General features: G+C 59.1%; 55 protein-coding genes, 4 tRNA genes and 1 pseudogene (1 of these 60 cut by a window edge). 18 read left to right on the top strand and 42 right to left on the bottom strand.

What is annotated here, in order from left to right; all coding sequences use genetic code 11:
- The 6 genes from kdsB to CKW15_RS22365 form a co-directional block, all read right to left on the bottom strand.
- Positions 1-267, bottom strand: partial view of a 3-deoxy-manno-octulosonate cytidylyltransferase gene (gene kdsB, locus CKW15_RS22390; protein ID WP_095056607.1) — the 5' end (the start) only. The gene continues 498 nt to the left of window position 1, outside the view; 267 of the gene's 765 nt are visible here — the first part of the coding sequence; its start codon is at positions 265-267; its stop codon lies beyond the left edge, outside the window.
- Positions 264-449: a Trm112 family protein gene (locus CKW15_RS22385; protein ID WP_095056606.1), complete on the bottom strand. Its 186-nt coding sequence runs from the start codon at positions 447-449 to the stop codon at positions 264-266. Before CKW15_RS22385 ends, kdsB begins: the two co-directional genes overlap by 4 nt.
- 24 nt (positions 450-473) lie before the next feature.
- A complete protein-coding gene (gene lpxK / locus CKW15_RS22380) occupies positions 474-1,484 on the bottom strand; it encodes a tetraacyldisaccharide 4'-kinase (protein ID WP_095056605.1) in 1,011 nt (336 codons plus the stop codon).
- Entirely contained in the window at positions 1,484-1,912 is a 429-nt protein-coding gene (locus tag CKW15_RS22375; RefSeq protein WP_095056604.1) for a biopolymer transporter ExbD, read from the bottom strand. Before CKW15_RS22375 ends, lpxK begins: the two co-directional genes overlap by 1 nt.
- Positions 1,909-2,544: a MotA/TolQ/ExbB proton channel family protein gene (locus CKW15_RS22370; protein ID WP_177408771.1), complete on the bottom strand. Its 636-nt coding sequence runs from the start codon at positions 2,542-2,544 to the stop codon at positions 1,909-1,911. The genes CKW15_RS22375 and CKW15_RS22370 overlap by 4 nt, the downstream gene beginning before the upstream one ends.
- Positions 2,545-2,651: 107 nt before the next feature.
- Positions 2,652-4,877, bottom strand: coding sequence for a DNA internalization-related competence protein ComEC/Rec2 (locus tag CKW15_RS22365; RefSeq protein WP_095056602.1), 2,226 nt, complete (start codon positions 4,875-4,877; stop codon positions 2,652-2,654).
- Between the two features lie 136 nt (positions 4,878-5,013).
- Between CKW15_RS22365 and CKW15_RS22360 the strand changes: the two genes are divergently transcribed.
- Positions 5,014-5,529, top strand: a complete 516-nt coding sequence (locus CKW15_RS22360; protein ID WP_095056601.1) for a DUF2062 domain-containing protein — start codon at positions 5,014-5,016, stop codon at positions 5,527-5,529.
- 189 nt (positions 5,530-5,718) lie between these two features.
- Here the strand turns inward: CKW15_RS22360 and CKW15_RS22355 are convergent, their stop codons facing one another.
- The 4 genes from CKW15_RS22355 to CKW15_RS22340 all read right to left on the bottom strand — a co-directional run bounded on the left by CKW15_RS22355 (position 5,719) and on the right by CKW15_RS22340 (position 8,887).
- Positions 5,719-6,498, bottom strand: coding sequence for an ABC transporter permease (locus CKW15_RS22355; RefSeq protein ID WP_095056600.1), 780 nt, complete (start codon positions 6,496-6,498; stop codon positions 5,719-5,721).
- Complete coding sequence (locus tag CKW15_RS22350; RefSeq protein WP_095056599.1) at positions 6,495-7,427, bottom strand: ABC transporter ATP-binding protein; 933 nt, start codon at positions 7,425-7,427, stop codon at positions 6,495-6,497. The genes CKW15_RS22355 and CKW15_RS22350 overlap by 4 nt, the downstream gene beginning before the upstream one ends.
- Before the next feature lie 133 nt (positions 7,428-7,560).
- Positions 7,561-8,184, bottom strand: a complete 624-nt coding sequence (locus CKW15_RS22345; protein WP_095056598.1) for a glutathione S-transferase family protein — start codon at positions 8,182-8,184, stop codon at positions 7,561-7,563.
- Positions 8,185-8,227: 43 nt separating this feature from the next.
- Positions 8,228-8,887: a transglutaminase family protein gene (locus CKW15_RS22340; RefSeq protein ID WP_095056597.1), complete on the bottom strand. Its 660-nt coding sequence runs from the start codon at positions 8,885-8,887 to the stop codon at positions 8,228-8,230.
- A gap of 241 nt (positions 8,888-9,128) precedes the next feature.
- Here CKW15_RS22340 and CKW15_RS22335 point away from each other — a divergent pair, with 241 nt between their 5' ends.
- Complete coding sequence (locus CKW15_RS22335) at positions 9,129-11,576, top strand: acyl-CoA dehydrogenase (protein ID WP_095056596.1); 2,448 nt, start codon at positions 9,129-9,131, stop codon at positions 11,574-11,576.
- A 74-nt stretch (positions 11,577-11,650) separates the two neighbouring features.
- Positions 11,651-12,058 (top strand): PA2817 family protein, encoded by a 408-nt coding sequence (locus CKW15_RS22330; RefSeq protein ID WP_053161955.1) that lies wholly within the window; start codon positions 11,651-11,653, stop codon positions 12,056-12,058.
- A 104-nt stretch (positions 12,059-12,162) separates the two neighbouring features.
- Here the strand turns inward: CKW15_RS22330 and CKW15_RS22325 are convergent, their stop codons facing one another.
- Positions 12,163-13,269, bottom strand: a complete 1,107-nt coding sequence (locus CKW15_RS22325) for an MFS transporter (RefSeq protein ID WP_256583269.1) — start codon at positions 13,267-13,269, stop codon at positions 12,163-12,165.
- On the opposite strand from CKW15_RS22325, the gene CKW15_RS28535 reads away from it, so the two are divergent.
- Both CKW15_RS28535 and CKW15_RS22320 read left to right on the top strand, forming a co-directional pair.
- A complete protein-coding gene (locus CKW15_RS28535) occupies positions 13,268-13,555 on the top strand; it encodes a hypothetical protein (RefSeq protein WP_177408768.1) in 288 nt (95 codons plus the stop codon). The genes CKW15_RS22325 and CKW15_RS28535 overlap by 2 nt on opposite strands.
- Positions 13,462-15,585 carry a TonB-dependent siderophore receptor gene (locus CKW15_RS22320; protein ID WP_095152715.1) on the top strand — a complete coding sequence of 708 codons (2,124 nt, stop codon included), beginning with the start codon at positions 13,462-13,464 and terminating at the stop codon, positions 15,583-15,585. Before CKW15_RS28535 ends, CKW15_RS22320 begins: the two co-directional genes overlap by 94 nt.
- Before the next feature lie 55 nt (positions 15,586-15,640).
- Here CKW15_RS22320 and CKW15_RS22315 read toward each other — a convergent pair whose 3' ends face one another.
- Complete coding sequence (locus CKW15_RS22315) at positions 15,641-16,639, bottom strand: LysR family transcriptional regulator (protein WP_095056593.1); 999 nt, start codon at positions 16,637-16,639, stop codon at positions 15,641-15,643.
- Between the two features lie 89 nt (positions 16,640-16,728).
- Between CKW15_RS22315 and CKW15_RS22310 the strand changes: the two genes are divergently transcribed.
- The 4 genes from CKW15_RS22310 (at position 16,729) to CKW15_RS22290 (ending at position 20,324) form a co-directional block, all read left to right on the top strand.
- On the top strand, positions 16,729-17,355 hold the full coding sequence (locus CKW15_RS22310; protein ID WP_095056592.1) for a hypothetical protein: 627 nt from the start codon (positions 16,729-16,731) through the stop codon (positions 17,353-17,355).
- 624 nt (positions 17,356-17,979) lie between these two features.
- Complete coding sequence (locus CKW15_RS22300) at positions 17,980-19,203, top strand: type II and III secretion system protein family protein (RefSeq protein WP_095056590.1); 1,224 nt, start codon at positions 17,980-17,982, stop codon at positions 19,201-19,203.
- 119 nt (positions 19,204-19,322) lie between these two features.
- The gene (locus CKW15_RS22295) at positions 19,323-20,036 is read left to right on the top strand and encodes a tetratricopeptide repeat protein (RefSeq protein ID WP_095056589.1); all 714 of its coding nucleotides are present in this window, start codon (positions 19,323-19,325) and stop codon (positions 20,034-20,036) included.
- Positions 20,037-20,054: 18 nt separating this feature from the next.
- Entirely contained in the window at positions 20,055-20,324 is a 270-nt protein-coding gene (locus tag CKW15_RS22290; protein ID WP_095056588.1) for a DUF3613 domain-containing protein, read from the top strand.
- A gap of 199 nt (positions 20,325-20,523) precedes the next feature.
- Here the strand turns inward: CKW15_RS22290 and CKW15_RS22285 are convergent, their stop codons facing one another.
- From CKW15_RS22285 to CKW15_RS22235, 11 genes are all read right to left on the bottom strand, one after another.
- Positions 20,524-21,486 (bottom strand): type II secretion system F family protein, encoded by a 963-nt coding sequence (locus CKW15_RS22285; RefSeq protein ID WP_095056587.1) that lies wholly within the window; start codon positions 21,484-21,486, stop codon positions 20,524-20,526.
- 29 nt (positions 21,487-21,515) lie between these two features.
- Positions 21,516-22,502, bottom strand: a complete 987-nt coding sequence (locus tag CKW15_RS22280; RefSeq protein WP_095056586.1) for a type II secretion system F family protein — start codon at positions 22,500-22,502, stop codon at positions 21,516-21,518.
- A complete protein-coding gene (locus CKW15_RS22275) occupies positions 22,499-23,941 on the bottom strand; it encodes a CpaF family protein (protein WP_095056585.1) in 1,443 nt (480 codons plus the stop codon). The genes CKW15_RS22280 and CKW15_RS22275 overlap by 4 nt, the downstream gene beginning before the upstream one ends.
- A 3-nt stretch (positions 23,942-23,944) precedes the next feature.
- Complete coding sequence (locus tag CKW15_RS22270; RefSeq protein WP_095056584.1) at positions 23,945-25,165, bottom strand: AAA family ATPase; 1,221 nt, start codon at positions 25,163-25,165, stop codon at positions 23,945-23,947.
- Complete coding sequence (locus tag CKW15_RS22265) at positions 25,159-25,653, bottom strand: TadE/TadG family type IV pilus assembly protein (RefSeq protein ID WP_095056583.1); 495 nt, start codon at positions 25,651-25,653, stop codon at positions 25,159-25,161. The genes CKW15_RS22270 and CKW15_RS22265 overlap by 7 nt, the downstream gene beginning before the upstream one ends.
- The gene (locus tag CKW15_RS22260; protein WP_095056582.1) at positions 25,653-26,132 is read right to left on the bottom strand and encodes a TadE/TadG family type IV pilus assembly protein; all 480 of its coding nucleotides are present in this window, start codon (positions 26,130-26,132) and stop codon (positions 25,653-25,655) included. The genes CKW15_RS22265 and CKW15_RS22260 overlap by 1 nt, the downstream gene beginning before the upstream one ends.
- 8 nt (positions 26,133-26,140) lie before the next feature.
- The gene (locus CKW15_RS22255; RefSeq protein ID WP_095056581.1) at positions 26,141-27,472 is read right to left on the bottom strand and encodes a TadE/TadG family type IV pilus assembly protein; all 1,332 of its coding nucleotides are present in this window, start codon (positions 27,470-27,472) and stop codon (positions 26,141-26,143) included.
- 75 nt (positions 27,473-27,547) lie between these two features.
- Positions 27,548-28,366 (bottom strand): Flp pilus assembly protein CpaB, encoded by an 819-nt coding sequence (cpaB, locus tag CKW15_RS22250; protein WP_095056580.1) that lies wholly within the window; start codon positions 28,364-28,366, stop codon positions 27,548-27,550.
- 15 nt (positions 28,367-28,381) lie between these two features.
- Positions 28,382-29,710: an AAA family ATPase gene (locus CKW15_RS22245; RefSeq protein ID WP_095152714.1), complete on the bottom strand. Its 1,329-nt coding sequence runs from the start codon at positions 29,708-29,710 to the stop codon at positions 28,382-28,384.
- A gap of 2 nt (positions 29,711-29,712) precedes the next feature.
- Positions 29,713-30,240, bottom strand: coding sequence for a prepilin peptidase (locus CKW15_RS22240; RefSeq protein WP_095056578.1), 528 nt, complete (start codon positions 30,238-30,240; stop codon positions 29,713-29,715).
- A 196-nt stretch (positions 30,241-30,436) separates the two neighbouring features.
- A complete protein-coding gene (locus tag CKW15_RS22235) occupies positions 30,437-30,628 on the bottom strand; it encodes a Flp family type IVb pilin (RefSeq protein WP_095056577.1) in 192 nt (63 codons plus the stop codon).
- A 408-nt stretch (positions 30,629-31,036) separates the two neighbouring features.
- On the opposite strand from CKW15_RS22235, the gene CKW15_RS22230 reads away from it, so the two are divergent.
- The gene (locus CKW15_RS22230) at positions 31,037-31,906 is read left to right on the top strand and encodes an AraC family transcriptional regulator (protein WP_095056576.1); all 870 of its coding nucleotides are present in this window, start codon (positions 31,037-31,039) and stop codon (positions 31,904-31,906) included.
- A gap of 57 nt (positions 31,907-31,963) precedes the next feature.
- Here the strand turns inward: CKW15_RS22230 and CKW15_RS22225 are convergent.
- The 4 genes from CKW15_RS22225 to CKW15_RS22210 all read right to left on the bottom strand — a co-directional run bounded on the left by CKW15_RS22225 (position 31,964) and on the right by CKW15_RS22210 (position 32,376).
- Positions 31,964-32,039, bottom strand: a tRNA-Gly gene (locus CKW15_RS22225).
- A gap of 3 nt (positions 32,040-32,042) precedes the next feature.
- Positions 32,043-32,118 (bottom strand) — tRNA-Glu (locus CKW15_RS22220).
- A gap of 104 nt (positions 32,119-32,222) precedes the next feature.
- Positions 32,223-32,298: transfer RNA gene (locus CKW15_RS22215), tRNA-Gly, on the bottom strand.
- Positions 32,299-32,300: 2 nt separating this feature from the next.
- Positions 32,301-32,376, bottom strand: a tRNA-Glu gene (locus CKW15_RS22210).
- Positions 32,377-32,761: 385 nt separating this feature from the next.
- Between CKW15_RS22210 and CKW15_RS22205 the strand changes: the two genes are divergently transcribed.
- Positions 32,762-33,520: a hypothetical protein gene (locus tag CKW15_RS22205; RefSeq protein WP_177408770.1), complete on the top strand. Its 759-nt coding sequence runs from the start codon at positions 32,762-32,764 to the stop codon at positions 33,518-33,520.
- Positions 33,521-33,649: 129 nt separating this feature from the next.
- Here CKW15_RS22205 and CKW15_RS29160 read toward each other — a convergent pair whose 3' ends face one another.
- From CKW15_RS29160 to CKW15_RS22190, 4 genes and pseudogenes are all read right to left on the bottom strand, one after another.
- Complete coding sequence (locus tag CKW15_RS29160; protein WP_371856315.1) at positions 33,650-34,513, bottom strand: methyl-accepting chemotaxis protein; 864 nt, start codon at positions 34,511-34,513, stop codon at positions 33,650-33,652.
- Positions 34,508-34,735: pseudogene (locus CKW15_RS29155) on the bottom strand (HAMP domain-containing protein); the annotation flags it as partial. The pseudogene CKW15_RS29155 and the gene CKW15_RS29160, both read right to left, overlap by 6 nt.
- 987 nt (positions 34,736-35,722) lie before the next feature.
- A complete protein-coding gene (locus tag CKW15_RS22195; protein WP_095152712.1) occupies positions 35,723-37,087 on the bottom strand; it encodes a PLP-dependent aminotransferase family protein in 1,365 nt (454 codons plus the stop codon).
- A gap of 300 nt (positions 37,088-37,387) precedes the next feature.
- Complete coding sequence (locus CKW15_RS22190) at positions 37,388-38,149, bottom strand: SDR family oxidoreductase (protein ID WP_095056572.1); 762 nt, start codon at positions 38,147-38,149, stop codon at positions 37,388-37,390.
- Positions 38,150-38,386: 237 nt separating this feature from the next.
- Here CKW15_RS22190 and CKW15_RS22185 point away from each other — a divergent pair, with 237 nt between their 5' ends.
- A complete protein-coding gene (locus CKW15_RS22185; RefSeq protein ID WP_095056571.1) occupies positions 38,387-39,391 on the top strand; it encodes an NADP-dependent oxidoreductase in 1,005 nt (334 codons plus the stop codon).
- 106 nt (positions 39,392-39,497) lie between these two features.
- On the opposite strand, the gene pyrF is transcribed toward CKW15_RS22185, so the two are convergent.
- The 11 genes from pyrF to CKW15_RS22130 all read right to left on the bottom strand — a co-directional run bounded on the left by pyrF (position 39,498) and on the right by CKW15_RS22130 (position 48,995).
- Positions 39,498-40,196, bottom strand: a complete 699-nt coding sequence (pyrF, locus tag CKW15_RS22180; protein WP_177408769.1) for an orotidine-5'-phosphate decarboxylase — start codon at positions 40,194-40,196, stop codon at positions 39,498-39,500.
- A gap of 124 nt (positions 40,197-40,320) precedes the next feature.
- Positions 40,321-41,376 (bottom strand): AI-2E family transporter, encoded by a 1,056-nt coding sequence (locus CKW15_RS22175; RefSeq protein WP_095056569.1) that lies wholly within the window; start codon positions 41,374-41,376, stop codon positions 40,321-40,323.
- Positions 41,377-41,444: 68 nt separating this feature from the next.
- Entirely contained in the window at positions 41,445-42,251 is an 807-nt protein-coding gene (locus CKW15_RS22170) for a DUF4892 domain-containing protein (RefSeq protein ID WP_095056568.1), read from the bottom strand.
- Positions 42,252-42,259: 8 nt separating this feature from the next.
- The gene (locus CKW15_RS22165; RefSeq protein WP_095056567.1) at positions 42,260-42,919 is read right to left on the bottom strand and encodes a glutathione S-transferase family protein; all 660 of its coding nucleotides are present in this window, start codon (positions 42,917-42,919) and stop codon (positions 42,260-42,262) included.
- 50 nt (positions 42,920-42,969) lie between these two features.
- Positions 42,970-43,824, bottom strand: a complete 855-nt coding sequence (locus CKW15_RS22160) for an alpha/beta hydrolase (protein WP_095056566.1) — start codon at positions 43,822-43,824, stop codon at positions 42,970-42,972.
- The gene (locus CKW15_RS22155) at positions 43,821-44,627 is read right to left on the bottom strand and encodes an alpha/beta fold hydrolase (RefSeq protein ID WP_095056565.1); all 807 of its coding nucleotides are present in this window, start codon (positions 44,625-44,627) and stop codon (positions 43,821-43,823) included. Before CKW15_RS22155 ends, CKW15_RS22160 begins: the two co-directional genes overlap by 4 nt.
- A gap of 226 nt (positions 44,628-44,853) precedes the next feature.
- Entirely contained in the window at positions 44,854-45,297 is a 444-nt protein-coding gene (locus CKW15_RS22150; RefSeq protein ID WP_095056564.1) for a hotdog fold thioesterase, read from the bottom strand.
- A gap of 32 nt (positions 45,298-45,329) precedes the next feature.
- Positions 45,330-46,985 (bottom strand): AMP-binding protein, encoded by a 1,656-nt coding sequence (locus CKW15_RS22145; protein WP_095152711.1) that lies wholly within the window; start codon positions 46,983-46,985, stop codon positions 45,330-45,332.
- Between the two features lie 154 nt (positions 46,986-47,139).
- Positions 47,140-47,595, bottom strand: coding sequence for a phosphohistidine phosphatase SixA (gene sixA / locus CKW15_RS22140; RefSeq protein WP_095056562.1), 456 nt, complete (start codon positions 47,593-47,595; stop codon positions 47,140-47,142).
- Positions 47,592-47,939 carry a DUF4389 domain-containing protein gene (locus CKW15_RS22135; protein ID WP_095056561.1) on the bottom strand — a complete coding sequence of 116 codons (348 nt, stop codon included), beginning with the start codon at positions 47,937-47,939 and terminating at the stop codon, positions 47,592-47,594. Before CKW15_RS22135 ends, sixA begins: the two co-directional genes overlap by 4 nt.
- A gap of 30 nt (positions 47,940-47,969) precedes the next feature.
- Complete coding sequence (locus tag CKW15_RS22130) at positions 47,970-48,995, bottom strand: NAD(P)H-dependent glycerol-3-phosphate dehydrogenase (protein ID WP_095152710.1); 1,026 nt, start codon at positions 48,993-48,995, stop codon at positions 47,970-47,972.
- 195 nt (positions 48,996-49,190) lie between these two features.
- Between CKW15_RS22130 and CKW15_RS22125 the strand changes: the two genes are divergently transcribed.
- The 6 genes from CKW15_RS22125 (at position 49,191) to CKW15_RS22100 (ending at position 56,710) form a co-directional block, all read left to right on the top strand.
- Complete coding sequence (locus tag CKW15_RS22125; protein WP_095152716.1) at positions 49,191-51,314, top strand: TonB-dependent siderophore receptor; 2,124 nt, start codon at positions 49,191-49,193, stop codon at positions 51,312-51,314.
- 1 nt (position 51,315) lies between these two features.
- Positions 51,316-52,248: an ABC transporter substrate-binding protein gene (locus CKW15_RS22120; RefSeq protein ID WP_095152709.1), complete on the top strand. Its 933-nt coding sequence runs from the start codon at positions 51,316-51,318 to the stop codon at positions 52,246-52,248.
- Entirely contained in the window at positions 52,245-54,146 is a 1,902-nt protein-coding gene (locus CKW15_RS22115; protein ID WP_095152708.1) for an ATP-binding protein, read from the top strand. Before CKW15_RS22120 ends, CKW15_RS22115 begins: the two co-directional genes overlap by 4 nt.
- A gap of 247 nt (positions 54,147-54,393) precedes the next feature.
- The gene (fabA, locus tag CKW15_RS22110) at positions 54,394-54,909 is read left to right on the top strand and encodes a 3-hydroxyacyl-[acyl-carrier-protein] dehydratase FabA (RefSeq protein ID WP_003227150.1); all 516 of its coding nucleotides are present in this window, start codon (positions 54,394-54,396) and stop codon (positions 54,907-54,909) included.
- Between the two features lie 11 nt (positions 54,910-54,920).
- On the top strand, positions 54,921-56,141 hold the full coding sequence (gene fabB / locus CKW15_RS22105) for a beta-ketoacyl-ACP synthase I (RefSeq protein WP_095056557.1): 1,221 nt from the start codon (positions 54,921-54,923) through the stop codon (positions 56,139-56,141).
- 380 nt (positions 56,142-56,521) lie between these two features.
- Complete coding sequence (locus CKW15_RS22100; protein WP_095056556.1) at positions 56,522-56,710, top strand: hypothetical protein; 189 nt, start codon at positions 56,522-56,524, stop codon at positions 56,708-56,710.
- Positions 56,711-56,872 lie beyond the last annotated feature (162 nt).

Here is a 56,872-nt window from a genome sequence, read left to right as displayed (position 1 = left end):
CCCCAGTTTCTCGGCCACTTCGGCCAGGCGATCGGTGCCGGAGTTGTGGTCTTCACGGGTCAGCACCACTTCGGCGCCAAAGCTTTTGCAAGCCTCGATAATGCGCGCGTCGTCAGTGGCAACCACCACACGCTCGGCGCTGCTTTTGCATGCCTGCTCCCAGACATGCTGGATCATCGGCTTGCCGGCGATCAGCAGCATCGGTTTGCCCGGCAGACGGGTCGAGGCATAACGCGACGGAATGACGACGGTAAAGGCTGTGGTCATTTATCCAGGCGCTCGTCGTTGGTCAGGGTGCGCGCTTCGGATTCGAGCATCACCGGGATGCCGTCACGAATCGGGTAGGCCAGGCCTGCGCCTTTGCTGATCAGCTCGGTCTTGTCGGCGCTGAGCTTGAGCGGGCCTTTACAGACAGGGCAAGCGAGGATATCGAGCAATTTGGTGTCCATGAACATTCCCTGGATAAAAACGGATTAAGGCAACAAACGAGCCGGCAACAGGCGCATCAACTGCGTATCGAACCAGGCCACGAAGGCCGGCGACGGCGCAGCATCGACCGCCAGGTACCACCAATCGGCAGCGGCGAAGGCACGGCACTTCACCGCGTCCTTTTCCGTCATCACCAACGGCAATGACGGCGTGAAATTCAAGGCCTCGACGCTGTATTCGGCGTGGTCGGCAAATGCATGTGGAACAGGCTGCCAGTGTAGCGTTTCGAGGGTTTTGAAGAAACGCTGCGGGTTGCCGATTCCGGCCACGGCGTGCACGGCCTGGCCTTTGGGGAAGTGATCGAGGGGCCGACGTTCGCCGCTGCGCAGGTTAACCAGTTCGGAGGGTTGCAACTGGAAGGCAAAGCCATCGTCGCGGTCAGCCGGGGCGCCGTTGTAGAGCACAGCGTCAACGCTTTGCAGACGTTCGACCGGTTCACGCAACGGCCCGGCCGGCAAGCAGCGCCGATTGCCCAGTCCGCGGGCGGCGTCGATCAGTACCAACTCCAGATCCCGGGCCAGCCGATAGTGCTGCATACCGTCGTCAGACAGGATCAGGTCCAGCGGTTCACTGGCCAACAGGGCTTTGACGGCGTTGCTGCGGTTGGGGTCGATCATCAGCGGCACACCTGTGCGCTGGACGATCAACAGCGGTTCATCGCCTGCGATGCCTGCGGTTTGATCCGTCTCGACCCGCCATGGCAATTGCGGCGGTTTGGCACCGTAACCACGGCTGACCACACCGACCCGCAGCCCACTGCGCTGACAATGCTCGATCATCCACAAAATCAACGGTGTCTTGCCGGTGCCACCGACCGTGATGTTACCAACGACGATCAGCGGCACGGGCGGCTGATAGATCTCGCCCTCACCCGCCAGAAAGCGTTTGCGCTTGTTCATGACCACGCGCCGGTACAACCATTCCAGTGGCTGTAACAGCTTCAGGGCCGGATGACCGTCATACCACGCGGCGAGCAATCGATCGGACATGGCCATCAGGGCGCGGGAGGCGCCGCCTCGACAGTGGTCATGCGCAAGTGGCTGAAACCGAGTTTGCCGGCGGCGTCCATGGCGATGATGACGGACTGATGTTGAGTCTTGCCATCCGCGCTGATCGACAGCGGTCGGTTGGTGTCGCCATTGGATTCTTTCTGCAGCGCCTCCATCAGCGAGGCCAGGTCGCTTTTCGGCAGGATCTGGTTGTTCACCGAGAACACGCCTTCGGCACTGATGGTGATATCGACCGGCTTGTCCTGATCCTCCGCGGGCGAACCGCTGATCGCTTCCGGCAGATCGACGCGCAACTGGGTTTCACGGGTGAAGGTGGTGGTCACGACGAAAAACAGCAGCAGGATGAACACCACGTCGATCAGCGACGCGAGGTTGATGTCCACCGTTTCCCGTGGTTTGCGGCGGAATTTCACGCTTTGCTCCTGGACAGGTCCACATCACGGTCGCCCTGAACCACCTCGACCAGTTTGATGGCCTCTTGCTCCATGCCGACCACCAGTTCATCGATCCGGCGTTGCAGGAAACGGTGGAAGAACACTGCCGGGATACCGACCATCAAGCCTGCGGCCGTGGTGATCAAGGCTTTGGAGATACCACCGGCCAGTACCGAGGCGTTGGTGGTCATGCCGTTGCCGGTAAACGCGCTGAAAATATCGATCATGCCCAACACCGTACCCAGCAACCCCAGCAACGGGGCCATGGCGGCGATGGTGCCGAGGGCGTTGATGTAGCGCTCCAATTCGTGAATGACCCGCGCGGCGGCCTCTTCGATGCACTCTTTCATGATCTCGCGACCATGTTTTGAGTTGGCCAGGCCTGCCGCCAGGATCTCGCCCAACGGTGAGTTGAGGCGCAGTTCCTTGAGTTTTTCTTTATTGAGTTGTTTGTCCTTGATCCAGACCCAGACCTGCCCGAGCAAATGCTCCGGGGTCACACGGCTGGCTCGCAGCGTCCAGAGGCGTTCGGCGACAATCGCCATGGCGGCGATGGAACTCAAAATGATCGGCAGCATCATCCAGCCGCCGGATTTGACCAATTCCCACACAGTGACAATCCCCTCGAAAAAGTGCGCCACTCTAACATAGGGGGTCGGCGCACCGAAGACCGTGATGTCGCATCCGGTCGGGCTTTAATAACCGGGGGTTATTTATTTCAGGGCGGCGGATCGCGCCAGAAACGCCGTTCCAGACGCATCGACGACGGGGATGCAAACTGTCCCAACTGCAGATGAATGGCACCCTGCTCGGCGCTGTCGTAAATCGCCATCCCGCGTTTTCGGTAGCGCGCCATGACCGTCGGATGCGGGTGACCAAACGAGTTACCATGCCCTCGGGAGATCAGCACCGCCTTGGGTTGCAGCTTGTTGAGCAGTGCCATTGAAGACGAACTGCGACTGCCATGATGCGGTGCCTGCAACCAGTCGGTTGCAATGGCAAAAGGACTGTCGAGCAGCGCCCGCTCGGCAGCGGCGTCGATGTCCCCCGTCAGCAACAGGCGCTCGCCATGGGCTTCGATCTGCAGAACGCAGGATTTCTGATTGCTGTCTGTGGCTGACGGAAATTGCCAGAGCTGGAATTTAACGCCGTCCCAGGTCCATTGCAGGCCCGCCTCACAGGCTGAAGCGTGCAGCTCAGCCGGCAAGCCTGCGGGATCGCCACTGAGCACTTGCTTGACGGTCATGCCGTTGGCTACCGCCCGGGCGCCACCGGCGTGATCGGCATCGGCGTGGCTGATCAACATCAGATCGAGTGTTTCTACGCCCAATTTGCGCAACGACGGCAACACCACCCGCTCGCCCAGATCGAAATCCCCGAAACGCGGCCCCGCGTCATACAACAATGTGTGATGGCGGGTTCGTACCAGAATGGCCAGTCCTTGCCCGACGTCCAGCTGCCAGACATCGGCGATGCCTTCCGGCAGTTCCGCACGGGGTGGAAACACCAGCAGCAACAGCATCGGCCATCCCAACGGGCGTAACGGCACACCTCGCGGCAGCAGCAGTAAAAATGCTCCCAGCGCACCGAGGCCCCAGACCCAAAACGGAATCGCCTTGGGTACCCACGCGGGTATCTCACCGGCCAGCATCGCCAATCCGTTGAACAGCCAGTCGATCAATCCGCCCGCCAGCCACAGCAATCCCTCGCCCACATAAGGCACGGGCAACAACACAGTACCGAGCAAGGCTGGCGGCAACACCACAAGGCTGATCCACGGCACGGCCAACAGATTGGCCGCTGGCCCACTGACGCTGATGGGTAATCCCAGCACCAACAACAACGGGCACAGGCCGATTGCGATCAGCCACTGGGCGCGCGTCCAGGTTTGCCACCAACGCCAGGGTCCCAACCGGCCACCAAAGGTGAAAATCAATATGGCCACTGCCACAAAAGACAGCCAGAACCCCGGTTGCAGGCTCGCCAGCGGGTCCATCAATAAAATCCCATTGAGCGCCAGCAACAGTGGCCACCAGGCACCGAGATGACGGAACCGCAGGCGCCATAACAACACCAGGCCAATCATCAGGCAGGCCCGTCGAACCGGCACTTCAAAACCGGCCAGCAGCCCGTAACCCAGCGCCGCGGCGAATGCGAGTCCGCACGCCCAGGGCAGCCACGGCAGGCGGTCCGGCCACAGCCCATAGCGGGCCAGCCCGGCGATCAACAGGTAGACGACCCCCGCCAGTAACCCGATGTGCTGCCCGGAAATCACCAGCAGATGCACCGTGCCGGTGTCCTGCAACACCTGCCAGTCTTCACGACTGAGCCCGGCGCCGTCGCCCAGCACCAATGCGGTCAGTGCACCGGTTCGACCCTGGGCGTCCACAGACTGTAAGCCTTGGCGAATACCGTCCCGCCAGGCCCAACGGGCGTCGGTGAGTTTCTGGCCATCCTTGACCGTTCCGGTCGCCCCAATGCGTTGCGCGAGCAACCAGGCTTCGTAGTCAAAGGCATGGGGATTGAGCAGCCCGACCGGACGCTTCAATTTGACCGCCAGTCGCCAGCGCTCACCACTGTTCACCGCCGGACCGCCATGCCAGACCAGACGCAAGCGCTGCGGCAGTTGCGCGCGCCGAGACTGACTGTCGCTCAACTCGAAGCGCACCACGCCGTCGGCATTTTGCGGCAACCCCGTCACCCGTCCTTCGACCCAGCGGGTTTCGCCATCCAGCCTCGGTGACAAGCGATCATCCAGTGCCCATTGCGCCTGCACGCAGGCCCAACTGAACCCAAACAGAAAAAACGCCACCGGATACGTCCTGAACGGCAGCAACATCAAACCCGCCACCGGCATCAACCACAACAACCAGACCGGCGGTAGTGCCGGTAAAAAACGCAATGCCAACAAACCCAGCGCCAGCGCCATCATCCCTATGCGCATATGCCCGTCCTTGAGAGTCCTTACCCTAGGCTTAGCCCGTCCGTCGCATCGTCGCCGTTATCAATTGTCACAAAGTCTGAATGGGCAGTTCATGGATTCCAGACATACTTGCCGCCTTAACCGACCGAGAAGCCCTATGCCCCGGCGCTTATTCAAACGTTACATGCCTGACCCGGTCAGCATCAGGGAACACAAATCCTTACGCTTTCTTGGCACGCTGCTGCATGACCCGAACCTCTGGCACCTGAACCGGCACTCGGTCGCCCGCGCCATGGCCGTCGGTCTGTTCGCGGCTTTCCTGCCGATTCCGATGCAGATGCTGCTCGCGGCTTTCCTGGCCATTGTTGTGCGCGGCAACATGCCTATTGCGGTGAGTCTGGTCTGGCTGACCAATCCGATCACCATGCCTGCCGTGTTCTTCTGCACGTACCAGACAGGTGCCTGGCTGATGGATGTTCCCACCCGGAGTCTGCCGGATGAACTGACCTGGGAATGGGTCAGCAGTGAGCTTTCGACGTTGTGGCAGCCGTTTTTGCTGGGCTCGGTGGTGACGGGGCTGGTCCTTGGAGCCGTGGCCTATTTTCTGGTGATGATGTATTGGCGCTGGTGGGTGGCGCGGCAATGGAAGCGGCGCAAGAAAAGCAGGATGTGAGAATGTGGAACGGCCTCTGATTTTGGAGGCCGTTTTTTTTTGCATTTTTAAAGGGGTACATATCCGTTGCTGCGGTAACGGCGGCTATCGGTTCCGCCCTTACGACCCCGCCGGCCTGATTCTAATGCGTGTGCGCTTCCCTGTAGGAGCTGTCGAGTGCAACGAGGCTGCGCCTACGAGGCGGACGACTTACGTCCGCATCCCGCGCCCACTGACCAGTAACCGCGCACACCCGAGGTACAGCACCACGGTGGCCACCAGCATGAACGTGATCGCAATGCTGATCCTGATGTCCGACACCCCGAGGATGCCGTAACGGAACGCGTTGACCATGTGCAGCACCGGGTTCGCCAGCGAGACGGTCTGCCAGAACGGCGGCAGCAACGAGATCGAGTAGAACACCCCGCCCAAATAGGTCAGCGGCGTCAGCACGAAGGTCGGGATGATCGAGATGTCATCGAAGTTGCGCGCAAACACGGCGTTGATGAAGCCCAGCAACGAGAAGATCGTCGCGGTCAGCACCACCACCAGAATGGTCACGCCCAGGTGATGCACCTGCAAGTCGGTGAAGAACAGCGACAGCAGGGTCACGATAACCCCCACCATCAACCCGCGCAGCACGCCGCCCAGGGTGTAGCCGATCAGGATCGTGTGTGGCGACAGCGGCGACACCATCAACTCTTCGATGGAGCGCTGAAACTTGCTGCCAAAGAAACTCGATACCACGTTGCCGTAGGAGTTGGTGATCACCGACATCATGATCAACCCCGGCACGATGTACTCCATGTAGGTGAAACCACCCATGTCGCCAATTTGCCGACCGATGAGGTTACCGAAAATCACGAAGTACAAAACCATGGTGATTGCCGGCGGCAGCAAGGTCTGCGGCCAGATCCGGGTAAAGCGTCGGACTTCACGGTAAACGATGGTGTTGAGGGCAATGAGGTTGGGGCGCAACTCGGAACTCATACCGCCACCTTCGACAGATTTTTCTCCACCAGGGACACGAACAACTCCTCGAGGCGATTGGTTTTGTTACGCAGGCTCAGCACTTCGATGTTCTGCTGCGCGAGTTGGGTGAACAGCGCAGTGATGCCCATGGCCTTGTCCACCTGGACTTCCAGGGTGTGGCTGTCGATCAGCCGGGACGGGTAGCCCATCAACTGAGGCGCCACTTGCAACGTGTTCTTCATGTCCAGCAGGAACGTTTCCACATGCAGCTGGCTGAGCAACTGCTTCATGCTGGTGTTCTCGACGATCGTGCCGTGATCGATGATGCCGATGTTGCGGCACAGCTGTTCAGCCTCTTCCAGGTAGTGGGTGGTGAGAATGATGGTGATGCCTTTCTGATTCAGCTCGGTGAGGAAACTCCACATCGAGCGACGCAGTTCGATGTCCACACCGGCAGTCGGTTCGTCGAGGATCAGCAGGCGCGGCTCGTGAACCAGTGCGCGGGCGATCATCAGTCGACGCTTCATGCCGCCGGACAGCGAACGCGACGGCACGTCCTTCTTGTCCCACAGCCCGAGTTGGGTCAGGTATTGCTCGGCGCGTTCCTTGGCGATTTTCGGCGGGATGCCGTAGTAACCGGCCTGGGTCACGACGATGTCGAAGGTCTTTTCGAACTGATTGAAATTGAATTCCTGCGGCACCACGCCGATGGAGCGCTTGAGTTGCGCAGGATTCTTGTCCAGGTCGTGACCGAAGATATTCACCGTGCCGCTGGTCTTGTTCACCAGGGTCGAGAGAATGCCGATAGTCGTGGATTTGCCGGCGCCGTTAGGGCCGAGCAAAGCGAAAAAGTCACCTTCGGCGACATCCAGATCGATACCACTCAAGGCCTGGAAACCGTTGCCGTAGGTTTTGGTTAGCTGCCGGATGGACAGAGCGGAACTCATATCGGATTTACGCACCAAGAAGGGAGGAAAGGGATAACTATGGGCGGGCGGCGAGCAATGCAACCGCGGCGCATGAACGCAATGGTGCTTGTCGCCGCCACACAAGTACAGTCAAGTGTGTCGATAGTGAGTATTAAGTCAACGCGGTCATAACGGCCTTGCGATACGCCGGACGCTGTTTCAACCGGGCGTACCAGGCCTCCAGATGAGGCTGCGGAGCGCGCTCGATCGGCATCTCGAACCAGGCATAAATAAAACAGCCGAGGGGAATGTCGCCCATGCCGATCTCATCGCCGGACAGGTACGGTTTGGCGGCCAACGCCTGATCGGCCATTGCCAGCAAACCTTCGCACTCCTTGATCGCGGCGTTGATGGCAGACCAGTCCTGCTGCTCGGCGGGGGTGCGCAGCACGCCCCAGAACACCGTGCGAAACGGGCCGGCAAAACTTGAAGTGGTCCAGTCCATCCACTTGTCGGCGGTGGCGCGAGCCTTCAGATCCGCCGGGTACCACGCGGTGTCCTTGGCGTGCAGCGCCATCAGGTAACGAACAATGGCGTTGGACTCCCACAGCACGAACCCGTCATCTTCAATCACCGGGACACGACCATTGGGATTCATGGCGCGGTACTCGGGCGTATCGACCACACCAAAAGCACCGCCCGCATCGATGGCTTCATAGGCCAGCCCCAATTCTTCAGCGGCCCACAGCGGCTTTCTGACATTCGACGAGTTTTTCCGACCCCAGATATTCAGCATGACCGCCTCTTTTTCGATAAGTGGACAGGCAGCATACGCCGGATCAGGCGCGACTCAAATCGCTCTGCATGTCACCCAGCAGCGGCGCCAACTGATCGCCGAACAGGTGCGGATAACACTTTTCCAGGTGCTCGAAAAAGAACTGTTCCGGCACATCGGCAAATTGTCCGTGATCGACCAGATACTCCATCAGCTTCTCGCCATCACGGTTGTAGGGGTGGAAAACGCTGTCGTTGATCCCGTCGAAGTCCAGCGGCGCCACATTGAACAGGTCGCAGAGTCTCTGGTTGAACGCCGGGGTGGCCTTGACCCAGCGATCATTCAAATAGAACTCGGTGTAGCCGTGCATGGCGAACATGTCGCTCTTGAGTAACTCAAGCAGGCGTGGCGTGGACAAATGATTGCGCACGTCGGCCAGTCCGATCCGCGCAGGAATCCCGCAATGTCGCGCGGCACCTGCCAGCAATGTGGCCTTGGGTACGCAATAACTTTCGCCGGTCACCAGCGCATAACTGCCGCGCAGGGTCTGCGGGTCACGACTGAAGGTGTACGGGTTGTAGCGCACCGCCTCGCGCACGGCGTAATAGAGATTGATCGCCTGCTCAAGCGGATCGCGGCTGACGCCACGGTGTTTTTCGGCGAACTCCACCACGGACGGGTGGTCACTATCGATGAAGCGGCCGGGACTCAGATACTCGTGCATGAGAACAATCTCCTGGGGAAGTCCCGAGTCTATCGAGAGGTTCAGCACAGAGATAACGACGTTTCGGCCAAATATGGGCGCATTGTCGCTCGCTCAATTTTCCTACGCCCGCCATTAGATGGGGCTACGAAATTCATCCAGGGTTTCCCACGACTTCAGTCGCATGCCGCGACCAACCGGTTTTTCGGATGCCGTCTAAGCTCTGAGGGTTGGTTCGCCCTGGGTTCACGGAGGATTAAATATGCTGCTGTTGTGGATACTGGTTCTGGTTGTCGGAATTGCTTATTTAGCTCACCGCCGCATTTCGCCGCTGCCTGCCCTGGGCATCGTGGCTGTCTATATCGTGGCCATGGGAGCCTTCAGTCGCGCACCGGGCTGGCTGCTATTGATTTTCTGGGTATTGATTGCGGCAGTCGCTGCGCCGTTGTTGCTGCCTGACCTGCGCCGTAAATTTTTCAGCGCGCCGATGTTCAACTGGTTCCAGAAAACCCTGCCACCGATGTCGCAAACCGAACGCGACGCCATCGATGCCGGTACGGTGTGGTGGGATGGCGAGTTGTTCAGCGGTCGCCCGGACTGGAACACCTTGCTCTCCTATCCCAAGGCGCAATTGAGCGAAGAAGAACAGGCCTTCATCGACGGCCCGACCGAAGAGCTGTGCGCCATGGTCAGTGACTGGGAGCTGGGCCAGACCATGGACCTTCCGGCCGAAGCCTGGGCCTTTATCAAGGACAACGGCTTTTTCGCCCTGATCATTCCCAAGGAATTTGGCGGCAAGGGTTTCTCGGCCTACGCCCACTCGCAAGTCGCAATGAAACTGGCCAGCCACAGCGGCGACCTCGCCTCCACCGTGATGGTCCCCAACTCCCTCGGTCCGGCCGAACTGTTGCTGCATTACGGCACCGACGAACAACGCAACCATTACCTGCCCCGCCTGGCTCGCGGCGACGACATTCCGTGCTTCGCCCTCACCGGCCCATTGGCCGGCTCCGACGCCGGTGGCATGCCCGACACCGGCGTAATCTGCAAAGGTGAGTGGGAAGGCCAGGAAACCCTGGGCCTGCGCCTGAACTGGGAAAAGCGCTACATCACCCTCGGACCGGTGGCCACCCTCCTCGGCCTGGCATTCAAGGCCTACGACCCGGATCATCTGTTGGGCGACAAGGAAGACCTGGGCATCAGCCTGGCGCTGATTCCGACCGATCTTCCCGGCGTCGATATCGGTCGCCGCCACCTGCCTCTGGGCGCAGCCTTCATGAACGGTCCGAATGCGGGCAAGGATGTGTTCGTACCGTTGGAGTTCCTCATCGGTGGCCAGGAAATGCTCGGCAAGGGCTGGATGATGCTGATGAATTGCCTGTCGGTCGGGCGCTCGATTTCCTTGCCGGCGGTGGGTTCCGGCATGGCCAAGTTCACCAGTCTGGTGACGGGCCAGTACGCGCAGATTCGCGAACAGTTCAACGTCCCGATTGCCGCGTTCGAAGGCATTCAGGAAGCCATGGCCCGCATCGGCGGCAACGCCTGGATGATGGACGCCGCCCGCATGCTGACCGCCAACGCGGTGGATCTGGGTGAGAAGCCGTCAGTCCTGTCGGCCATTCTCAAGTACCACCTCACCGAACGCGCCCGTGATTGCATCAGCGATGCCATGGACGTGCACGGCGGCAAGGCGATCATCGAGGGACCTAACAATTACCTCGCGCGCAAATGGAGCGGCGCGCCCATTTTCATCACCGTCGAGGGCGCAAACATTCTTTCGCGCAACCTGATGATCTTCGGGCAAGGCGCGATTCGCTGCCATCCCTTCGTGCTCAAGGAAATGGCCCTCGCCGGCCGTGAAGACAAGGATCAAGCCCTCAAGGAGTTCGACGAACTGCTGCTCCAGCACATCGGGTTTGCCGTGAGTAACGCCGCCAGCACGCTGGTGCTGAACCTCGGTTTTGGACACTTGGAGCACACACCCGGCGACAAGCTCAGCCAGGGTTATTTCCGCGCCCTCAATCGTCAGGCCGCGGCTTTTGCCTTGCTCGCCGACCTCAGCATGATGTTGCTGGGCGGCGCACTGAAACGCCGCGAACGCCTCTCCGCACGGCTCGGTGACATCCTGAGCAATCTTTACCTGGCATCCGCCGCGCTCAAGCGTTATCACGACCTCGATGCACCGGATTACATGACGCCGCTGGTGACCTGGGCCATGGAAGAAAGCCTGGGCCAGGCCGAACGGGCCATGGACGAACTGTTGAGCAACTTCCCGAACAAAGTCGTGGGCGGCCTGTTGCGCGTCATCGTGTTCCCGCTCGGTCGGCGGCACAAAGGACCGTCGGACAAGCTCGGTGCCGAAGTGGCTGCAATCATCGGCCGCGCCAAGGGCGACCCGGCGCTGGAGGAGTTGCTCCTGGGTTGCTATCGCCCACAGTCGAGTGACGATGCGGTCGGTGCCCTGCAACATGCCTGCGACCTGTTGAACGCGGCTCAGCCGTTGCAGAAAAAACTGCATGTCGCGCTCAAAAGCGGTCAGGTCAAACCGGCTGCCGGGGAACATGTCATCGACGCCGCGCTGGAGGCTGGTGTGTTGCAACCGGTGGAAGCACAAACCCTGCGAGAGGCAGAAGCAGCACGGCGCAAAGTGATCGATGTCGACGATTTCGATAAAGAAGAACTGGCGCTGGCCGACGGCAAAGTCCGCTGATCCACCCGGGCATGTAAAAACGGGCGCTGGAGCTTTATACTCCGGCGCCCGTTTTGCTCTTGAGGACTTATCTCGTGTCCAACATCGTTGCCGATCATCTCGTTTTACTCGACCACTTGCGCAGCATTCTGGTCGCCGTAGGTGAGGCCGAGCAGGTTCCCGAAGAAAGCCATGCCTTGTTCCTGGAGCGCTTCGACGAACTGCTGGCGTCACTGCCGATCGATCCGATCGAAAGCCAATACCTGGGCCAGGACATCCTGACTCAAGTCATTTCCCGTTATCCGCAAATCGCCCACCTGATTCCACGGGATCTGCTGTGGTATTTCGCCGGTGACTGCCTGCACTACTTGGCCGATGAAGAAATCGACCTGTATCAAGCACTGGAAGAACGTCGCTTCGAAGCCGAACAGAATGACGAGCCGTTCGACTGGAACCAGGAGAAACAACTGCTGGCATTGTCGAACCAGGACAGCAAACACTGATCCTGGCGTCCGTAACGCAAAAGGCCAACGCAGAAGCGTTGGCCTTTTTTGTGGGTGCCGGCTCCGGATGCAGGATCGGCCATTCATTTTTTGTGTAGCCGGGCTCACCGTCGAATCAGCAGCAGTAACAGCGCCACCGTCGAAAACCCTGCACCGGTATAGAAAGTCATCGCCGCACCATAGGTTTGCCAGAGCCAGCCGGCCACCACGCTGGCTAGCAGCAAGGCAATGCCGCTGACGAGGTTGAACAGGCCAAACGCTGTGCCTTTGAGATCGGCTGGCGTGGTGTCGGCTATCAACGCCGCCAACAGACCTTGGCTGAAGCCCATGTGCAGGCCCCATAGGGCCACGCCCAACAGCACCATGGTCACGGAATCGGCATAAGCCAATACCATGTCTGCCACAATCAATAACAGCAACCCGACACTCAACAACGCTGTGCGACTGATGCGATCGGACAACTTGCCCACAGGATAGGCAGACAGCATGTAGAACCCCGCCATTACCATCATCACCAGAGGTACCCAGGTGTTGGAGAATCCCAATTGCTGCGCACGCAACACCAGAAACGCCTCGCTGAAGCGCGCCAGGGTGAAGACCGCGCCGATCCCGACAACCCACCAGTAGGCCTTCGAAAATTGCTGGAGTGAGTTGAAACGAATGGGTGAGCGAAAGTGATGCGGCCTGCTCTCATGCGTTGGCTCACTCACGCCCGCCATGAGAAAACCTACCGCCAAAAACGCCGGGATCACGGCAAACCACAGCACACGTGAAATATCATTGGCGAACCAAAGCATCAGCAGAATCGCCAGGATGGGACCTAGGAAAGCCCCCACTGTATCCATTGACTGCCGCAGCCCAAAACAGGCACCGCGGATTTCTGGCGGTGCCACATCCGCGACCAGCGCATCGCGCGGCGCCCCTCGAATCCCCTTGCCGATCCGATCCAAAATGCGCGCGGTAAACACCAGTTCTGCCGAGGCTGCCAGGGGAAACAACGGTTTGGTGAGCGCCGCCAATCCGTAGCCGAGCAACAGCAGGCTTTTACGGCGCCCCATGAAGTCGCTGATCGCCCCGGAAAAGACTTTGACGATCAGCGCGGTTGCCTCTGCAACCCCCTCAATCAAGCCAACGGTCAGCATGCTCACGCCCAGCGTTCCCACCAGAAACACCGGCAGCAGACTGTGTACCAGTTCGGACGACAGATCCATGAACAAACTGACGAATCCCAGCACCCAGACCGTGCGCGGGATGGCTGTGCGGCGTGATTTGGCAGCAGGCGCTTCCATCTCTACTTCCTTGCTCGTTTTGATTCGTGTCAAACACACAGACAGGAATGATATGTATTTACTTACAAAAGATAATGCTTATCATCTGCGCGATAATTCATACAAAAGGTGTTCATGGTGGCTCGATCGCGCATTTACCCAGCCTCTCTGTCGTTGCTGGGTGTTCTGGTTGTACCTGATTTACAGGCAGAAACGGAAACTGCTTTAACCCTGCCGACAACCGCTGTGAACAGTGAGTTCAGCGAGCAGAGCTACATGTCGACCGAGAGCAGGAGCGCGCTGAAGATCGATGCCCCTCTGCGTGATATCCCGCAAACCGTCAACGTGGTCCCCCAAAGCGTCATCAAGGATCAGGGGGCGAAATCGATGGAGGACGTCCTGAAGAATGTCCCCGGTATCGGCATGTCCAACGGTGACGGCCAACGTGACCAGGTCACCATCCGTGGTTTCAACGCCATTGGCGACATGTACATCGACGGCATTCGCGACGATGCGTTGTATTTCCGCGATCTATCCAACGTTGAGCGGGTGGAAGTGATCAAGGGGCCGGCGGCGGTGCTCTATGGCCGTGGCTCTTCGGGTGGCCTGATCAACAGCATCAGCAAGAAACCCAACTTCGCACCCAAGCAGGACGTTGGCGTCAGCGTCGACAGCGAGGGCGAAAAACGCACTCAGTTCGATGCCGGTTGGGCCGATCAGCAGCATGGCGATAAAGCCTTTCGTGTCACAGGTGCGCTAGAGAACAGCGACACCTTCCGGGATGACGGCTACATCGACCGCAAGGCCATCGCGCCTTCGGCTTACTTCAAGCTCTCGGATGATCTGGAACTGAACCTGGGCGCCAGCTATCTGTACGACAAGCGCTTGATCGACTTCGGCATCCCGGCGCGAGGCGATCGCCCGGTCGATGTGGATCGTGACAAGCGCTTCGGTGCCGCGGATCCCGATGACGACTACTCACGCAGCGAAGTGTTCTCGTTCACGGCCGGAGTTGATTACCGTATCAACGACGACTTCAGCCTGAGCAATACCAGTCGCTACTACCACTACGACCTGGATCGCAACAACACACTCGCCGACTCCAGCCCGACACGCTTCGTCACCGCTGCCAATGGTGAGCTGCTGGTGAAACTCAACCGCGGCAACGTGCAGCGCAAAGAAGACGGCTGGTTCAACCAGACCGAACTCAAACAGCGCGCCATGCTCGCGGGGATGAACCATAACCTGCTTTATGGCGTCGAGCTGGGGCGCCAGGTGAAGGACCAGAACGTATTCAGCCAATCCGATGTGGCCAGGGTGCCGGTGTACCGCGATGGCCTGGTCGACGTGCCGTTTCAGGCCAACCGGCAAACCGCCAAGGGCACCAATACCCAGGACACCGCCGGATTCTACATACAGGACATGATCGAACTGGCACCACAGTGGAAGGCTCTGCTGGGTGTGCGTTATGACGTGTTCGACCAGGAATACGCCGATGACCTGACGCACAACAAGCTGTCCCGCACCGATACGACCTGGAGCCCGCGGGTCGGCCTGGTCTATCAACCTGATCAAGTGCAGTCCTATTACGTCTCGGTGAGCCGTTCCTACCAACCCTCCGCCGAGATGTTCGCCCTGAGTACGACGAACCAGGATCTTGAGCCCGAGGAAACCACCAACGTCGAGATCGGCGGCAAGTGGGACCTGCTCGACAATCGCCTGGCGTTGACGGCGGCGCTGTTCCGCCTGGAACGCACCAACATGAAAACCAGCGACCCGGCGAACCCGACGAAACTGGTGCTTGCGGGCGAGCAGCGCACCGATGGTCTAGAGCTGACCGCCAGCGGAGAGTTGAGTGACAAATGGCAGGTCTATGCCGGTTACGCCTTTCTGGACGCCGAGATCACCAAATCCAACAGCCGCACCAACGGTGTCCCCAACGAAGGCCAGGTACCTACGTTGACGCCTCGCCACAGCGCGAACCTGTGGCTGGTACGTTCACTGACACAAACCTGGCGTTTGGGCATGGGCGCCAACTATGTCGATGATCGCTACACCGCGCTGGATAACAATGTGGTCATGCCAGCTTATACAACCGTGGACGCCGCGTTGTTGTACAACCAGCCAACATGGGACATGGCCCTGCGTCTGCGCAACGTTTTCGACAAAGACTATTACGCCTCGGCGCATGGTTCGGTGGATCTGATCACGCCGGGTGCACCGCGGACGCTGGAGCTGAGCACCAACTACCGGTTCTGAATACGAGCCTGCGAAGACAGCCCGGCAGTGTGGCACTGCCGGGCTTTTTATGCCTTCAAAACAAGCCATCACTCTCGGGCAACTCATACTCCGATACCGCGATATTCAGACTGCTCGACTTGCCGGGCTTGGCCAGTGTCGGTTCCTGCTCCAGGCACTCCACCAAATAATCAATCAACACCCTAAGCTTCGGCGGCAAATATCGGGTTGGCGAATGCAGCAACCAGGCGCCGCCGTGATAGGACGCCAAAAAGGTCCAGTCCGGCAGCACTTGCACCATCAAGCCTTTCTCCAGGGCACGGCGCGCCGTGAAGTACGGCAGGCTGCCAATACCGATGTGTTGCAGTACCGCGCCAAAGCGTACGCCCGTGTGGTTGGCGGCATATCGGCCGCGCACACCGACGGAGACAGACTTGCTGCCTTTCTTGAATTTCCAGCGCGCATCGCTCGGGGTTTCGCCCAGGTAAATGCAACTGTGATTGAGCAGGTCATGGGGGTGCGTCGGCGTACCGTGCTCGGCCAGATATTGCGGTGTCGCGCAGAGCAGATGGTCGATGGTCAGCAACTGTCGCCCCACCAACCCTACTGGCGGTCGATCAGTGATACGAATCGCCAGATCGACATGATCGTCGATCAGGTCCACCTGGCGATCCTCCAGCAACAGTTCCACATCCACTTTGGGATAACGGCGCAGAAACTCCGGCATATGCGGGTGGATCACGATGCGACCCACCGCTTTTGGCACGCTGAGGCGCACAAGCCCCTCGGGCTCATCGGTGAACTGGCCGCTGATTTCCATCACGGCCCGAGCGGCGCTGACCATCTCCTGGCAGCGCTTGAATACCTCGTCGCCCCCATCGCTCAGACGCAACTTGCGCGTGGTTCGTTGCAGCAGGCGCGTGGCAAGCGCTTTCTCCAGCCGGGAAATACTGCGACTGACCGCCGAGGGTGAAGAGCCCAACTGACGTGCCGCTTCGGAGAAGCTGCCCGTCTCGACAACCTTGACGAAAATCGCCATTTCGCCCAGCAGTGGCAACGGAAGATTTATGCTCACAGCGCAACAGTCCTTTGATGATTGGCCGGATTATCACGCATATGCAGGCTTCCTATAATAAAAAATAGAAATTCAATTGAGCCTGAAATATGACGCTGCGCCTTTTTTTCCATAGTGATGAGCTCAAGGCCAACGTGGAAGTCCTGGAATGCACCCCCTGTGAAAACGAGTTCGCCGTGGTCCTGCGTGCCACCCTGTTCCACCCCCAGGGCGGTGGACAACCTCACGACACGGGCTGGATCGGCGAAAGCCAGGTATTACGAGTCGTTCAGGATCCCGAGCGGATCATTCATTTCGTCGACCTGCCGGTACGACTCGGCATGACCGTCATCCGGGTCGATGAGCCGCGTCGTCGGTTCAACACACGCATGCATTCGGCCGGGCATCTGATCGGCCATTTTGTACAAGCCATGGGCTGGATGCCGGTCAAGGCGCATCACTGGCCAGGTGAAGGCCGCGTTCAGTTCAAGCCCGGTAACTCGGCCCAGGAAGTCGATGCCCAAGCGGTCCAGCAGGGAATCAAGCAATGGATTTCCCACGATTTGCCGCGCCTGACGTCCCTGCGCGATGGTGCCCGGGAAATCGGTTTCGGCGAACTGCCCGCCTACGGTTGCGGCGGCACCCACGTCCGTAGCCTGAAAGACCTGGGCGCGGTCACGATCAACAGCCTTTCGCAAAAGAAAGGCACGTTATCCGTCCACTACCACGTGGACTGAGCGCAGGGCGTTCGGGAGGACGCCTGGTTTTATCGATGCAAGCATTGCCCAGAACGCAAATGGCCCGCTCAGTCAGACTGTCGGGCCATTTTTTTGCGCGCAACCATCGACATCAGACCACCACACAGTGCCCACCCCTCTCACCTGCGTCTCACCCCAGCCTTTGCCCTCACGATTTTTTATTTCAGATCATGGCACTTTGGTTTGATTGAACTACCGTCAAACCATAAGAAGTCATAACGGCTCGATTTTCCACGTTAGCTTCAGTGATCAGTAGCGGCTTGGCAAAAGGAGTTACCTCACGATGATCCTGGCAGGGGCTTTACAGCGTTGTACCTTCATTGCCGATTTCATTCCTGGGGCGCCATGTCGACGAACAGAACCGTCCCGGAACGCGAGTATCGCTCTGGGGGGCAGTTCAGGTAACCGGATCACTAAATACCTTTTTTGCAAAGGTCGCTCGCTGTCCAGCCAGATCAGCGAATTGCGCCCGCTCGTGCAGGGAATAACGCCAAGGCCATGGAAATGTGACCTGGCGCATTGGGGGGGATAGTCCGATCCCCGTGAAGTGATCAGAGAACAAAAGTCTGCCTAAAGACGGCCTATCCTGTGAGGATGTACCTGATGAGCTTTCGTACCGTGCCCGCTTTCAAGCGAATTTTCCATGGCCTGTTCTGGATGGGCCTCAGCGTGGATGCGGCTCAGGCCGCTCCGGCCAATTGTTCGCAACTGGACAATTGGCCGACGACGTACGAGGTCGGTCAGGGACTGCAAAATGAACTGCGCAGCCCCGTTGCCGTCACGCAACTCGCGGTGGGCGACCCGAAAGTTGCCGACGTGCAACCCAGCGGCAGCAACGCTTTCATCCTCACGGGCATTGCGCCGGGGACCACCAGCCTGATGGTCTGGACCGCCTGCTCGAAAACGCCGCGCCAAAGCATGGTGTTCGTCAAGGGCAAGGCCACCTCGGCGCTGACCAGCGTGCCATCGGTGCCTTCCGACGACCCGCTGCTGCCGAGCCAGGTGCAGACCGATGTCCGCTTCGTTGAAGTCAGCCGGACCAAACTCAAGGAAGCTTCCGCTTCGATTTTCGGTGTCCGGGGCAACTGGCTGTTCGGCTCGCCGAGAACCTTGCCCAGCATTGGCGGCATCGTCACGCCGTCGCTGCCGGTGAGCAACGACATGTTCAACCTCACGTTTGCAACCGGCAGCACCCTGGTGGCGATCAACGCGCTGGAAGGCAGCGGTTTCGCCTACACCCTGGCGCGACCGAGCCTGGTGGCGCTCAGCGGGCAGAGTGCGAGCTTCCTGGCCGGCGGTGAAGTACCGATTCCGGTGCCCAGTTCAGGCAGCGATAACGTGTCCATCGAGTACAAGGAGTTCGGTATCCGCCTGACCCTGACCCCGACCATCGTCGGCAAAAACCGTATCGCGCTGAAAGTCGCGCCGGAAGTCAGTGAGCTGGACTTCACCAACGCAGTGAGCATCGCCGGCACGATTGTCCCGGCCCTGACCGTGCGCCGTACCGATACCAGCATCTCGCTTGCCGACGGCGAAAGCTTCGTCATCAGCGGCCTGATCAGCAGCCACAACGACTCTCAGGTGAACAAGTTTCCGGGGCTGGGCGATATCCCGATTCTGGGCGCGTTTTTCCGCGACAGCGTCATCAACCGTGAAGAGCGCGAACTGTTGATGATCGTCACTCCGCATCTGGTCCAGCCACTGGCTGCCAATGCACAACTGCCGTCATTGCCTGGCGAGCAGCTGCGTAATTACGATCCGAACTTCTATCGCATGTTCTTCCTGGAGAACGGCGACTTCGACAGCCTCAGCGGGCTCTCGCAATGAACCGATACCTGAACCAGACGTGCCTCACACACACTCCCAACGGTGACGTTGAACGTTTTCCGGGCCAACGCTATTTCCATTGGCCCTGCGTTCAACGTGTTGTCACCACTGGACCTTCGATGAAAGCAGTCATAGCAATAGCGGCGACCTTGATGCTCGCCGGGTGTGCCAGCAATGGCCTGTCTTCGCGACCGGCTGCCTGTGCCAAGCCCAGCTCTGATCAGGAACTGGCCCTGAGCCTGGCCGACAACATGACCAACGAAGGCCGTTTGTATGCCAGCCTGGCGAATCTGGAAGGCTTGCCCGATGACCTGGTCCAGGTTCGCCTGCGCAAGGCTCGGGTGCTGCGCTTGATGGGACGTAACACCGAGGCGGCGCCGTTGTATCAAAGCCTGCTCGGCACCTGTCTCGCTGCCGAAGGGGAACATGGACTGGGCCAGTTGGCCTCCGCCAGAAATGACAACGCCACCGCTACCGCTCACCTTGAGCGCGCGGTGAAGATGGCCCCCACCGACGACCGGATGCGAAATGACCTGGGCGTCGTTTACCTCAATCAGCGCCGGATCCCTGAAGCACGCTTTGAGTTCATGACCGCCATGGAGCTCAAGCAGGCAAACACCCTGGCGGCACTCAATATGGTGACACTGCTGATCTACCAGAATAACTGGAAGGCGGCGGCCGAACTGGTGACCCGCGCCGACTTGAGCCCCAAGCAAGTCACAGAGGCTCAAACCCGCGCGGAAAGACTCAAGACCTCCGCCCCAAAAGTGGTGGCCTCCGAGGGCAATCATGGGGCTGAGGTAGCTGATGCCTCTGCCAGTGCAAACAAGTAAAACGTACGAGGAGTCGAGATGAATACCAAAAGTCTGTTGATCGTCTGCACGGCTTGTCTGTCCACCAGTGCCTGGGCTATCGAACCGGGTCCCTCTTCGCCCTATCAACAAGGCACCGAACAGTGGTTGCAGCTGCAGATTCGCGGTGTGGTTGCCTCCCCTAAACTGCAAACCGCTTCGGCCACCGAACGTGATCTGGCCATGCAGCGCTGGCTGAACAGTTTCAACTACCCGATTCCGGAGTTTTATGACCAGGATACTGGGGGGCAGATCACTAGCAGCGACTGACGCCTATCGATAGTTGATCAGTCTCTGGTGATCCAGAATGGCCTGGCTAAAAAGCCAGGCTTAATCATGAATGCAGGAAAATACAGTCCAGTAACTACAAAGTGGAGCAGGCGATTGGAGTGAATACACTCCGCCCCCCTGCTCCACCCCGTTTTAATGCAGTACAACCACCTGTGCGGAAGCAAACCACTCTGCTTGTTTAGCTGAAGGCTTTGATTATCCCGATCATGGCGGGGCCGATAGCGACCAGAAAGAAGCTCGGCCATAGACAGAAAATCAATGGAAATATCAGTTTGGTACCGATTTTCGCCCCCATCTCTTCGGCGGCCTGGGTACGTCGGTCACGGAATTCATCAGCGTAGATACGCAAGGTATCGGCCACGCTGGTACCAAAGCGGATGCTCTGCGCCAACAGACTGACCAGCCCTTGTACGTCTTCCAGACCCGTGCGTACGGCCAGTTGCTTCAGTGCCTCGGTACTGGAAATGCCTGCGCGGATTTGCGCATTAACCAGGGCCAGTTCTTCGGCCAGTTCGACCTGACTGACCGACATCTCCTCAGCCACTCGCTCAATGGTCGTGGGTAGGGCCAGACCCGACTCCACGCATACCACCATCAGATCCAGCGCATCCGGAAACGCAGCACGCAACCGAGCTTGTCGAACCTGCTTGCGCTTGGCGACATACAGCGCCGGCACCAACCATCCGATAGCGGTCACCATGAATACCAATAGCAACCCCATGTTCAGGGAAATTTTGGGAATCATCGGCAACAGCAACAGCGCAATGCCGATCAATAACAGCGGCAACATCAAGCGTATCGCCCAGTAGATCTGCACCGCCGACGAGGAGCGGTATCCTGCATGCATCAACAGGGTCTGGGTGGCGGACGTCTGAGCCGATTCGGCCGAGCCAAAGCGCTGGCCGACCCGCTCCAGCAACAATTGCAGGTTACTGGGGGCCTCTTGCCCTGCGGTATTGCCTAAATGACCACGTTTGATCAGTGCGAGGCGACGCTGTACGGGGTCCTGAAGACCCTGCATCAGCAAGATCACGGCACCCGCCGCGAGCACCGTACTCAATCCGATCACGCCCAGGAACAACAAGCGCGCCATCTCCTCGTTCCCCGTGACCCGACTGAACAATCCAAGTAAAAAATCCATGATCTGTACCTCTCGGTAGCGAAGAACGCTTAAACCTGAATCCTGATGATTTTGCGAATCCAGAAAATCCCGATCAACATGGCGCTGAACGCACCGATGATCATCTTGCGGCCGTTAGGATCATTGATCAGCATAGGCATGTAGTTCGGCGTGGTGATCAAGATTACGATCGCCAGCACAAAGGGAACCGCCACCAGCACCCAGGCCGACATGCGTCCCTCCGCCGACAGGGTTTTGACTTTGCGCTGAAAACGGAAGCGCCCGCGAATCAGCCGACTTAGGCGCTCCAGCACCTCCGTCAAATTACCGCCTGTCTCGCGATGGATGAGGATCGAGGTCACCAGCATCATCACCGTCATGCTCGGCATGCGCTCCAACAGGCCAAGCATGGCCCGGCGCACATCGTTGCCATAGTTGATATCGGCGAAGGTCAGGCCGAACTCATGCGCAACCGGCCCCCTGTGCTCCTCGGCCACCAGGCGCAGGGTTTCATTGAAGGGGTGCCCGGCGCGCAAAGCGCGGCACATGGAATCCAGCGCATCCGGCAGGCCTTCCTCGAACGCGGCAAAACGCTTGGCACGGTCGCGAGAGATTTTCAGTAGGGGTAACCAGAGGACCGCGAAACCCGCCAGCAGCGCCATCCACCAGACGGATGAAACAGTCCAGATCAAGATGCCCACCACCCCCCCCAGCACCAGCCCGAGCAGCAATACCCGGTAGGCTCGGTATTCGTGCCCGGACTGTTCAATCATTTGCGTCAATGATTCCATAAAGGGCAGCTGCTCAAGCCTGGCCTCCCATGGCGACAAACGCGTCAGGTACTTCTGTCGCAACACGCTCTGCATGCTGGACTGATTGTTGGCTTTCTCCAGTACATGCAAACGGCCGCGAATGCGCTTGCGCATCTTGCCGGCCTCACCAAACACCGGCACTGCCACGCCCTGGGACAAAAGGAAGACGGCAATAAACACCATGCCGAGGAACATCAGAATGAATTCACCTGGGACCTGGTTCATGATTGCCGAGCCTCCATCCACTCAGGCCTGAACATCGCAAGCGGCAACTCGATACCGCGCTTGGCCAGCACATCGCGGAAAGCGGGGATCATGCCGCTGGGCCGGAAATCACCGAGTACTTCGCCGTTTTCGCCCACACCATGGCGCTCGAAGGAGAAGATTTCGGTCATGGTAATGATCTCGCCCTCCATGCCGTTGATCTCCTGCACGCTGACCAGACGGCGCTTGCCGTCCTCCTGGCGCTCCAGCTGGATGACCACGCCGATGGCCGAAGCGATCTGTTGGCGCAAGGCCTTGATCGGAAAGGTCGCCCCGGTCATCGACACCATGTTCTCAACCCGCCCCAACGCATCGCGCGCGGTGTTGGCGTGGATCGTGGTCAACGAGCCGTCGTGGCCGGTGTTCATCGCAGTCAACATGTCCAGCGCTTCGGCGCCGCGCACTTCACCAATCACGATGCGGTCCGGACGCATCCGCAAGCTGTTGCGCACCAACTCCCGCTGGCCCACCTCGCCACGCCCCTCGATATTCGAAGGTCGGGTTTCCAAGCGCACTACGTGGGGTTGCTGCAACTGCAGTTCGGCGGAGTCTTCGATGGTGACGATCCGTTCGTTGTGCGGGATGAAACTGGACAGCACATTGAGCATGGTGGTCTTGCCGCTGCCGGTACCGCCGGAAATCAGCACGTTCAAGCGCCCACGGACAATCGCCTTGAGCAGCAGGGCAATGGCCGGGGTCAACGCCCCCACCTGGATCAGGCTGTCGGTATTGAGCAGGTCCACAGCAAAGCGCCGGATCGACATGCTCGGGCCGTCGATGGCCAGCGGCGGGATGATCGCGTTGACCCGCGAACCGTCCTTGAGTCGCGCATCCACCAACGGCGAGGACTCGTCAATACGCCGCCCGAGGCTGGAGACAATGCGGTCGATGATGTTCAGCAAGTGCTGATCATCACGAAAACGCACATCGGTCCGTTGCAGTTTGCCGAAACGCTCGACATACACGGAGTCATGCCGGTTGACCAAAATATCGGACACACTGTGATCAGCCAATAGCGGCTCCAGAGGCCCCAGACCGAGCACCTCGTCGGTGATCTGCTTGATGATCAACTGGCGACTGGCAGTACTCACCGGTGCCGAATGCTCATCGAGCAGGCGCTGGCAAATATCGCGAATCTGCCGCGCGGCCTCCGCTTGTTCAAGGGAGTCCAGCAAGGACAGGTCCATGACTTTGAGCAATTGCTGGTAGATCTTTTCTCGCCACTCGGCCTCCACCGGGGTGACCTGGCTTCTGGTTTCGTAAAGAATGTCCGGCGTTGAACGCTCCCATGCCATTGTTTCGTCGACCGGGTCCGGCAGGTCGTCACCCGGCTGTCCAGACGACGAAGAGGCGGATTTAGCGGACGGTTTGCGCAAGCGGTTACGAAAGTCGCTGATCATGGGTCATCCCCCGAAAAAACGGTTGAAGGCGCGTTTGAACAAGCCTTTGTTTGCAGCCATCTGGATGCCGACCAGGTCATCGGCGACAGTTCGTAGCGCTACGGTGATCGCCGCTTTCGGCGCATGTATCCCCAACGGCACGCCAGTGTTCTGACTCTGGCTGACCAGGTTGAAGTCGTTGGGTAATTTCGAAATATTCGTGCAGCGCAACGCCTCGCCGATATCTTTGAGACTGATCGCTGCCGCCTTGTCATAGCGGTTGACCACTATCTGCAATTGATCCCCGCGTACGCCCAGGTCTTCGCGAAGAATTCGCACCAGGGAGCTGGCATCCCGCAGATGGCTGACGCTTTGCTGTACCACCACGTACACCCGATCCACCTGCTCCAGCACGGAACCGGTGAGGTGGTCGATTTGCCGTGGCAGATCGATCACCACCCAGTCATAGCTGGCGCGTGCCAACTGCAACAGGGTGTCGAGCTGCTCGGGTTGAGCATCCTGGGGTAGGCACAGCTCACCGGCCCGGCCGCCCAACACATGCAAAGTCGGACTGAAGTGGCTGCAAAAACCCCGCAACGCGACGCTGTCCATACCATCGATTTGATGCATTACTTCCAGATGGCTGTGGGTTTGCGCCACATCCAGGTAATGCGTCACGCTGCCAAATTGCAGGTCCATATCCAGCAACAGGGTACTGCCACCCTTCATGCTGAGCTGCTGAGCCAGGTTGCAGGCCAGCAAGGTTCCACCGGAGCCGCCCTTGGCGCCCACCACGGCGATCAATTTACCTTCTGCCCCAGTGCCGTTCCGAACCTCCGTGACCAGACGATTCAAGGCGGCAACCAGTTCTGTCTCGGCGACAGGCTCCGGCAGCACGTCACGGGCCCCAGCCTGCATCGCCAGACGCATGCCCTCCTGTTCGCTCAACAGCCCGCACACCAACATCGGCGGACGTTCATGGGCCGGGCGCAACAACAGTGCCGCGAGCTCCTCGCGCCACAGATGACTGACACGCAACAGCAACAGATCGGGCATCCGGTCAAGACCGTAGAGCGGGTCGACGTGCCCATTGCTCACCAGGCGAGTGCTCACCTCCAGGCTGGGCATGCGCTGGCAAACGCTCTGCAGATCGCGCAACGACGTGGCGTCACGACTGCTGATCAGCAACCGTAGCCCGGCTTTGCCAGAGGAGGTGGAGAGTGGATTTTCCTTGGTATTCAGCATGGCGTGATCTCCCCGGAATCGGAATGACGCCCGAGGCTTTCACGTGGCAACGTTGCCCTGAATGTAGGCAGCGTAATGGGCACACCGAACCCGGGAATAAACAGATTGAAAACAAAATTTTGCAGACTCAACCGGACGTAGCGGATAGCACGGAATCCGTTGACCCCACTCGTGTCGGCGGGGTTGGCCACCTGCGCGCCGTTTGCGTCCAGATAACTTAGCGTCAGATGGCTGGTGGCCAGATTACCGATCAGCTGGCTATTGCCTGCATCGTCCGCCGCGTTGAAAATCGCCCGCCGCAACACCACCGGATCGCTGATATTGCACACTGCAGCCAGGCGCGTGCCACGACGTACGGCTTCATCCAACGCATTGACCGTGAAATACAGACGACCCATTTCCACTACGCCGAACAACAGTGTGAACATCAGCAGACCAACGACAGCGAATTCCACGACATAGACGCCTCGCATATGTTTTCTGTTCATCACAGTGCCCTCATCACGGTAGTGGCGACCAGCGGAAAGCCCAGCGCAATCTGGCTACCCAAAAATCCTGGAATCGCTCCGGCGCAATTGCCACCCCCAATCACCGGGCAGAATGTATAAGTGATGGTGACTCGCACATGGTCGGCACCCACTGCGGCGACGACCACGCTGTCAGTTGTCAGCCCTGCCAACACCGCGGTCCCGGTGTTGGCAGGTACGCCATATACCGCAACGTTTTTCGTCTGGGTCTGTAGTGCATTGCTCATAGAAACCGCACCAAGCGTAGAGTCCCAGGCTTGGCTGGAGACGAAACGATCGGCATCACGACTGGCTTGCAGTAGCACGTTGTATTGATAGAGCATGCGGCCGAACTCACCAAAGGCAAGTAACAGAAACAGCAACACTGGCAGGACCAAGGTGAACTCGACCATAGCCACGCCTTGCTGGCACTGCCGCTTTTTACATCCGTGAAGTCTCATGACGCCTCCTACGAGTCAGTGCTCGGAGTGCCGCTGCCGTTGAGATAGGTTTTGTAGAGCTGAATGATCTGCGGGCCGGAGTCGGTAGATGGTGAAGGGCCGGCCACGTTGTCGCCCTCGCACTCCTTCACGAACTGACCGAAAATCTCCGCGTCCCCCCCGCCACCACTCATAGGCTGCACCACGAAATAGCAGCCAAAACCGAGAACGGGGATCGAGGTTGAACCGCCCTGCTTGCCGGCGCAGTTGCCCACTACGATTTTTAGCATCCGGCGCTCGAACACCCCATTGCTCTCACAACCACTGCCTCCTGCCACACACGTCGAAACGCTCGTACGCCAGTCGTTGTAGTCCAGTATCGCGTTGCCGCCCGCCGAGAGAGAGCCATTGTTCGAGGTGACGACTTGCCCCTGGTACTTTGGTCCTGTGCCGTCGTCAGTGATGGCGGGGTTACTGGACGTGGTCACCAGATCCGGCGGATAGTCCGAAGCGCTGACCGGGCCATTGTAGATACCGAAGCGTGTATTCAGACCTTGAGAAGCAGGACCGACCATGTTGCCGGGTGAAGTCTGAACACTTTGCCCCACGTCGCGACAGACCTTGCCACCGCCAGCCAGATCCTCCCGGACCTGGCTACCGCCCGAGCCAAAATCGAGCAACTGAAAATTGCCTGGACCAATGGGCGAAGAATTGCCCGCCGCCGTCTTCAATACTTTCAAATCACCAAATTGAAAGCCCCAGAACATGCCTGTACTCGGGTTGTATTGAGTCGGGTCGCCACAGACCATCAACGGTGCGAGATCACACGGACTGGTCGGACTGGGGCCCGCAGTGGCAATCGCCGCCACCGCTTTAGTCCTTAGGCTGTCGGTGTTAAATAGCTGAGCCACGCTCCAGAAAAAACCGTTCAGGTTATAAGTCGGGACCGACACCCGAACGTATTTGGCATCCGTCGGCCCTGGATAGGAGAACGGGCCATAAACGCTACTTGCCAGTTCCACTACCGCAAATGCGCCTGCATTGCCGGCGACCGCCGTAGCCAATTCGCTGTTGCCCGTGGCATTGGCATTTTGAATCAGCGTATTGAGCGAGGCGGTACGCGTCGAGCTGGCACTGTTGATGCCACCCGTCACTTGGCTCAAGGTTTTGGCGCCACTCAGGGCGGCGGCGTCCACCGCATTCTGCAGACGCGTTTTGTTCAGCATCATATGCCCGCCGTCCAAAGCCAACGCAGCCATCATGGCCATCACCACCAACGCGATCACCATCAATACACTCACCGATCCTTCCTGGCGCCTTGGCGTCGAAGTGAACGGCCGCTGAATACGAAGATTCATCATCAAGCCCTCGATTGCCGATACGGATTCGGACTGGCTCCGCCAATACCGGGGTGCCCGGGCACCTGTTGCGCTCTGTCAGCGAATTTTGACTACATTGGCTTCGGCCCCGCGAATAACAGTAATGCCCCCGCCACTCTCACCATTGCTGCGCTGCATCACGCGTTTTGGCGCCTCGACGGCGGCCATAGCAATGGCTGGCGCAACCGGCGCAACCGGCGCTATGACGTCAGCTTTTTTCTCAAGGTTCAGGGGGTTACGCAGTGCCAGTTGTAACTTGCCTTCTGTCTGTGCCGTGACCAGGGCTTCAGCTTCAGCGACCGACATTTCAAGCGTCACTGCACGCACCACCACCGGTTGGGTTTTGTCGGTGCCAGCAGTCTGGTCTACCGCCAACACACGCAAATTCTCGAGGATCGTCCTTGAGGTCGCGCTGTTACTGCCGGCACCCGTGGTTTTGGTCGCCAGTACATCCACCCGGTTACCCGGCAGCAGGAATCCACCCACGCCGACCACATCGTCCACTCGTACCGATATGGCGCGTTTGTCAGGGGCAATCAATGAGGCCAGGGTGCTGCCCCCCAAGTGCTCGCTCAGACGTGCCCCCCGCACAATGTCGCCACTGAGAATGTCGAACGTTGCGATCTTGCCCACAGCTTTTTCGGTTGAGTCAAAGGCATCGTTCGGGATCGTATCCATCGGCATGCGTACGGTCGTGACCTGGTGGGCCTCGACCATCTGCCCGAAGGGAATCTCCACCGTGGCGACCACCACGCTTCGAAGGTGGTCATCCGGGCTGGCGTTGAGCCGCGCGCTCAGCCAGGAGTCGGCCATCCATGCTGCCCCAAGGCCCATGACCAGAGAAACGCCTATCAGGGTAAGAGTACGAGAGCTCATGTCAGTATCTCCGTATCAAAGAAAGTTGAGCTGGACGAAGTAGTTGTTCCAGGCCCATTCCAACTCTTTCGGTGACAGTGATCCGGAACCGCCCATATAACGCTGACGATCGAGCGCCATGTTCAGGAGATCGCGGGGATGGCAGGGCACCAGCGGCATGCCTTCATTTGCATAAAGCCTTTGCAGCACATAACGCACCAGCAGCGGGTCGTAGGAAATGCCCAGCCGCTCGCTTTCCTGACGCCAGATCTTTTCGTACTCCTCGGGCTTCAGGTAACCGAACTGAACCTTGTAGCCAATCCGGCGAAGGAAGGCCTCATCGGCCAGTTCCAGGGGATTGAGGTTGGTGGAAAACACCAGGACCAGATCGAACGGCAGCTCGCAATGCCGACCGCCACCCAGGTTGAGGAAATCGCGTTTCTCTTCCATCGGAACGATCCAGCGATTCAACAGCTCAGCGGGGGCCATGCGCTGGCGCCCCATGTCGTCAATGATGAACAGGCCATTGCTCGCTTTGAGCTGTAGGGCGGCCTGGTATTGACGGGTGGAGGGGTCAAAACGAACGTCCAGTTGCTCCATGGTCAACTCACCGCCCGTGATGACGATCGGGCGTTTGCAGCACAGCAGTCGACGGTCGATCCCTTCGTTGAGCATCAGATTGTTCTGCTGAGCGTTGTCATCGAGCCGCTGATGCACCTGCGGGTCATAGATCTCGATCACCGACTCGTTGATGACGATGGCATGAGGCACCCAGATGGCCTCGGCGAACAGGCGGATCAACCGACTGCTGACATAGGTCTTGCCGGTACCCGCGGGGCCATAAATCATGATTGCGCGCCCGGAGTTCATCGCCACACCCAACTGGTCGAGCATCTCCTCCGTGAGCACCACGCCAGCAAGGGCATTGCGCATATCGTTGGCGTTGATGCGACCATGGTGAATGGTCTGTAGCTTGATCAGGGAGCGGTAGGTACTCACCGGGAAGGGTGCCGCGCCGATGTAGCCACTGCGAGACAGGGCATCGCGGGCGGCACTGCGTCCGCGTTCGGTCAGGCCATAACGCAATGACTGCCCGCCCGTTTGACTCACCTGACCAAGCACTTCAATACGGCCATCCTTGCGCAAAAACGCCAGGACCTCCTCGAGTACCGCGCCGGTCAACGCCAGGCGGTCCACCAACCGCGACATGTCCAGTACACCGGCATCAAACAAATGCTTGCACACCAACTCACCGAGAAAACTGTCGGTCAGACCGGTTTCTCGGATAGTGCAGGGCTGCGGGGCTAGGCGTTGCACCGCGTTCCGATTGCTGGGGTAGGCATCACTATCGTTGATGACGTGCATGTCTAACCTCCGAATCCACTGACATTGAGTTGCCAGTAGATGCTGTTCAAAGTGCCGATCAAGATTGCAATCGAATAGGGGAAAGGCTTGCCGGCTACTTCGTCTGAAGTGGGCGCCAGATAAGCCTGAGCCCTTAAAATCAGCCAATAGCGCCCAAAGGTCTGACGTAGTTGACCGCGAACCAGCACGATCAAAACACCGCAGACACCACCGGCTATCAGGCTGAACATTGCAGCCCACAATGCGTAATGGACCGGTAGAAAACTGCCGACCATGGCCATCAACTTGACGTCACCGGCCGCCATGCCACCGAAGGCGTACATCGGCAGAAACAGCGCAAAACAGATCAAGATACCCAGCAGACTGTCACCCAATCCGCTGAGACCACCTGAATACATTTGACCGATCAATCCCAAGGCAAGGCCCAACAGGACAAGTATGTTGGGAATACGGTGGTGAAGCAGATCGCTCACCACCGCCACGCCCAAAAGTCCTGTCAGTAAAACCATCGATACCAGTTCCGTAGACATGGCATGTCTCCCTTCAGGTATTAATCGTCAGCACGCAATGTCGCTATCTGGCGGCCTTGGGCGGCACAGGATTTGCGCGCTCTAAACAAATTGACAGGAACAACGCAATGTTCATTAAGAAAGGTGCCGGCGCCCTATCAGAAATAGTGGCAACCGGCCGCCCCATGGACATCGACGCGTCCCCCAGCGGGAGTTGTCAGCAAGCGCTACCTTTGAGACCGGTGCACAGCGCTTGCATTTTGGTCTGAACCTGCGTTCCAAGGGTCGTGAACAATCCAACGACAAGCGCTGTAATCAACCCACCCGCCACCGCGTATTCCACAATGGTCAGGCCGTCTTCGTCTTTGACGAACTTCACTACCGAAGCCTTGATTGTTTGCATGATCATTTTGCCCACCTCACTAGAAAGTTGTTTTTTCTGAGGCAGTACGTTTTGCGCTGCCTGATGCAACCCTAGTCAGGGACAAGGCATGGGCGTTAGGAGGATTTTGCACATCGTTAGGATTTTTTTGCGGGGTGACCAACCAGAGGGGATTGGCCTTGCAGGAGTAACGGGGGGGAACCGGGGGATAAACAAGGCATTGAAACGTGAACGCAATTGTCATTGATTCACAAGCGACCAGCGGTTTGTTAACAACACATCACCAAAAACGCGCTCGGAACCGCCTTACAGGCATTACATAGAACGAACGAAACTAAAGACCGTATCACTTATCAGGATTTAATCTTTAGCGTGATAGCACATTGCTCAATACTCCGTATTCAAGAGAGGCATTAAGAACTCTAGAGTAAAGACATGACGTCCAATTTGACCAGAAGGCCTTCGTTACTATGGTTCGATCTGACTCATGATCGGTCCACCCAAGAACTCCTCACGCAGTTCGACAGTACGTGCGACTGCAAATTGGCGAAAAACTTCGTGTTACCCATCGCGGAACACGCAGACATGATCTGCATCCATTTTGATCGCCCCGACACCGCAGGGTTGAGGCAATTGCTGGAGATCAAACGCACCACCCCCACCATCCCGATCACCATGTTTACCGTGCAACATTCAGAGGAACTGGCTGTGTGGGCCATGCGTTCCAGCGTCTGGGAATACATGGTGCTGCCGCTCTCGGACAGCGAGAAGAAGCGCTACCTGTCGGCGGTGCTGCAGCTCTGCGAGCTGCGCCGAAATTTCAAAGGCCTGGGCAAGACATCACAGATCGACCACTCCCCGACCCTGCCGGACAGTATCCGGCTGACCTCAGGGCACCAAAAACACCAGGCGCTGAACAGCGTCATGCTGTACATCGAACAGCATTTTCGAGACAGCATCGATCAACGGGACCTGGCACAGCGCTGCGGCATGACGACATTTCGCTTCAGTCGCCTGTTCAAGGAATCCAATGGACTGGGTTTCACGGATTACATCTTGAACAAGCGCATGAACTTCGCCAAAGAACTGCTCGACAACAGCCAGATGCCTATCACCAGCATCGGCTATGAGGCCGGTTTCAAGGATCCTTCCTACTTCGCTCGTGCTTTCAAACAGTTCGCAAACTGCACGCCCAGCGAATACCGCTTGGCACGTCAACTCCGGGCGACGGCCAATGCGCAACTGATGCAGGATGAAAAAACCACGGAAGCGCTCGAAAGCCTGGTGCAAAGCCTCAGCAATTGATTTGTTTTTTACGCGCACACAAAAACGCCGCTCAATGAGCGGCGTTTTCGTTAAATATGGAGCGGGAAACGAGACTCGAACTCGCGACCCCGACCTTGGCAAGGTCGTGCTCTACCAACTGAGCTATTCCCGCAAATGGCGTCCCCTAGGGGACTCGAACCCCTGTTACCGCCGTGAAAGGGCGGTGTCCTAGGCCACTAGACGAAGGGGACACGCTGCCCGGAACACATGGTGTGTGTTTCGGTGCCCAGAGCCGCATCCGAAGACTTGGTTCTGGTTTCACTCAGCCCTGCCCGAAAGCAACGCTGTTTAAAATTGGAGCGGGAAACGAGACTCGAACTCGCGACCCCGACCTTGGCAAGGTCGTGCTCTACCAACTGAGCTATTCCCGCAATGGCGTCCCCTAGGGGACTCGAACCCCTGTTACCGCCGTGAAAGGGCGGTGTCCTAGGCCACTAGACGAAGGGGACACACGTACAACATTCACTCCCTGCCGCGTTTCGCTGTGTGCTTTACGCTGCAAGTGGCGCGCATTCTATGGATGGATTGAGAAGTCGTCAACCCCCAGATATAAATTTATTTAAATCAATGACTTCGCCCTGCTTTTGGGCGCCTTCGAGGATTTTGGGCTGCCCGACGTTTGACGCCTATATTCTGGCATCCATCAAGAGGCTATAGTCCATTCAATGATGGCAACCGGCTTCTCAGGTGCCATCATTTATAGAAGCGAGACTGCGGCCGATATAGTCACAAGCCTGTCCGATTCACCCGTCGTGCGGACCTATGCGCTCAAATGCCCAGCCACTACACTCGCACGCAAACCCTATATAAGAGGTCTTACCGGTGACACCACTCATGATCACCCTGCTGGTTGTAGCCGGGATCGCTTTGTTGATTGCCATTGGCTACATGAACCATGTGGTGGAAAACAACAAGCTGGAAAAGGCCCGTACCAAGGTTGAACTCAATGATCGCCTGCGTCGCTGCGGCGAAATCACCGAGACCTTCCCCGGCCAGTTGATGACTCCTGCACTTAAACTGCTGGTGACTCGCCTGGAACTGAACGTCTGCCAACGCCTGCTCAATCTGGAAAAATCCAGCGCCAACCTCAAGGCCCGGATTACCGAACTGGAGACTCTGGTCGGCCAAGGTGAATCCATCCCGGTCAACAACCCGCCAGCCCCTATCCAGACCGAAGCCAAGGCCAAGGACGTGCGCTTTCTGCTGGAAGCGTTGCACGGCCAGATTACCCGCGCCGCCCAGGACGGCTTCCTGCCGCCCAACGAAGCCAAGCGCTGGATCCGCGAAGTGCGCCACATCCTGGTGCTGCTGCACATCGAGTTCTTCAACAATCTCGGCCAGCATTCCCTGCAACAAAATCAGCCCGGCCAGGCACGCCTGGCATTCGAGCGCGGCGTGCAGTACTTGCGCAAACAGCAGGATCCACAGGTTTATGCCGAACAGCTGGCGTACCTGGAAAAACTCCTGGTTCGCGCCAACGATCAGGTCATGGATCGCATCGCGCCGGTAGAAGGCGAAGTCAACCAGTTGACTGAAGGCCTCAAAGACGTTGAAGCCGATGCGGACTGGAAAAAGAAAGTGATCTACGACTGATCATCGAGTGCAACACGTGTAGGAGCGAGCTTGCTCGCGATGGACTCAAGAACGCTGCGTTTAGCCAGTAAACACGCGTTATCGTTAACGACCATCGCGAGCACGCTCGCTCCTACAGGAGTGGACGCCTTAAAGCCTGAAATGCCCCACCATCCCCTTCAACTCAACGCCCAGCTGCGCCAACTGAATACTGGACGCTGCGTTCCCCTGCATCGCCAACGATGATTGATCCGCACTGGCGCGAATGCTGGTAACACTGCGATTGATCTCCTCCGCCACCGAGCTCTGCTCTTCGGCAGCCGCCGCAATCTGCTGGTTCATCTGCTGGATCAACGACACCGCCGCCGCGATGCTCCCCAGCGCACTCTCGGTCTGCAATGCATCGCTCACCGCCAGTTTCACCAACTCGCCACTGTTCTGAATCTGCTGCACCGACGACTGCGCTGCCGAACGCAAAGCGCTGACCAAGCGCTCGATTTCCTCGGTTGATTGCTGGGTCCGCTTGGCCAGGGCACGCACTTCGTCGGCCACCACCGCAAACCCTCTGCCCTGCTCACCGGCACGGGCGGCCTCGATCGCCGCGTTCAACGCCAACAGGTTGGTTTGTTCGGCGACGCTTTTGATTACACCCAACACCGCGCCGATGTTCTGGATTTGTGCACTCAGGCTTTCGATACTTGAACTGGCCGACGTTGCAGAGTCCGCCAACTGTTCGATCCGCGCCATGCTCTGACGCACCACCTGCTGACCGCTTTCAACTTTGCCATCCGCTGTCTGCGCGGCTCGGGCGGCCTCTTCCGCATTGCGTGCGACGTCGTGCACGGTGGCGGTCATTTGATTCATCGCCGTGGCAACCTGTTCGGTTTCTTCCTTTTGGCTGCTGACTTCGAGGTTGGTTTGCTCCGTCACCGCCGACAGTGATTGAGCGGAAGTCGACAACTGCTCGATGCCTGACTGCAAACCGCTGACGATCTGGCTGAGCCCTGCGCCCATTTGCTGCATCGCCTGCATCAACTGGCCTATTTCGTCACGGCGTGTCACCTCAACCGTCGTACTCAAATCCCCCGCAGCAATCTGCTGTGCGACGTGGATCACACTGCGCAACGGCGCCACGATCAAGCGGGTAATCAGCCACGCGGCAATGAATCCGACCAACAATGCCAACGCAGAAGAGCCGATGATCAGAAGCGAGTTCTTTTCCAGTTCGGCCTGCATCGACCGGTCTTCGGCCACGTAAGCCTGATCCACCCGTTCAACCACTTGACCTGCGCGCTGGTGCAGTTGCTGGTAGACGGTTTTTTCCTGCTCCAGCAGGCCGGTGTACTCGGCAAGTTTGTCGCTGAAGCTGGCGATATGGCCCGTCACCTCGTTAAGGACGGTCTGATAGCCTTCGTCCTTGACCATGGTTTTGAGCTGCTCAGCCTGGATCAGCGCCTGACTGGCCTGTTCGATTTTGCCCTGCCCGGCGCTGTCATCACCCTTGCGGCTCTGGTCCAGGCGTACGCGCGCTTCGTTCATGGCCTGCAGCATCAACCGCGACACCTGACTGACCTGACTGGCTTGCTCGATGAATTGCGCACCGTCCTTGCCTTCGGAATCCTTCAAGGCATAGGCACCATCATCGGCGAGCCCGGCCTGCAACACGTCAAGATTGTTGGCCACACTGGAGACCGACCAACTGGCCATTTCCAGCGCAAGGTCCTTGGCTTGACTGAGTGAGACAAATTCGTCAAACGCCTTGCGGTATGCACCCAGGGACTGTTCGACGTCATTCATCACCGGCACGTTGGCCGCAGACTCAGACTTGAGCTGATTGGCCAGGGCGATCAGACCGTCAACGCCCTCGTGCAAGGCATCGACGGTTTTCGGGTTTGCGTGCAAGGCATATTCCTGCTCCAGCAGCCGCACCTTGAGCAAACCACTGTTGAGCGACGACATCTGTTTCAACCCGTCGAAGCGCTGGCTGATGGTTTGCAGAGACCAGACCCCAATGCCTGCCACCAAGGCGGTCAACAACAGCACAAGCAGAAAACCTGTACCCAGTTTCTTCGCCATACCGAGGTTGGCAAAACGTCCCTGCACGGCCGAATTCATTGCACTTGATCCCCTGCCATAGTCTGTGGACGAAGACTCTCAACGGGCTTGTAGCAACACAAGACGCTGGCGCCTGAATAATGGCAAAAAGCTACGCCAACGTCGTTTTCAGAACGCTTGAGGTCGATCCGCAGCCGTGGCCTGGAAGAACGCCCGGGCCCGAGGATCGCAGGCATACGCCACGTTGATGCGCTGCCAGCCACAGGGTTTGCCGGCAGGGCTGAACGCAGTGTTTGAAGATAGCTGCACGCCAAAGCGCCGTGCCTGCGCCTGGACCTGATCAAGGTCTGACATTCGTGAGCGCGCCCAAATGTACAACCCCCCCGCCGGTTTTGCGAAAACCTCCCAGTCGGCATCTTCAAGCAGCTGTAATGCCGCCAGCCTGTTGCTGCTCAACCGTTGTGCCTGGCGCTGCACCAGGCCTCGATAGGCACCACTGGCCAACAGAGACGCCAACACCGATTCACAAAATAGCGAGGCGCCCATGCTGCTGATCATCTTGACCTCGGCCAGACGCGAAATCACTTCGCCACTGGCCACCACGAAACCGACCCGCAAGGAACTGCTGAGGGTCTTGGAATAGCTGCCGACGTAGATCACGTTGTCATCCAGTGCCGCCAACCGCGTGCCTGGCCCGGTGTGCAAATCTGCATAGACGTCGTCTTCGATCAGCAGAACGCCATGGGTGCTGGCCAGTTGCACAACCTGCCGCGCCATCATGGGCGCAAGGCTGCTGCCGGTCGGGTTGTGATGGAAGCTGTTGATGAACAACCCGCGCGGCCGGTGCTTGAGCAACAACGCTTCAAGGACTTCGATGTCCGGCCCTCGCGGGGTTCGTGGCACTTCAATCATGCCGATACCGTGCAGTTTGAGCAGGTCGAAGAGCAAGGGATCACCAGGGCTTTCAACCACGACACAATCACCGGACTGGAACAGCGTTCGTACAATCAGGTCAAGCCCTTGACTGGCTCCCGTCGTGGTCACGATTTGATTCTCTTGCGTCGTAATACCCAGGCTTTTGAGACGTTTGAGGATCTGTTGACGCAACGCTGGCAGGCCCAGCGGCGTGCCGTAGCTGAACAGAGCCGCCATGTCGGTGCGGCTGACCTGGCGGATCGCGTAACTCAGGTCATCCGTCTCGCGCCAACTCTCGGGCAAGCCGCCGCAACCCAGCCTCAACTCCTCACTCCGGCTTGAACCCTGAAGGAGGATTTCACCCTCCTTCGCGGATGCTGCCGGATCAGCAACCCAATAGCCGCCCCGATGACGTGACAGCAGCAGACCCTGCGCGACCAAACGGTCGCAGGCCTCGGAAACCGTCGATTGACTGAGCAGATTGATCCGCGCGATGTGCCGTACCGAAGGCAAGCGTACGCCGGGGGCTACTGCGCTGGAGCGAAGCCAGCAGGCCAGCGCATCGACGATTTGCTGTACGACCGGCACCAATGCCTGTCGATCGATTCTCAACTCCATGAGCTAGCAAACTCCTGTCCGTTTTGCGAAAAACAGTTAATCACAGGAACGCTCGACGGGATGTGCGAGAACACCGTCAAAACTTGCAATTCTTACCGTTTGAAACACATTCTCCGGTCGCCTGTTGGCGTGATGCTACAACTCAAAAAAATGTTGGATCGAGCAAAAAAAACGTGGCGAGGGAGCTTGCTCCCGCTGGGTCGCGAAGCGGCCCCACCTCTTTGCCAAACGAGATGGGACTGCTACGCAGTCCAGCGGGAGCAAGCTCCCTCGCCACAGGTCATGTCATACAGGCGTGGGTCAGAACGCTGTCACGCCACCGTCTACCGCCAACGAATGCCCGGTGGTGAAGGCCGCGCCATCGCTGCACAGGTACAGCACCGCGCTGGCAATTTCCTCGACCTTGCCGATGCGACCCACCGGATGCATGGCATTGGCGAACTCGCCCTTTTTCGGGTCGGCTTCATAGGCGCGACGGAACATGTCGGTATCGATGACTGCCGGGCACACCGCGTTGACCCGGATCTTTTTCTTGGCGTATTCGATGGCGGCCGATTTGGTCAGGCCGATCACCGCATGCTTGGACGCCGCGTAGATGCTCATTTTTGGCGCCGCCCCCAGGCCGGCGACCGAGGCAGTGTTGACGATCGCACCGCCGCCCTGGACCAGCAGCAATGGCAACTGGTACTTCATGCACAGCCAGACGCCTTTGACATTGACGCCCATGATCGCGTCGAACTCGTCGACGGTGCCTTCGGCCAGTTTGCCTTTTTCGATCTCGATGCCGGCATTGTTGAAGGCATAGTCGAGGCGCCCGTAAGTGTTGATCACCTCCTCCATCAGGTTTTTCACGTCGTTTTCCAGCGTCACATTGCAGCGCACGAAGGTCGCTTCGCCGCCCGCCGTACGAATCAGCGCTACTGTGCCCTCACCGCCCGCCGTGTCCATATCGGCCACCACCACCTTCAGGCCTTCGGCGGCAAATGCCTGGGCGGTTGCGCGACCAATGCCGGCCGCTGCACCTGTCACCACTGCCACCTGACCGGAAAACGTCATGCTCATTGTTATGCCCTCGGAAGAGAAGAATGCGGGAAGTTACGTGCCCCCAGTCTAGGCACAGGGACCTTGGGCGCGGCAGCACTATCAAAAGGCCGGTTGGACGCCCATGAGTTGCAGTGATGGACCTGCCGGCAGCTCCATCACCACACTGGATCGGCGTGTATTCGCCACATCAGCCAGACTTGCAGCCGCGACGCTAAGCAGCTATCAACAAGGCTTCATTCATCTTGAGTGCCTGTCATGACTTCCCAGACCAACCGTCAATTCCTGCTCGCCAAACGTCCGGTAGGCGCGGCGACCCGCGAGACATTCACTTATCAGGAAGTACCGGTCGGCGAACCGGCGGCGGGTCAGATCCTGGTCAAAAACGAATACCTGTCGCTTGATCCGGCGATGCGCGGCTGGATGAACGAAGGCAAGTCCTACATTCCGCCGGTCGGTCTTGGCGAAGTCATGCGCGCATTGGGTGTAGGCAAAGTCGTTGCCTCGAATAATCCAGGCTTCGCGGTCGGGGACTACGTCAATGGCGCCCTTGGCGTGCAGGACTACTTCCTCGGTGAGCCGCGAGGCTTCTACAAGGTCGATCCCAACCTGGCGCCGCTGCCGCGTTACTTGTCCGCGCTGGGCATGACCGGGATGACGGCGTACTTCGCCCTGCTCGACGTGGGCGCTCCGAAGGCCGGTGACACGGTGGTGTTGTCGGGCGCAGCGGGTGCAGTGGGCAGCATTGCCGGGCAAATCGCCAAGATCAAAGGATGCCGGGTTGTCGGCATCGCCGGTGGCGCGGACAAGTGCAAGTTCCTCATCGATGAATTGGGGTTCGACGGGGTTATCGATTACAAGAATGAAGATGTGATCGCCGGCCTTAAGCGCGAGTGCCCGAAAGGTGTGGACGTGTATTTCGACAACGTCGGTGGCGACATTCTCGACGCCGTGTTGAGCCGTCTGAACATGAAAGCGCGGGTGGTGATTTGCGGCGCCATCAGCCAGTACAACAACAAGGAAGCGGTCAAAGGCCCGGCCAACTACCTGTCGCTGCTGGTCAACCGCGCGCGCATGGAAGGTTTTGTGGTCATGGACTACGCCGCCCAGTTCGCTGCCGCAGGGCAGGAAATGGCCGGCTGGATGGCCAAGGGGCAGCTCAAGAGCAAGGAAGACATTGTCGAAGGACTGGAGACGTTCCCGGAGACGCTGATGAAGTTATTCAGCGGGGAGAATTTCGGGAAGTTGGTGTTGAAGGTTTAACGTTGCCCTTGTAGGAGCTGGCTTGCCAGCGATCGCATCACCGCGATTACACAGGTAAACCGTGGTGATGCGATCGCCGGCAAGCCGGCTCCTACAGGCTGGATGTTTACGCCAGTTCGGCCACGACCGATGCCAGCGCCTTGGCCGGATCCGCCGCCTGGCTGATCGGACGGCCGATCACCAGATAGTCCGAGCCGGCATCCAGTGCCTGACGCGGCGTCAGGATGCGGCGTTGATCGTCCTGGGCGCTGCCCGCAGGACGAATCCCCGGGGTCACCAGTTGCAGCGACGGGTGCGCCGTTTTCAGGGCCTGGGCTTCCAGGGCCGAGCACACCAGACCGTCCATCCCGGCTTTTTCCGCCAGCGCAGCCAGACGCAGCACCTGCTCCTGCGGCTCGATATCCAGACCGATACCCGCCAGATCCTCACGCTCCATGCTGGTCAGCACGGTCACGCCGATCAGCAGTGGCTGCGGGCCGCTGCGCTTGTCCAGCACTTCACGGCACGCGGCCATCATGCGCAGGCCACCGGAGCAATGCACGTTGACCATCCATACGCCCATTTCCGCAGCAGCCTTGACGGCCATGGCGGTGGTGTTCGGGATGTCGTGGAACTTGAGGTCCAGGAACACTTCGAAACCCTTGTCGCGCAGGGTGCCGACGATTTCCGAGGCGCAGCTGGTGAACAGTTCTTTACCGACTTTGACCCGGCACAGCTTCGGGTCCAACTGATCGGCCAGCTTCAGTGCGGCGTCACGGGTAGGGAAATCCAGGGCGACGATGATAGGAGTCTGGCAGGCGGACATGAGTGGGCTCTCAGGCAAGTCGAAATCGGCGCGCATTGTAGCGGAACCAGCGTCGCTGCGGGACCCGATGATCGGTAAATCGTCGCAGCATTACAGGAAAGACTAGCTCCCGGCGCAAAAAACCTCAGGGCCGACGATCTTCAACCCGCGCCTGAGTCTTGCTCCAGTCGGTCAACAGGCTGTAAGCCACCGCCAGCAACGTAGGCCCGATGAACAGGCCGATGAAGCCAAAGGCAATCAAACCGCCAAACACCCCCAGCAGCACAATGACCAGCGGCAGATTACCGCCACGGCTGATCAGGTACGGTTTGAGCACGTTGTCGACGCCACTGATGATGAACATGCCCCAGGCCCCGAGAAACATGGCCATTCCATATTCACCTTTCCAGGCCAGCCAGGCCGTGGCGGGAATCCACACCAGCGGTGGCCCCATCGGGATCAGGCTGAGCAGGAAAGTCGCGATACCGAGCACCAGCGCCCCCGGCACTCCAGCAATCAGGAACCCGATCAATGCCAGGATGGCCTGGGCCGCTGCCGTGCCGATCACGCCGTTGACCACTCGCTGTACCGTGCCCGCCACCAATTCAATGTAGTAAGTGGCACGCTGGCCGATCAGCCGCTCCAGCAGGCTGTGCACAAATACCGCCAGTCGCGGCCCGTCGCGATAGAAAAAGAAGACGAAAACGATGCTCAGGGTCAGCTCGAGAATCCCGCCGCCGATCTGCGCACTGCGCGCCAGGAACCAATTGCCGACCTGCCCCAGGTACGGTTTGAGGCTCACCATCATTGCCGCGCCCTGCTGGTCGATGCTGTTCCAGATCCCGACCAGTCGCTCGCCCACCAACGGAATTGCGCCCAGCCAGGCCGGCGCTTCGGGCAAACCTTCGAGTTGCGCGTCTTTGATGAACACCGTGGCATCACGCACATGGTCCGCCAGGTTGAACCCCAGCCAAACCAGCGGCGCCGCCACCAGCACCATCCAGCCCACGGTCAACAGTGCCGCCGCCAGCGACTCACGGCCGTTGAGCCAGCGAGTCAGCAATCGCATCAGCGGCCAACTGGCAAACGCCAGCACCGCGCCCCAGAACAACGCCGACCAAAACGGCGCCATCACCCATAAACTCGCGCCAAACAGCGCAACGAGCAGGATCTGCACCAACAGGCGATCGTTATTGAGCATTTTGAATCCCGAAAAAACTGTCAGCAAAAGAGTAGGCGAACGTGGCGCCCACGTTCACCCGGTGAAGCCTACCGCAATAGTTCGATGTGCAGGCCAGAGCCTTCAACGCTGCCGGTTTCCATCCTGGCGGTCCTCACACCTTGAGTGATCAACGCCTGGCGCCAGGCCTCGGCATTGGCCCCGGAAATACTGACCCGCAGCGTGGTGTCGAGGTTCAGGCCCCGGGAAATCAGGCGCAGCCAGGTTTCGTCAGGCGCGTCGATCAGTTTCGGGAAATCGAGTTCGCCAGTGCTCTTGAGCTCACGCAGCAAGGTCGCAGACGTCGGCAGCAAATCGCCCAGCGGCGCGGAGGCGTCGAACTGTTCGACATGCAGGTAGGCTTTGCGATTGCCACGGGTGATGCTGTAAAGCGCCACCAGCGTGTTGTCCTGGGGTGCTGCAAGGCGCAACAGCAAATAGGCTTGCTGATCATCGGCGCCATATAACTTGGCGTTGCCGAAGACTTCATTGGCCCACAGGCTGCTTTCACCGCAATCACGGGCCTGACACCAGAACAGCAATTGCGCGTCCTGCTTCTGCAAGGCTTCGCGGGCGGCGGTGAAGGCGTCGATGGAAGAATGTTCCGGCGGCAATTCATAGGTCACCGAAGTGGCCCGCCCACGGGCACTGACCTGACCGTCGAAACGCAACTGACCGCTGATTTTACGAATCGAGCCCAAGGGGTAGATCCGCTCCAGCTCAACCGAGGGGCGATAGTCGACGATCTGGGCGTCGGCCATACGCGGCACGATCGGCAGGTCCTGACTGCCCGGTACATCGGCGGCAAACAACAAAGGACTGAAACAGCACAGCGCCAGCAGATTGATTGAACGCATGAATAGACTCATCGGATCAGCATGGCCTGGGCACCCTTGATGACGCTCGCTTCATCGGCGCGCTGTGGCACCTGCAAGCCACGTTGTACCGCCGGACGCGCCTCCAGGGTCGCCATCCAGCGTTGCAACGCCGTCAGCCCATCCACCGAGACGCCCGACCACTCGTAGCCGCGCACCCATGGAAACGTTGCGATGTCGGCGATGCTGTATTCACCGGCCAGGAACTCAACGGATTGCAGGCGTGTATCGAGCACTTCGTAGAGGCGCCGGGTTTCGTGTTGATAGCGGTCGATGGCGCCCTGGAGTTTTTCCGGGAAATAGCGGAAGAACACATTGGCCTGCCCTTGCATGGGTCCGATTCCGCCCATCTGGAACATCAGCCACTGCAACACCAGCGAGCGCCCCTTGGGGTCGGCGGGCAGCAGTTTGCCGGTCATTTCAGCGAGGTAAATCAGGATTGCGCCGGACTCGAACACGGCGAAATCGCCATTGGCGCGGTCGACAATCGCCGGAATCCGGCCATTGGGGTTGATCTTGAGGAAGTCCGGTGACTTCTGTTCCTTTTTGTCGAAACTCAAGGCATGCACCGAGTAGGGCACGCCGAGTTCCTCGAGCACGATAGAGACCTTGTGGCCATTCGGGGTCGCAGCGGTGTAGAGATCTATCATGGTTGTCTCCCTTTTCAACCCGCCAAGCCTCGACAGTTGCCCGGCGCAAGTCAAGGAATGGCGAAGAACCGATTGAAACAGTCTGCGACAAGATCGGCACCGGACTCGTCATTCAGGTGCAAATGGTGGCCGCCTGGCAGCTGTTCCCGGCTAAAGGGTAGACGCTCCAGCAACTCAGGGTGTTTGGCGAGCATGCCGTCGGCAGCAACCACCAGTTTTGCAGGGCAATTGATCCGCTGGACGAAGGCCATCGCCTGTTCTGTTGTAAGACGCAGCGGTGATGGCAGCGTGAGACGATTGTCGGTGCGCCAGGTGTAACCGCCCGGCACCGGCATCAGTCCACGTTGCGCCAGCAGCTCGGCGGCTTCGCGACTGACCGCCACCAGCCCTTTCATGCGTGCTTCGATGGCACGGTCGAGCGTGTCGTACACCGGTTTGCGTTTTTCCCGCAAATCCAGTTGCGCTTGCAGGGCCATGCCCATGCGCTCGGCGGCATTGGCGGCATTGTCAGTAGGAGGAATAAGACCGTCGATCAAGGCCAGATGGGTGACGCGATCCGGCAAGGAACCGGCGATGATCAACGACGCGATAGCACCCATCGAGTGCCCCAGCAACGCAAACCGCTTCAGTCCAAGTTGTTCGGCGACTTGCAGTACATCGTGGGCGTAGTCCCACATGGCATAGCCTGCCCCAGCGGGTCGATGCCCGGAATGACCGTGACCGGCCATGTCCAGGGCAATGATGCGCAAGCCTTTGAGCTTGGGCGCCAGGCGGGCAAAGCTGTTGGCGTTGTCCAGCCAGCCGTGCAAGGCAATGACCGGTAAACCGTTTTCAGGGCCGAACAAGTGCGCCGCCAGCTCAATGTGCGGCAGGCTCAGACGGACTTCTTCGACGACATGGCTCATGCGCAATCCTGCTGCTGGCGCCCGCCCCAGCGGTCGAACAGGTCTTTGAGCAGCACGGCGGTGTCCTGCGGTCGTTCGAGGGGGAACATATGACCGCCGGGCATGGACAGGGACTCACCCAATGGCATCCGCCCGACCGAACTGGCGTGGTGGCGCATCACCACCTTGCTTGTGTGCCCGCGAACCACTGCCAACGGCACTTTCAACTGGCGGGTGCTGCCAGGACTGGTATGCGGCACGCCGCGGTAGATGCTGATTTCCGTCGCCGGATCGAAACGCAGGCGCAGCTTGTCGCCGACCTTATGCAAGCCGTGTTGCAGGTACGCGTCGAAGCATTCCGGGTCGAAGCTGCGAAACAGGTTTTTGCCGGCGAAATAGTGACGGGCGCTTTCCAGGTCGGAAAACTCCTCGCGACGACCCAGCGTACGCCCGGCCGGTGTCAGCCGATCGATGAAACCAAAGCGCTTGGCCGCGCGAATGACCCATTGATCGGTGCGGGTCAGTACCGGCGAATCGAGCATCACCACGCCGCGATACAACTCGGGACAACGCAATGCCGCATGCAAATGCAGGACACCGCCAAAGGAGTGGCCAACGCCCCACACCGGATCCGATTGTTGTTGCAGGTGATGAATCAGCTCATCCACCAGGTTGTACCAGTTGTCGTCCGCCGGGAAACGCGGATCATGGGCGTGCTGCTCCAGATGCGTCACCTGAAACTCGGGTGCCAGCGCCGCAAACAACTTGCCGTAGGTTCCCGATGGAAAACCATTGGCGTGGGCGAAAAATATCTGTTGCGACATACCTGCAAATCCATGAGCGAGAACAGGCGTTGATTGTCCGCAAGACGGCGTCCTGCAGCAATGACCGTAACTGACAGGAATGATGACAGTCCGGCCATGCGAATACCGATCCCTGTAAGAGCGAGCTGGCTCGCGATGAACTCAAGCGCACCGCGTTTTCCCGGTAACCCGCGTTATCGTTAGCGACCATCGCGAGCGAGCTCGCTCCTACAGAGGAACGCAGGTTTCAACGGGCTGGTGGATTTTCACCCAGCGGCACCACCGCCATTGTCAACCGCGACACACAACTGGCCTTGCCCTCGTCACTGGTCAGACGGATATCCCAAACGTGTGTCGTGCGACCAATGTGGATCGGTTTGGCTACCGCCGTCACCCGCCCGCTGCGCAAGCCGCGCAAGTGGTTGGCATTGATTTCCAGGCCCACGCAGTAGAACTTGCTGGCGTCGATGCACAGATAGCTCGCCATGGAACCGACCGATTCGGCCAGCACCACCGAGGCACCGCCATGCAGCAAGCCGTAAGGCTGGTGAGTGCGGTGGTCGATGACCATGCTCGCCGTCAGCGACTCTTCGTCGAAGGCTTCGAAACGGATGTCCAGCACTTCGCCGATGGTGTTTTTCTGGATTGCGTTCAACTGCTCGATGTTGGGAGTGGTACGCCACAGACTCATCGCAGATTTTCCTTGTTGGTTTTGTTCGTGGATCAATCCTGCCACAGCACCGCTTCGCTGTGCTCGCTCCATTCTGCAAAGCGTTCGCCATACGCAGCTTCGATCACGTTGCGCTTGATCTTCAGGGTCGGCGTGAGAAAGCCGTTCTCTACCCCCCAACTGTCCTTGACCACCACAAGCCGCCGCAGGCGTTCGTGTTTATCGAGCGCCCCATTGACCTCTTCCAGGAGTTTTTCCAGGCTGGAATGCAAGCCCGCCCGCGCTTCTTGCTGGCCGACGGCCGATAGCACGCACAAGCCCAGCGGCGCACTCAATCCATCCCCGACCACACAGACCTGCTCGATGCGCGAGTGCACCGCCAGCCGGTTTTCAATCGGCGCCGGGGCCACGTATTTGCCCTTGCTGGTCTTGAAGATTTCCTTCAGGCGCCCGGTCAGACGCAGGTTGCCTTCGGCGTCTTCTTCGCCCTTGTCACCGGTGCGCAGAAAACCGTCCTCGGTGATGGTGTCGGCGGTTTTTTCCGGTTCTTTGAAATACCCGAGCATGGTTGCGCCACTGCGCACCATGACCTCCCCGGTCTCGGCGATCCGCACCTCGACTTCCGGGCACGGCTTGCCGATCCAGCCCGGTTTGTTCTGGCCCGGCAGACCGATATGGGAATAACCGCAGCTTTCGGTCATGCCGTAAACCTCCAGCACATCCAGGCCCAGCTTGCGATACCACAACAGCAAGGTCTGCGGCACGGGTGCAGCACCCGAGAGCGCAACGCGCAAGGCATCCAGCCCGAGCCCGGCGAGGACTTTATGCCCAACCCGTTTACCGATAAATGGCAGACCAAGGAGGAAATCCAGGCGCTTTGCCGGGATCTTGCTGTACACGCCCATCTGGAACTTGGTCCAGATGCGCGGCACGCCAAACAGCGCGGTTGGCCGCGCCCTTTGCAGGTCAGTGAGAAAGGTGTCGAGACTCTCGGCAAAGAACACGGTCTGGCCGGTATAGATCGACGCCAGTTCGACAAACATCCGCTCGGCCACATGGCACAGCGGCAGATAGGACAGCAACCGGTCCGACTCATTGAGGCCGAACAACGAGGTGCCGCGAGTGGTGGCGAATCCCAGATTGCCAAAGCTGTGCATCACGCCTTTGGGCATGCCGGTGGTGCCGGAGGTGTAAATAATGGTGGCGAGTTGATCGGCGGCAGGTTTTGGATCGTCCTGGATCGGCGAGCTACCTTGCAGGTCGGCCCAGCTGAAATCGAATGTGCCAGGCGGATGCAGCGGCAGGCTGATGGTCGGCAGGTCAGGATTGACCCCGCGGGACATGCCGGGCCAATCGTCGAGTTTGCCGATGAAGGCGAGCGCCGCTTCCGAGTGTTCGAGGACCTGGGCAACGGTCTCGGCGGTGAGGTTGGGGTACAACGGCACCGAGACATGCCCGGCCATCCAGATCGCCAGATCGGCAATGATCCAGTGCGCGCAGTTTTTTGAAATCAGGGCGATGTGGCTGCCTTGCGGAAGCTCTCGCGCTCGCAACCAATGCGCAGCACAACGGGCTTGATGACCGACATCCGCCCAAGTCAGGGTTTCGACCTGGCCGCCTCCGACAGGCTGGACCAAAAAGCGCTGGCGCGGATGACGCGCCTCACGCTCGTAGAAAAGGTCCAGTGGCAAACGAAAAGCAGCAGACATGACTCGCTCCTGTTTTTTTGGTCTGGAGCAAGCGTAGTCAACCAAGCAAGTGCTTGGTTGATTTTTTTGCATCAAAAGATCGCAGCCTGCGGCAGCTCCTGCACAAGAATGGCGTACATCCTGTAGGCGCTGCCGCAGGCTGCGATCTTTGCTTTTAGGGGCGCTTGAGACTGTTGAGGCGCATCGACCCGACAAGCAGCTCATTGCTTTCGAGCTCAGCCAGAGCGGCCGTGCTGACCCGCTCCGGCGGATGCCCCGCGCCATGCTGCAGGTAGCTCAACAGATTCCCCACCAGCGGATTGTGGCTGACCAGCAGTACATCGCTCACCGCCACCATTTGCTCGGCGACCTTGTCCGGCTCGGTGTCCGGCGTCAGCCACTCGACGGTGCGGATCTCCGGCTCGAACCCCAAAACCTCGCGCACCAGATGCGCGGTCTCCTGCGCTCGCAGGTACGGGCTGGCATAGATCGCCGTCAGCGGCTTCCCCATCAACTGCTCGGCGCTGCGCAGCACTTCCTCACGACCGTGGTCCGTCAACTCCCGCTCCGAATCGTGGGGGCGGGACCCGTGCGGTACAGCTTCACCATGACGTAATACCCAGAGTTTCATAGCTTGGGTTCCTCATCTCGGGCCGGATGCGGTGCAGGCGCCACGACGTGCGGCGCTTCACCTTCCGGTGTACGCGGCGTCGGCCAGTCGGCGAACGGCCAGGGTTTCTGGTCGCTGTGGAAGCTGCCGAAACGACCGATCTGCGCCAGGAACTGGCTCAGGCTGTCGCCGAAGTTCATCAGGCTGGCGCTCGGGGCGCCATAAAATAAACGATAGATCAACTGCACCAGCACGACGACGCCGAGGATGAACTGCGCCACCTGCCAGACCAGCACAAAGACGATCATCCACAGTACCCGCAGCAGGATGGATTCGTACTTGGCTTCTACTTTTTGATCGTTCATGTCTCGCTCCGTTCCTGTTAAGTAGAGGGCTCAGTTGAAACCGCTGGTGGAAATGAAATCGACGTCGGTTTTCGGTTCGCCGCGCATCAACAGGCCAATCACCTGCTCAAGCGTGCGCCCTTCGAACAAAATCGCGTGCAGCCCGGCGACCAGCGGCATGTACACGCCTACGTTCTGGGCCTTGGCCTTGAGCACCTTGAGGGTGTTCACCCCTTCGGCGACTTCGCCCAGGCGGGTGACTGCTTCTTCCAGGCTCAAACCCTGACCGAGCGCGAAGCCGACCTGATAATTACGGCTCTTGGGCGACGAACAGGTCACGATCAAATCGCCTACACCCGCCAGGCCCAGGAATGTCATCGGGTTGGCGCCCTGGTTCACCGCGAAGCGGGTCATCTCGGCCAGCGCCCGGGTGATCAGCATGCTCTTGGTGTTTTCGCCCATGCCCAACGCCACTGCCATGCCGGCGATGATCGCGTACACATTCTTCAGCGCCCCGCCCAACTCCACGCCAAAACGGTCGGCGCTGGCGTAAACGCGGAAGGTGCGACCGTGCAGCGCGGCCTGAACCTGCTGGCACAGCGCTTCGTCTTCACTGGCAACGACAGTGGCCGTCAGCGCATGCTCGGCGATTTCACGGGCCAGGTTGGGCCCGGACAGCACACCGATCCGTGCTTGCGGTGCGATTTCTTCAAGGATCTCGCTCATCAATTTGAAGGTGTGGGCTTCAATGCCTTTGGTCAGGCTGACGAGCATCTTGCCGCTCAAGCGCTCGGCGTGCGGCACCAGCACCGAACGCAGCGCGCTGGAAGGCAACGCGACGAAACACAGATCGCAGGCGTCCAGTGTCGCCTGTATATCGGTGACAGGCGTCACGGAGGGAAGAATTTTGATGCCCTTGAGGTAACGCGGGTTCTCGCGATTGACCCGAATGGCCTCGGCCTGTTCGGGGTCACGCATCCACTGAAGGACCTGATGTCCGTTTTCGGCCAGCAAATTAGCCACGGCGGTACCAAAACTTCCGCCTCCCAGGACCGCAATCGGGCGCTGATCAGTCATATGCAATCCGTTAATCCATACCAGTGGCAATGTCGGCATTATACGGAGCGGCCCGGTCGCGGCCAGTCCCCGTGTCAAATAGCGACACCGGTAGCAAGAAGACCCATAAATCCGAGGAAAATGCCGGCATCGCGAATGGAAAATTTGCGCGCCTCGGTTAACATGCGCGCCATCAAACGCCAACAGGGATGTGCTGTGTCTCCGGGTTCCCCTTCGCCACACTCGCCACTGGTCCTCGCGCTGATTTTCAGCTCGCCGGTGCTGGGCGACGATTTGTTCCTCGACAGCGAGCCGTTGCCGCAAGTGCTGACGGCCACGCGCCTGAAGCAATCGCCGGCCGCCGTGCCGGGGAGCATGACCGTGATCGACAGCGCGCTGATCACCGCCAGCGGCGCCCGGGACATCAGCGAACTGCTGCGCCTGGTGCCGGGCATGATGGTCGGCAACATCAGCGGCAATCAGGCGGCCGTGAACTACCACGGCACCAATGCCACCGAAGCACGGCGCATGCAAGTGCTGATCGATGGGCGCTCGGTGTATCGCGCCGGTTTGGCCACGGTGGACTGGAGCGATATTCCGGTAGCCATGGAAGACATCGAGCGCATCGAAGTCTTTCGCGGCCCGAACACCGTCAGTTACGGCGCCAATGCCCTGATGGCGGTCGTCAACGTCATCACCCATCGGCCGGCCGACAGCCACGGGACCCGCCTGAAGGTCACCCAAGGCCAGCGCGGCATCAACGATTTTTATGCCAGTCAGGGCGTCGGCTGGAAGGACGGTGATCTGCGCCTGTCGCTGTCCGGCCAACAGGACGATGGATTCGACATCGACCGTACCGGCGCCGACTACCACGACAGTCGCAGCCTCAACCGTTTCAACCTCGCCGTGAGCCAGACGCTCAATGAACGGCAGAGTATCGATTGGCAACTGAATGCCAAGGACGGCACCAACCAGCGCCCTTATACCTATCGACCGGTATTCCCGGGAATTATCCGCGCTGGCGACGATTCCGACGTCACGGCCAAGGACTACGCCGGCTCCTTGCGCTGGAACCTCGACATCAATCCTGACCACAGCCTTTACATCCAGGGCACTGCACAACATTGGGATCGCCAGCAAACCTGGCGCGCCTGTGACGCGGAGATTTCATTCAGCCCGCAGTTGACCGAATTGTGGCAACTCAACCCCAATTACACCGAACGCCTGGCCCGCAATATCACGCGTTTCACCGGCCGTGGTGCGCCGCCCGGTTCGCCGGCCGAACAGGCACTGGCCAATCAGGTTCTCGATCAATGGCGCAATGGCGTCAGCCAGACTGTCTGCGGCGACATCGACCAAAGCACCCGCGAATCGCGCTACGACCTCGAAGTGCAGGACACCCTGAGCCTGTCCGATAGCCTGCGACTGGTCAGCGGCCTGAACTATCGTTACGACCGGGCAGAGTCCGAGACCTACTTTAATGGCACCCTCGATGACACGACCTGGCGGGCGTTCAGCCAGTTCGAGTGGCGCGCTACCGAACACTGGCTGATGCAAGGCGGGGCCATGTTCGAAGATTCCCGGCTGATCGGCCGCTCAGTGTCGCCGCGGGTGGCAGTCAATTACCTGATCAACCCGCGACACGGCTTGCGCGCGGTGTACTCCGAGGCCGTCCGTTCGCCGGACATGTTCGAGAACAACATCAACTGGAGTTATCGGGTCGCCAACCTCAAGCCGGGCGCCTTCGGCCAGTCCAGTGCCCGCTACTTCGTCAAGACCCGTGGCCCCGGCGATCTCGATCAGGAGCACATGCGTTCCCGGGAGCTGGGCTACAACGGCTACTTTGCCGAGCGAGGGATCGCGCTGGATGTGAAGCTGTTTTACGACGAAATCTCCGGCATGATCAGCGAGCCGCTGCGCAACAATCAGTTCATCGCCAGCAACTCGAACAAGTCACGTTTTTCGGGTGCCGAGACCCAGCTCGACTGGCGGGTCGGCAGCCTCGATCGACTGCGCCTGACCTATGCCTATATCGACGTCGACGCGAGTAACCCGCTGGACGCCAGACAGACCGCCCGCAACAGCGGCTCCGCCGGTTGGCTGCGGGACTGGGGCCGGGGCTGGAACAGCGCCCTCTTCTACTATGGAGACGACGCGCTCAACGGATACCGCTTTGAACGGATGGATGCACGCATCGCCAAACGCATCAGCCTGGGCAAGGCCAGCCTGGAACTGGCCGGGGTGCTCCAGCAACGCCTCGACCATCAGCCAACCACCTTCGCTGAAAATCGCTACGATGAGCGTCATGTGATGTATTTCAGCGCGGAGCTGGAGCTCTAGGATGCGGTGTTACCCGGTCTGGAAATCGCCAGTGCTTGGCCGTTTGCTGGCCATGCTATGCCTGCTGTCGGCTGGCCTGCTGAGCAGCCTGACCGGCCATGCGGCGGATATTCTGTTGGCCGGGGCCGAGGACAGCCCTGGCATGCAGGCCTTCACCCAGGCGCTGAGCGAACGACGGCCAAACGACACCGTGCGCTTCCAGGCGCTGGCGAAGTTACCGGCGCCGGGCAATCTGCCCGACAACACCCGCTTGATTCTGCTCGACCTGGCCAGCCTCGACTGGCGCCTGCAGGACTCCGCCGGTCCGGCGACACTGGTGCTGCGGATCAGTCGCCTGCAGGCCCGACAACGCCTGAACGACACTCACCCGCCGCGCCTCTGCCTGTTGTGGAGTGATCCGTCACTGGAGCGGCAGTTGCGCCTGATCAAAGTCCTGCTGCCTCAAGTCAAACGCGTGGGCGTGCTCTACGACAATCACAGTGAGTTCCTGCTCAATGACTTGCGTCGGGCGGCGGGTCCACTGGGCCTTGAAGTCGTCACTCAACGCTGGGAAAACACCCACGACAGTCGCCCGTTGCAGGCATTGCTGAAAAACAGCGACGTGCTTCTGGGGCTGGACGACCCCAACCTGTACAACCCACAAACGGTGAAAAACCTCCTGCTGAGCAGTTATGCACGACAGATCGCGTTGATCGGCCCCAACGCAGGGTTCGTCAAGGCCGGGAGCCTGGCCAGCACTTACAGTGATCAGCACGATTGGCTGACCATCCTCGACGAACTGCTCGACCAGCCAACCTCCACCTGGCCACGTACGCATTACCCGAATCGTTTCAAGGTCGCGAGCAATCCGCAGGTGGCTCGCTCGCTGGGCATCGAAGAGATCGACGAGGCGCTCGTCGCCACATTGCTGGCAGAAGGAGAACGCCGCCCATGACCTTCCGTCGTCGTTGGGACATCAACACCCGTACCCAGCTCATCAGCCTTGGCCCTGCCCTGCTGCTGACGTTGTTGTTGATCAGCTTCTTCACCTTCGTGCGCATCCAGGATTTGCGCCAGGAAATCAATCACACCGGTCAATTGATCGCCAACCAACTGGCGCCCGCCACCGAATACGGCGTGATTTCAGGCAACAGCGAAGTGCTCGAAAGCTTGCTCAAGGCGACACTGGCTACGCCCAATGTGCGCTTTCTGGAAGTTCAGGACAGCGCCAACCGGGTGCTGGTGTATGTCGAGCAACCCTCTGAACACCACAATCGCCCAAAACAAGTTGAAGTGTTCCAGGCCCCGGTGCGGTTGCAGCGGATCGCTTTGCACAACGATTTTTTCCAGGGCAGTAAAACCGCCGCCAACGTGCCGAAAGAGGACTACCTGGGCCGCGTGATCGTCGGTCTGTCCAACGAGGCATTCAGCCAGCGCCAGCAGGAAATCCTGCTCAAGGCTGCGATTCTGGCGCTGTTCGCCCTGTTGTTTACTTTTGTGTTGGCCCGGCGCCTCGCCAGCAGTCTGTCGCAACCGATCCGCGATATCGGCAATGCCGTCAAGGCCATCCAGGAGGGTGACTACAAGACCCCACTGCCCATCGTCGATGACACGGAACTGGGGGCGCTGTCACAACACATCAACAACCTCGCCAGCGGTCTCGAACAGGCCAGCCGTGAACAGCATCAAGCGATGGCGCAGTTGATCCAGACCCGCGAAGAAGCGGAAACGGCCAACAACGCCAAGTCTGACTTTCTGGCCATGATGAGCCATGAACTGCGCACGCCGATGAATGGCGTGCTGGGCATGCTGCAGTTGCTGGAAACCACGGAAATGACCGAGGAGCAGGTCGAGTATGCAGCGTTGGCCTCCGAGTCCACCGAACATCTGTTGAAGGTCATCAACGATATTCTCGATTTCTCGCGCATCGAACGCTCGGAACTGGAGCTGGAACACATTCCGTTCAACCTCGCCGACCTGATCGGCAGCTGTGCCCAGTCGTTCCAGCACAGCGCGGCGCAACGTGGCCTCGATCTGCAACTGAAAATCCCCGACGACATGCGTGCATTGCAGGCCCAGGGCGATCCGACGCGCATCCGCCAGATTCTGGTCAATCTGCTCGGCAATGCGCTGAAGTTCACCGAACGAGGCCGCGTCACCATCGAAGCCCAATGGCAGTCGCTGGATCACGAACTGTTGTGGTTTACCTGCACCGTGCGCGACAGCGGCATCGGCATCCCGTCCGAAAGCCTGGAATTGATGTTCAATGCGTTTCAGCAGGCCGACAGTTCTATTTCGCGGCGCTACGGTGGTACAGGCCTGGGCCTGCCGATTGCCCGCACGCTTGCCGAGCGCATGGGCGGTACCTTGCGCGCTCAGAGCCAGGAAGGCCTCGGTTCGGTGTTCACCCTGGAAATCCCCTTGGCCCTGCATCAACAGACACCGGCCTCGCTGGTCCCGCGCGCGCCGGCCCGCGACAGCCATGGCGAAGGCCGCAACGTGCTGCTGGTCGAAGACAACCTGGTCAACCAGACGGTCATCGAAGCCATGTTGCGCAGCCTGGGTTTCAAGGTCAGCGTTGCTGTCGATGGCGCGCAGGCGGTTCGCAGTGCCGAGAGTCTGATTTTCGAAGCGATCCTGATGGATTGCCGGTTGCCGGTCATCGATGGCTATGAAGCCACCCGACAAATCCGCAAGCTGCCCGGTTGCACTGACCTGCCGATCATCGCCCTGACCGCCAATGCCTTGCAGGGTGACCGTGAAGCCTGTTTATCGGCGGGTATGAACGATTATCTGGCCAAGCCCTTCAAACGGAACGATCTTCAACAGATTTTGCAGCGCTGGGTGCAGTAGTACAGGCCTTTCGACCATCTGTGACTGGCGTGAAAGGCGAAAGTGCGGCAGTCTTAGGCACCTCGACTGGCCCGAAATGGGGCTTGAATAAAAATTTCAGTGCACAAGTGTACATTCATGTCCTTGGTGCTGTGACTTTCACCACAACGCAATAGTCTATGAGTAGGCTACCGATTCGAGGCATGAAGGCTTCGATCGGTCGGGAAGATTTGCCCCACCTGCCGCATGGGACTATTGAGGAGCTCGCATGACCAAACAAAACGCCTTTACCCGGGAAGACCTGCTGCGCTGCAGTCGCGGTGAGCTGTTCGGCCCTGGTAACGCGCAACTGCCCGCCCCGAACATGCTGATGGTTGATCGCATCACCCTGATCAGCGAAGAAGGTGGCAAGTACGGCAAAGGTGAATTGGTCGCCGAGCTGGATATCAATCCGGACCTGTGGTTCTTCGCCTGCCACTTCGAAGGCGATCCGGTGATGCCGGGCTGCCTGGGCCTCGACGCCATGTGGCAACTGGTCGGTTTCTTCCTGGGCTGGCAAGGTTTGCCGGGCCGTGGCCGTGCGCTGGGTTCGGGCGAAGTGAAATTCTTTGGTCAGGTCCTGCCGACCGCCAAGAAAGTCACCTATAACATTCATATCAAGCGCGTCCTCAAGGGCAAGCTGAACCTGGCCATCGCCGACGGTTCGGTCACTGTCGACGGTCGCGAAATCTACACCGCCGAAGGCCTCCGGGTCGGCGTCTTCACCTCCACTGACAACTTCTAAGGGTTATTCGCATGCGCCGCGTCGTTATCACTGGTCTGGGCATTGTTTCGTGCCTGGGCAATGACAAAGAGACCGTCTCCGCTAACCTGCGTGCAAGCCGCCCTGGCATCCGGTTCAACCCGGAATATGCCGAAATGGGTCTGCGTAGCCAGGTTTCCGGCTCCATTGACCTCAACCTTGAAGAACTGATCGATCGCAAGATCTATCGCTTCGTCGGCCACGCGGCGGCATACGCCTACCTGGCCATGAAAGACGCCATCACTGACTCCGGCCTGACCGAAGAGCAAGTGTCCAACCCGCGTACTGGCCTGATCGCCGGTTCCGGTGGCGCATCGACCCTGAACCAGATGGAAGCGCTGGATATCCTGCGCGAGAAAGGCGTCAAGCGCGTCGGCCCATACCGCGTAACGCGGACCATGAGCAGCACCGTTTCCGCTTGCCTGGCCACGCCGTTCAAGATCAAGGGCCTGAACTACTCCATCGCTTCTGCCTGCGCCACCAGTGCTCACTGCATCGGTACCGCCATGGAACAGATCCAGATGGGCAAGCAGGACATCGTCTTCGCCGGTGGCGGTGAAGAGGAGCACTGGAGCCAGTCGTTCCTGTTCGACGCGATGGGCGCCCTGTCCAGCAAGCGTAACGACACGCCGGAACAAGCTTCCCGTGCCTACGACGCCGACCGTGATGGTTTCGTCATCGCTGGCGGTGGCGGCATGGTCGTGGTTGAAGAGCTGGAACACGCTCTGGCCCGTGGCGCAAAAATCTACGCGGAAATCGTTGGCTACGGCGCGACCTCCGACGGTTACGACATGGTTGCCCCAAGCGGCGAAGGCGCGATCCGCTGCATGCAGCAGGCGCTCTCCACTGTCGACACCCCGATCGACTACCTGAACACCCACGGCACTTCGACCCCGGTCGGCGACGTCGCGGAAATGAAAGGTGTGCGTGAAGTGTTCGGTGACAAGGCTCCGGCGATCAGCTCCACCAAGAGCCTGTCGGGTCACTCCCTGGGCGCCGCCGGCGTTCACGAAGCGATCTACTGCATGCTGATGATGGAAGGCAACTTCATTGCCGGTTCCGCCAACATCGACGAGCTGGACCCTGAAGTGGCCGACCTGCCGGTGCTGACCAAGACCCGCGAAAACGCCACCATCAACACCGTGATGAGCAACAGCTTCGGTTTCGGTGGCACCAACGCCACGCTGGTACTGAAGCGTTGGGCAGGCAAGTAATTCCCTGCTGCTGAGCCGCACAAAAAAACGCCCCGACTGGTTCGGGGCGTTTTTTTTGCCTGAATAATGTGGCATCGCAAATCGCTTTTCGTAGGAGCCCGGCTTGCCGGCGATGACATCCTTGAAAACGCCATCGCCGGCAAGCCGGGCTCCTACAGGTATGCATTTCAAGTCGGGAATTCATTAACCCGGAGATGAAGCATTTGTCATGAAACCAAACGCCCTGCGACCGAATGTCGCGGATTGCGTGGGCTGCAGCACTGTTGCCGTTTTTGCAAAAAACCGTTACCAAACTCAGTCGTTTACTTAGCAAGCTACCAAACTCTATAACAGAGTCCTGCACATGCCTTGCTGCAGATAACAGAGATTGGAGCTAGCAGATGACTGTAAAAGTAACTGAACGCGACGATTCACATAAATCCCACGAGGGCGTAGCCGCTGGCATCCGGATCTGGGATGTCCATCAACAAGACCTGTTGGTGGGAATGTTCCACTCCGAAACCGATGCGCAGAACTACAAGGCCGAACTGGAAATACTTGAGCAACGGCGCGAGCTGCGCTCCGCGTAATCACAGCATTGAAAACGACAAACCCCGCCATGAGCGTAATGCTGTTCACTTAAGCGGAGCAGCCTTACGGTCCACCGGAAACCGGGTCTTTGATATCTTCACCGTCCTTGGCCTCGAAGGCCTCGGACGGTGATCCAGAAACATCCCTCCTACACCCGCCCT

Origin of the sequence: Pseudomonas sp. Irchel s3b5, assembly GCF_900187435.1 — a bacterium.
Classification (GTDB): Bacteria; Pseudomonadota; Gammaproteobacteria; order Pseudomonadales; family Pseudomonadaceae; genus Aquipseudomonas.
The sequence above is the reverse complement of the archived record's forward strand: the minus strand, read 5'-3'. Positions and strand labels throughout refer to the sequence as shown.

Coding starts and splice junctions, on each gene's coding strand:
- CKW15_RS22385 (WP_095056606.1), bottom strand. CDS start 449: ATGGACACCAAATTGCTCGATATCCTCGCTTGCCCTGTCTGTAAAGGC.
- lpxK (WP_095056605.1), bottom strand. CDS start 1,484: ATGGCCATGTCCGATCGATTGCTCGCCGCGTGGTATGACGGTCATCCG.
- CKW15_RS22365 (WP_095056602.1), bottom strand. CDS start 4,877: ATGCGCATAGGGATGATGGCGCTGGCGCTGGGTTTGTTGGCATTGCGT.
- CKW15_RS22360 (WP_095056601.1), top strand. CDS start 5,014: ATGCCCCGGCGCTTATTCAAACGTTACATGCCTGACCCGGTCAGCATC.
- CKW15_RS22355 (WP_095056600.1), bottom strand. CDS start 6,498: ATGAGTTCCGAGTTGCGCCCCAACCTCATTGCCCTCAACACCATCGTT.
- CKW15_RS22350 (WP_095056599.1), bottom strand. CDS start 7,427: ATGAGTTCCGCTCTGTCCATCCGGCAGCTAACCAAAACCTACGGCAAC.
- CKW15_RS22345 (WP_095056598.1), bottom strand. CDS start 8,184: ATGCTGAATATCTGGGGTCGGAAAAACTCGTCGAATGTCAGAAAGCCG.
- CKW15_RS22340 (WP_095056597.1), bottom strand. CDS start 8,887: ATGCACGAGTATCTGAGTCCCGGCCGCTTCATCGATAGTGACCACCCG.
- CKW15_RS22335 (WP_095056596.1), top strand. CDS start 9,129: ATGCTGCTGTTGTGGATACTGGTTCTGGTTGTCGGAATTGCTTATTTA.
- CKW15_RS28535 (WP_177408768.1), top strand. CDS start 13,268: ATGAACAAACTGACGAATCCCAGCACCCAGACCGTGCGCGGGATGGCT.
- CKW15_RS22325 (WP_256583269.1), bottom strand. CDS start 13,269: ATGGATCTGTCGTCCGAACTGGTACACAGTCTGCTGCCGGTGTTTCTG.
- CKW15_RS22320 (WP_095152715.1), top strand. CDS start 13,462: ATGGTGGCTCGATCGCGCATTTACCCAGCCTCTCTGTCGTTGCTGGGT.
- CKW15_RS22310 (WP_095056592.1), top strand. CDS start 16,729: ATGACGCTGCGCCTTTTTTTCCATAGTGATGAGCTCAAGGCCAACGTG.
- CKW15_RS22300 (WP_095056590.1), top strand. CDS start 17,980: ATGAGCTTTCGTACCGTGCCCGCTTTCAAGCGAATTTTCCATGGCCTG.
- CKW15_RS22295 (WP_095056589.1), top strand. CDS start 19,323: ATGAAAGCAGTCATAGCAATAGCGGCGACCTTGATGCTCGCCGGGTGT.
- CKW15_RS22290 (WP_095056588.1), top strand. CDS start 20,055: ATGAATACCAAAAGTCTGTTGATCGTCTGCACGGCTTGTCTGTCCACC.
- CKW15_RS22285 (WP_095056587.1), bottom strand. CDS start 21,486: ATGGATTTTTTACTTGGATTGTTCAGTCGGGTCACGGGGAACGAGGAG.
- CKW15_RS22280 (WP_095056586.1), bottom strand. CDS start 22,502: ATGAACCAGGTCCCAGGTGAATTCATTCTGATGTTCCTCGGCATGGTG.
- CKW15_RS22275 (WP_095056585.1), bottom strand. CDS start 23,941: ATGATCAGCGACTTTCGTAACCGCTTGCGCAAACCGTCCGCTAAATCC.
- CKW15_RS22270 (WP_095056584.1), bottom strand. CDS start 25,165: ATGCTGAATACCAAGGAAAATCCACTCTCCACCTCCTCTGGCAAAGCC.
- CKW15_RS22265 (WP_095056583.1), bottom strand. CDS start 25,653: ATGAACAGAAAACATATGCGAGGCGTCTATGTCGTGGAATTCGCTGTC.
- CKW15_RS22260 (WP_095056582.1), bottom strand. CDS start 26,132: ATGAGACTTCACGGATGTAAAAAGCGGCAGTGCCAGCAAGGCGTGGCT.
- CKW15_RS22255 (WP_095056581.1), bottom strand. CDS start 27,472: ATGATGAATCTTCGTATTCAGCGGCCGTTCACTTCGACGCCAAGGCGC.
- cpaB (WP_095056580.1), bottom strand. CDS start 28,366: ATGAGCTCTCGTACTCTTACCCTGATAGGCGTTTCTCTGGTCATGGGC.
- CKW15_RS22245 (WP_095152714.1), bottom strand. CDS start 29,710: ATGCACGTCATCAACGATAGTGATGCCTACCCCAGCAATCGGAACGCG.
- CKW15_RS22240 (WP_095056578.1), bottom strand. CDS start 30,240: ATGTCTACGGAACTGGTATCGATGGTTTTACTGACAGGACTTTTGGGC.
- CKW15_RS22235 (WP_095056577.1), bottom strand. CDS start 30,628: ATGATCATGCAAACAATCAAGGCTTCGGTAGTGAAGTTCGTCAAAGAC.
- CKW15_RS22230 (WP_095056576.1), top strand. CDS start 31,037: ATGACGTCCAATTTGACCAGAAGGCCTTCGTTACTATGGTTCGATCTG.
- CKW15_RS22205 (WP_177408770.1), top strand. CDS start 32,762: ATGATCACCCTGCTGGTTGTAGCCGGGATCGCTTTGTTGATTGCCATT.
- CKW15_RS29160 (WP_371856315.1), bottom strand. CDS start 34,513: ATGGGCGCAGGGCTCAGCCAGATCGTCAGCGGTTTGCAGTCAGGCATC.
- CKW15_RS22195 (WP_095152712.1), bottom strand. CDS start 37,087: ATGGAGTTGAGAATCGATCGACAGGCATTGGTGCCGGTCGTACAGCAA.
- CKW15_RS22190 (WP_095056572.1), bottom strand. CDS start 38,149: ATGAGCATGACGTTTTCCGGTCAGGTGGCAGTGGTGACAGGTGCAGCG.
- CKW15_RS22185 (WP_095056571.1), top strand. CDS start 38,387: ATGACTTCCCAGACCAACCGTCAATTCCTGCTCGCCAAACGTCCGGTA.
- pyrF (WP_177408769.1), bottom strand. CDS start 40,196: ATGTCCGCCTGCCAGACTCCTATCATCGTCGCCCTGGATTTCCCTACC.
- CKW15_RS22175 (WP_095056569.1), bottom strand. CDS start 41,376: ATGCTCAATAACGATCGCCTGTTGGTGCAGATCCTGCTCGTTGCGCTG.
- CKW15_RS22170 (WP_095056568.1), bottom strand. CDS start 42,251: ATGCGTTCAATCAATCTGCTGGCGCTGTGCTGTTTCAGTCCTTTGTTG.
- CKW15_RS22165 (WP_095056567.1), bottom strand. CDS start 42,919: ATGATAGATCTCTACACCGCTGCGACCCCGAATGGCCACAAGGTCTCT.
- CKW15_RS22160 (WP_095056566.1), bottom strand. CDS start 43,824: ATGAGCCATGTCGTCGAAGAAGTCCGTCTGAGCCTGCCGCACATTGAG.
- CKW15_RS22155 (WP_095056565.1), bottom strand. CDS start 44,627: ATGTCGCAACAGATATTTTTCGCCCACGCCAATGGTTTTCCATCGGGA.
- CKW15_RS22150 (WP_095056564.1), bottom strand. CDS start 45,297: ATGAGTCTGTGGCGTACCACTCCCAACATCGAGCAGTTGAACGCAATC.
- CKW15_RS22145 (WP_095152711.1), bottom strand. CDS start 46,985: ATGTCTGCTGCTTTTCGTTTGCCACTGGACCTTTTCTACGAGCGTGAG.
- sixA (WP_095056562.1), bottom strand. CDS start 47,595: ATGAAACTCTGGGTATTACGTCATGGTGAAGCTGTACCGCACGGGTCC.
- CKW15_RS22135 (WP_095056561.1), bottom strand. CDS start 47,939: ATGAACGATCAAAAAGTAGAAGCCAAGTACGAATCCATCCTGCTGCGG.
- CKW15_RS22130 (WP_095152710.1), bottom strand. CDS start 48,995: ATGACTGATCAGCGCCCGATTGCGGTCCTGGGAGGCGGAAGTTTTGGT.
- CKW15_RS22120 (WP_095152709.1), top strand. CDS start 51,316: ATGCGGTGTTACCCGGTCTGGAAATCGCCAGTGCTTGGCCGTTTGCTG.
- CKW15_RS22115 (WP_095152708.1), top strand. CDS start 52,245: ATGACCTTCCGTCGTCGTTGGGACATCAACACCCGTACCCAGCTCATC.
- fabA (WP_003227150.1), top strand. CDS start 54,394: ATGACCAAACAAAACGCCTTTACCCGGGAAGACCTGCTGCGCTGCAGT.
- fabB (WP_095056557.1), top strand. CDS start 54,921: ATGCGCCGCGTCGTTATCACTGGTCTGGGCATTGTTTCGTGCCTGGGC.
- CKW15_RS22100 (WP_095056556.1), top strand. CDS start 56,522: ATGACTGTAAAAGTAACTGAACGCGACGATTCACATAAATCCCACGAG.